53 protein-coding genes, 1 tRNA gene and 1 rRNA gene (1 of these 55 running past the window's edge) are annotated in these 57,671 nt (G+C 40.0%); 25 read left to right on the top strand and 30 right to left on the bottom strand.

The genetic code is table 11. The features are described from left to right. On the bottom strand, window positions 1–940 hold the 5' portion of the coding sequence (locus E0E36_RS23020) for a reverse transcriptase domain-containing protein (RefSeq protein WP_130857906.1). Its footprint begins 731 nt before the window's first position; only the first 940 of its 1,671 coding nucleotides appear in the window; it begins with the start codon at window positions 938–940; its stop codon lies off the left edge, out of view. Between the two features lie 387 nt (window positions 941–1,327). On the opposite strand from E0E36_RS23020, the gene E0E36_RS23015 reads away from it, so the two are divergent. Both E0E36_RS23015 and E0E36_RS23010 read left to right on the top strand, forming a co-directional pair. Next, window positions 1,328–2,464 (top strand): helix-turn-helix transcriptional regulator, encoded by a 1,137-nt coding sequence (locus E0E36_RS23015; RefSeq protein ID WP_130857905.1) that lies wholly within the window; start codon window positions 1,328–1,330, stop codon window positions 2,462–2,464. 124 nt (window positions 2,465–2,588) lie between these two features. Beyond that, window positions 2,589–3,158, top strand: coding sequence for a YozE family protein (locus E0E36_RS23010; protein WP_130857904.1), 570 nt, complete (start codon window positions 2,589–2,591; stop codon window positions 3,156–3,158). A gap of 244 nt (window positions 3,159–3,402) precedes the next feature. On the opposite strand, the gene E0E36_RS23005 is transcribed toward E0E36_RS23010, so the two are convergent. Then, a complete protein-coding gene (locus E0E36_RS23005; RefSeq protein WP_130857903.1) occupies window positions 3,403–3,861 on the bottom strand; it encodes a JAB domain-containing protein in 459 nt (152 codons plus the stop codon). A gap of 371 nt (window positions 3,862–4,232) precedes the next feature. Here E0E36_RS23005 and E0E36_RS23000 point away from each other — a divergent pair, with 371 nt between their 5' ends. From E0E36_RS23000 to E0E36_RS22975, 7 genes are all read left to right on the top strand, one after another. Beyond that, window positions 4,233–4,562: an ArsR/SmtB family transcription factor gene (locus tag E0E36_RS23000; RefSeq protein WP_130857902.1), complete on the top strand. Its 330-nt coding sequence runs from the start codon at window positions 4,233–4,235 to the stop codon at window positions 4,560–4,562. 73 nt (window positions 4,563–4,635) lie between these two features. Further along, window positions 4,636–5,100, top strand: a complete 465-nt coding sequence (locus E0E36_RS22995) for a DUF6428 family protein (protein ID WP_130857901.1) — start codon at window positions 4,636–4,638, stop codon at window positions 5,098–5,100. Beyond that, window positions 5,101–5,592, top strand: coding sequence for a GNAT family N-acetyltransferase (locus tag E0E36_RS22990; RefSeq protein ID WP_130857900.1), 492 nt, complete (start codon window positions 5,101–5,103; stop codon window positions 5,590–5,592). It begins immediately after the preceding gene. 25 nt (window positions 5,593–5,617) lie between these two features. Then, window positions 5,618–6,229 (top strand): arsenate-mycothiol transferase ArsC, encoded by a 612-nt coding sequence (locus E0E36_RS22985; RefSeq protein ID WP_130857899.1) that lies wholly within the window; start codon window positions 5,618–5,620, stop codon window positions 6,227–6,229. A gap of 3 nt (window positions 6,230–6,232) precedes the next feature. Beyond that, window positions 6,233–7,264, top strand: coding sequence for an ACR3 family arsenite efflux transporter (arsB, locus tag E0E36_RS22980; protein ID WP_130857898.1), 1,032 nt, complete (start codon window positions 6,233–6,235; stop codon window positions 7,262–7,264). Between the two features lie 114 nt (window positions 7,265–7,378). Next, window positions 7,379–7,543 carry a hypothetical protein gene (locus tag E0E36_RS27830; RefSeq protein WP_165447053.1) on the top strand — a complete coding sequence of 55 codons (165 nt, stop codon included), beginning with the start codon at window positions 7,379–7,381 and terminating at the stop codon, window positions 7,541–7,543. 29 nt (window positions 7,544–7,572) lie between these two features. Beyond that, window positions 7,573–9,135, top strand: coding sequence for a recombinase family protein (locus E0E36_RS22975; RefSeq protein WP_130858040.1), 1,563 nt, complete (start codon window positions 7,573–7,575; stop codon window positions 9,133–9,135). Here E0E36_RS22975 and E0E36_RS22970 read toward each other — a convergent pair. From E0E36_RS22970 to panB, 6 genes are all read right to left on the bottom strand, one after another. Next, window positions 9,098–9,169: transfer RNA gene (locus tag E0E36_RS22970), tRNA-Glu, on the bottom strand. The two genes, E0E36_RS22975 and E0E36_RS22970, sit on opposite strands and share 38 nt — an antisense overlap. Before the next feature lie 141 nt (window positions 9,170–9,310). Beyond that, window positions 9,311–13,537, bottom strand: coding sequence for a malto-oligosyltrehalose synthase (treY, locus tag E0E36_RS22965; RefSeq protein WP_130857897.1), 4,227 nt, complete (start codon window positions 13,535–13,537; stop codon window positions 9,311–9,313). A gap of 1 nt (window position 13,538) precedes the next feature. Continuing rightward, window positions 13,539–15,368 (bottom strand): malto-oligosyltrehalose trehalohydrolase, encoded by a 1,830-nt coding sequence (treZ, locus tag E0E36_RS22960; protein ID WP_130857896.1) that lies wholly within the window; start codon window positions 15,366–15,368, stop codon window positions 13,539–13,541. A 15-nt stretch (window positions 15,369–15,383) separates the two neighbouring features. Next, window positions 15,384–17,510 (bottom strand): glycogen debranching protein GlgX, encoded by a 2,127-nt coding sequence (glgX, locus tag E0E36_RS22955; protein ID WP_130857895.1) that lies wholly within the window; start codon window positions 17,508–17,510, stop codon window positions 15,384–15,386. 257 nt (window positions 17,511–17,767) lie between these two features. Continuing rightward, window positions 17,768–19,246, bottom strand: coding sequence for a S10 family peptidase (locus tag E0E36_RS22950; RefSeq protein ID WP_013663629.1), 1,479 nt, complete (start codon window positions 19,244–19,246; stop codon window positions 17,768–17,770). A gap of 113 nt (window positions 19,247–19,359) precedes the next feature. Continuing rightward, a complete protein-coding gene (gene panB, locus E0E36_RS22945) occupies window positions 19,360–20,175 on the bottom strand; it encodes a 3-methyl-2-oxobutanoate hydroxymethyltransferase (protein WP_013663630.1) in 816 nt (271 codons plus the stop codon). A gap of 58 nt (window positions 20,176–20,233) precedes the next feature. On the opposite strand from panB, the gene E0E36_RS22940 reads away from it, so the two are divergent. Together E0E36_RS22940 and smpB are read left to right on the top strand one after the other, a co-directional pair. Next, entirely contained in the window at window positions 20,234–20,890 is a 657-nt protein-coding gene (locus E0E36_RS22940) for a metal-dependent transcriptional regulator (RefSeq protein WP_013663631.1), read from the top strand. A gap of 16 nt (window positions 20,891–20,906) precedes the next feature. Then, complete coding sequence (gene smpB, locus E0E36_RS22935) at window positions 20,907–21,356, top strand: SsrA-binding protein (RefSeq protein ID WP_130857894.1); 450 nt, start codon at window positions 20,907–20,909, stop codon at window positions 21,354–21,356. Between the two features lie 48 nt (window positions 21,357–21,404). Here the strand turns inward: smpB and E0E36_RS22930 are convergent, their stop codons facing one another. Next, window positions 21,405–22,061, bottom strand: coding sequence for a protein-L-isoaspartate(D-aspartate) O-methyltransferase (locus tag E0E36_RS22930; protein ID WP_130857893.1), 657 nt, complete (start codon window positions 22,059–22,061; stop codon window positions 21,405–21,407). Window positions 22,062–22,221: 160 nt separating this feature from the next. Between E0E36_RS22930 and E0E36_RS22925 the strand changes: the two genes are divergently transcribed. Next, a complete protein-coding gene (locus E0E36_RS22925) occupies window positions 22,222–22,953 on the top strand; it encodes a hypothetical protein (protein ID WP_130857892.1) in 732 nt (243 codons plus the stop codon). Here E0E36_RS22925 and priA read toward each other — a convergent pair. Both priA and E0E36_RS22915 read right to left on the bottom strand, forming a co-directional pair. Beyond that, the gene (gene priA, locus E0E36_RS22920; RefSeq protein ID WP_130857891.1) at window positions 22,950–25,439 is read right to left on the bottom strand and encodes a replication restart helicase PriA; all 2,490 of its coding nucleotides are present in this window, start codon (window positions 25,437–25,439) and stop codon (window positions 22,950–22,952) included. The two genes, E0E36_RS22925 and priA, sit on opposite strands and share 4 nt — an antisense overlap. Before the next feature lie 31 nt (window positions 25,440–25,470). Continuing rightward, window positions 25,471–25,857 carry a DUF423 domain-containing protein gene (locus tag E0E36_RS22915; protein ID WP_013663636.1) on the bottom strand — a complete coding sequence of 129 codons (387 nt, stop codon included), beginning with the start codon at window positions 25,855–25,857 and terminating at the stop codon, window positions 25,471–25,473. Between the two features lie 89 nt (window positions 25,858–25,946). Between E0E36_RS22915 and E0E36_RS22910 the strand changes: the two genes are divergently transcribed. Then, on the top strand, window positions 25,947–28,601 hold the full coding sequence (locus E0E36_RS22910) for a hypothetical protein (RefSeq protein WP_130857890.1): 2,655 nt from the start codon (window positions 25,947–25,949) through the stop codon (window positions 28,599–28,601). On the opposite strand, the gene tsaB is transcribed toward E0E36_RS22910, so the two are convergent. From tsaB to mscL, 5 genes are all read right to left on the bottom strand, one after another. Continuing rightward, window positions 28,598–29,305 (bottom strand): tRNA (adenosine(37)-N6)-threonylcarbamoyltransferase complex dimerization subunit type 1 TsaB, encoded by a 708-nt coding sequence (tsaB, locus tag E0E36_RS22905; protein WP_130857889.1) that lies wholly within the window; start codon window positions 29,303–29,305, stop codon window positions 28,598–28,600. The genes E0E36_RS22910 and tsaB overlap by 4 nt on opposite strands. Before the next feature lie 27 nt (window positions 29,306–29,332). Next, on the bottom strand, window positions 29,333–29,587 hold the full coding sequence (gene yidD, locus E0E36_RS22900) for a membrane protein insertion efficiency factor YidD (RefSeq protein ID WP_013663639.1): 255 nt from the start codon (window positions 29,585–29,587) through the stop codon (window positions 29,333–29,335). Beyond that, window positions 29,550–29,954 carry a ribonuclease P protein component gene (locus tag E0E36_RS22895; protein ID WP_130857888.1) on the bottom strand — a complete coding sequence of 135 codons (405 nt, stop codon included), beginning with the start codon at window positions 29,952–29,954 and terminating at the stop codon, window positions 29,550–29,552. The genes yidD and E0E36_RS22895 overlap by 38 nt, the downstream gene beginning before the upstream one ends. 79 nt (window positions 29,955–30,033) lie before the next feature. After that, window positions 30,034–30,192, bottom strand: coding sequence for a 50S ribosomal protein L34 (gene rpmH / locus E0E36_RS22890; RefSeq protein WP_041387836.1), 159 nt, complete (start codon window positions 30,190–30,192; stop codon window positions 30,034–30,036). A gap of 452 nt (window positions 30,193–30,644) precedes the next feature. Then, window positions 30,645–31,034: a large-conductance mechanosensitive channel protein MscL gene (mscL, locus tag E0E36_RS22885; protein WP_013663642.1), complete on the bottom strand. Its 390-nt coding sequence runs from the start codon at window positions 31,032–31,034 to the stop codon at window positions 30,645–30,647. 183 nt (window positions 31,035–31,217) lie between these two features. Here mscL and rpoN point away from each other — a divergent pair, with 183 nt between their 5' ends. The 7 genes from rpoN to E0E36_RS22850 all read left to right on the top strand — a co-directional run bounded on the left by rpoN (window position 31,218) and on the right by E0E36_RS22850 (window position 38,271). Further along, on the top strand, window positions 31,218–32,690 hold the full coding sequence (rpoN, locus tag E0E36_RS22880) for an RNA polymerase factor sigma-54 (RefSeq protein ID WP_013663643.1): 1,473 nt from the start codon (window positions 31,218–31,220) through the stop codon (window positions 32,688–32,690). Between the two features lie 89 nt (window positions 32,691–32,779). Next, complete coding sequence (locus E0E36_RS22875; RefSeq protein WP_013663644.1) at window positions 32,780–33,649, top strand: carbon-nitrogen hydrolase; 870 nt, start codon at window positions 32,780–32,782, stop codon at window positions 33,647–33,649. 1 nt (window position 33,650) lies between these two features. Further along, complete coding sequence (locus E0E36_RS22870; protein WP_130857887.1) at window positions 33,651–34,691, top strand: agmatine deiminase family protein; 1,041 nt, start codon at window positions 33,651–33,653, stop codon at window positions 34,689–34,691. A 22-nt stretch (window positions 34,692–34,713) separates the two neighbouring features. Next, window positions 34,714–35,145, top strand: a complete 432-nt coding sequence (locus E0E36_RS22865; protein ID WP_013663646.1) for a Dabb family protein — start codon at window positions 34,714–34,716, stop codon at window positions 35,143–35,145. A gap of 216 nt (window positions 35,146–35,361) precedes the next feature. Continuing rightward, window positions 35,362–36,462: a glutamine-hydrolyzing carbamoyl-phosphate synthase small subunit gene (gene carA, locus E0E36_RS22860; RefSeq protein WP_013663647.1), complete on the top strand. Its 1,101-nt coding sequence runs from the start codon at window positions 35,362–35,364 to the stop codon at window positions 36,460–36,462. Window positions 36,463–36,576: 114 nt separating this feature from the next. Further along, window positions 36,577–37,869 (top strand): phosphopyruvate hydratase, encoded by a 1,293-nt coding sequence (gene eno / locus E0E36_RS22855; RefSeq protein ID WP_013663648.1) that lies wholly within the window; start codon window positions 36,577–36,579, stop codon window positions 37,867–37,869. A gap of 102 nt (window positions 37,870–37,971) precedes the next feature. Next, window positions 37,972–38,271, top strand: coding sequence for an FtsB family cell division protein (locus E0E36_RS22850; protein ID WP_041387025.1), 300 nt, complete (start codon window positions 37,972–37,974; stop codon window positions 38,269–38,271). Between the two features lie 38 nt (window positions 38,272–38,309). Here the strand turns inward: E0E36_RS22850 and fabG are convergent, their stop codons facing one another. The 7 genes from fabG to E0E36_RS22815 form a co-directional block, all read right to left on the bottom strand. Next, window positions 38,310–39,053: a 3-oxoacyl-[acyl-carrier-protein] reductase gene (gene fabG, locus E0E36_RS22845; protein ID WP_130857885.1), complete on the bottom strand. Its 744-nt coding sequence runs from the start codon at window positions 39,051–39,053 to the stop codon at window positions 38,310–38,312. A 142-nt stretch (window positions 39,054–39,195) separates the two neighbouring features. Further along, window positions 39,196–39,582 (bottom strand): acyl-CoA thioesterase, encoded by a 387-nt coding sequence (locus tag E0E36_RS22840; protein WP_041387838.1) that lies wholly within the window; start codon window positions 39,580–39,582, stop codon window positions 39,196–39,198. Window position 39,583: 1 nt separating this feature from the next. Then, window positions 39,584–39,799, bottom strand: coding sequence for a cysteine-rich CWC family protein (locus tag E0E36_RS22835; RefSeq protein WP_242627373.1), 216 nt, complete (start codon window positions 39,797–39,799; stop codon window positions 39,584–39,586). Between the two features lie 165 nt (window positions 39,800–39,964). Continuing rightward, entirely contained in the window at window positions 39,965–42,343 is a 2,379-nt protein-coding gene (locus tag E0E36_RS22830) for a ribonucleoside-diphosphate reductase subunit alpha (RefSeq protein ID WP_013663652.1), read from the bottom strand. A 95-nt stretch (window positions 42,344–42,438) separates the two neighbouring features. Beyond that, window positions 42,439–43,410: a ribonucleoside-diphosphate reductase small subunit gene (locus E0E36_RS22825; protein ID WP_013663653.1), complete on the bottom strand. Its 972-nt coding sequence runs from the start codon at window positions 43,408–43,410 to the stop codon at window positions 42,439–42,441. Between the two features lie 334 nt (window positions 43,411–43,744). Further along, window positions 43,745–45,562, bottom strand: coding sequence for a MutS-related protein (locus E0E36_RS22820; protein ID WP_130857883.1), 1,818 nt, complete (start codon window positions 45,560–45,562; stop codon window positions 43,745–43,747). 112 nt (window positions 45,563–45,674) lie between these two features. Further along, window positions 45,675–46,565, bottom strand: a complete 891-nt coding sequence (locus tag E0E36_RS22815) for a DUF3078 domain-containing protein (RefSeq protein ID WP_130857882.1) — start codon at window positions 46,563–46,565, stop codon at window positions 45,675–45,677. 256 nt (window positions 46,566–46,821) lie between these two features. On the opposite strand from E0E36_RS22815, the gene rlmH reads away from it, so the two are divergent. Next, entirely contained in the window at window positions 46,822–47,298 is a 477-nt protein-coding gene (gene rlmH / locus E0E36_RS22810) for a 23S rRNA (pseudouridine(1915)-N(3))-methyltransferase RlmH (RefSeq protein WP_013663657.1), read from the top strand. 316 nt (window positions 47,299–47,614) lie between these two features. Here the strand turns inward: rlmH and E0E36_RS22800 are convergent, their stop codons facing one another. From E0E36_RS22800 to lpxK, 5 genes are all read right to left on the bottom strand, one after another. Continuing rightward, entirely contained in the window at window positions 47,615–48,070 is a 456-nt protein-coding gene (locus tag E0E36_RS22800; protein WP_130857881.1) for a DUF5606 family protein, read from the bottom strand. A 33-nt stretch (window positions 48,071–48,103) separates the two neighbouring features. Further along, the gene (locus tag E0E36_RS22795) at window positions 48,104–48,541 is read right to left on the bottom strand and encodes a peptidylprolyl isomerase (protein ID WP_013663660.1); all 438 of its coding nucleotides are present in this window, start codon (window positions 48,539–48,541) and stop codon (window positions 48,104–48,106) included. A 101-nt stretch (window positions 48,542–48,642) separates the two neighbouring features. Beyond that, the gene (locus E0E36_RS22790; protein WP_130857880.1) at window positions 48,643–50,712 is read right to left on the bottom strand and encodes a putative porin; all 2,070 of its coding nucleotides are present in this window, start codon (window positions 50,710–50,712) and stop codon (window positions 48,643–48,645) included. After that, complete coding sequence (locus tag E0E36_RS22785) at window positions 50,709–51,527, bottom strand: purine-nucleoside phosphorylase (RefSeq protein WP_013663662.1); 819 nt, start codon at window positions 51,525–51,527, stop codon at window positions 50,709–50,711. Before E0E36_RS22785 ends, E0E36_RS22790 begins: the two co-directional genes overlap by 4 nt. Before the next feature lie 31 nt (window positions 51,528–51,558). Continuing rightward, on the bottom strand, window positions 51,559–52,599 hold the full coding sequence (gene lpxK / locus E0E36_RS22780; protein WP_130857879.1) for a tetraacyldisaccharide 4'-kinase: 1,041 nt from the start codon (window positions 52,597–52,599) through the stop codon (window positions 51,559–51,561). Between the two features lie 120 nt (window positions 52,600–52,719). On the opposite strand from lpxK, the gene pruA reads away from it, so the two are divergent. Next, window positions 52,720–54,354 carry an L-glutamate gamma-semialdehyde dehydrogenase gene (gene pruA / locus E0E36_RS22775; RefSeq protein WP_013663664.1) on the top strand — a complete coding sequence of 545 codons (1,635 nt, stop codon included), beginning with the start codon at window positions 52,720–52,722 and terminating at the stop codon, window positions 54,352–54,354. 58 nt (window positions 54,355–54,412) lie between these two features. Here pruA and E0E36_RS22770 read toward each other — a convergent pair whose 3' ends face one another. Continuing rightward, window positions 54,413–55,621, bottom strand: a complete 1,209-nt coding sequence (locus E0E36_RS22770) for a porin (RefSeq protein WP_207303798.1) — start codon at window positions 55,619–55,621, stop codon at window positions 54,413–54,415. Window positions 55,622–55,821: 200 nt separating this feature from the next. Between E0E36_RS22770 and E0E36_RS22765 the strand changes: the two genes are divergently transcribed. The 3 genes from E0E36_RS22765 (at window position 55,822) to E0E36_RS22755 (ending at window position 57,344) form a co-directional block, all read left to right on the top strand. Then, complete coding sequence (locus E0E36_RS22765; protein ID WP_013663666.1) at window positions 55,822–56,238, top strand: GNAT family N-acetyltransferase; 417 nt, start codon at window positions 55,822–55,824, stop codon at window positions 56,236–56,238. A 39-nt stretch (window positions 56,239–56,277) separates the two neighbouring features. Then, on the top strand, window positions 56,278–56,898 hold the full coding sequence (locus E0E36_RS22760; RefSeq protein WP_013663667.1) for a hypothetical protein: 621 nt from the start codon (window positions 56,278–56,280) through the stop codon (window positions 56,896–56,898). Window positions 56,899–56,960: 62 nt separating this feature from the next. Beyond that, window positions 56,961–57,344 carry an SRPBCC domain-containing protein gene (locus E0E36_RS22755; RefSeq protein WP_013663668.1) on the top strand — a complete coding sequence of 128 codons (384 nt, stop codon included), beginning with the start codon at window positions 56,961–56,963 and terminating at the stop codon, window positions 57,342–57,344. Window positions 57,345–57,582: 238 nt separating this feature from the next. Here E0E36_RS22755 and rrf read toward each other — a convergent pair. Continuing rightward, window positions 57,583–57,671 (bottom strand): 5S ribosomal RNA (gene rrf, locus E0E36_RS22750); the annotation flags it as partial.

Here is a 57,671-nt window from a genome sequence, read left to right as displayed (position 1 = left end):
GCGGTATACCGACAGGTCTATTCTTTTTCATAAACGGCTGTTTATAGACTTTCAAATCCCTATTTTCGATTGCTTTCTTGAAATCATCAATTGAAGAAAAAAAAGATTCCACTCCATTATATTTCCGTATCGAAGCTAATTTCTTTTCATCAAAACCTGAACGTCTACCTCTTTTCTGAGGTTCCACCCTTAATTCATCTTTTAATATATACCTGAAATTAGTAGCTGCGTTGAAAACGTTGAAATGTGCTTGATTCAACCTTTCAACTTTCAACAAATCGCACCATGCTTTTTTTAATCTTTTGTGATTAAGTTCGCTAAAGAAACTTTTAATATCAAACATAAGAACAATACATCCATCAGAAGCCCTTCGCTTTATTTCCTCAAAAGCCTCATACGCAAAGTGAATTGTACTTTTACCATGCGAATTCTCATCATCGTATTCCACAAAATCTTCCTCTTCTGCCTCCTCGACCTCTATTTTTCTGTACGCAATCACACAATCAGAAAGTCCTGGATATAGCTTCAATTCATCTTCATAAAGCTTTAAAAGTTTCTCAGCGTAGCAACCAAAGATCATAGCATCAATATGCGTCGCATAATGTAGTGGTCTAAGCTTAGCAGTTTGTTTATACTCATTTCCTTTTTTGAAAGAATGTGCTCGTCCTCCACCAGGGATTTTTTTATATTTTCTTTCTTTAATTACAGAATGAATCAAAGGAAAAAAGCCATGTCGTGCCACAAATTTTTCACTATGAACCTTCGAATATATCTCCTGATAACGTCTGTAAACATCAATTTTAGGTGTAATATGGATGTAGCCCCTGCTTTTTAGCCAAGAAGGTCTCTTATCAAATGGTGGTATCATAAAGTAAGCCTTGCAGCATGGTGTAACGGATTTTTTTGATAAACATAACTTACGTCTCGGTAAGGCCAGCACCCAATAACTGAGTCACACTAACTTTTCCAATGTCATACACAGTTCAATGTTTCACTTAATAACACCAATAATGATGATAGTTAACATATTTATATGTATATTTGTAAATTGCTGCATTAGCACTATAGAAGATCCTACGGCTTATTCAGTGATTCTGCTACTCGTGAGAGTGCTTGATATCCTGAAAGCCCTAACTGGTCAAATAGAGCATATACATGACAATCTCGTTCCTGTTGTCCTTTTCATACAACAGTAAATTTTTCATCGAGAGAAAAAATATAACTCCTTCTGAAAAACTTTACGGCCTAACTAAACGTCTATCGTCCTCATGCCGCAAGGCTATCTACAAATATAATAAATTTATGGCTTTTATTGTTATTTTTACTTATGGAATCTAGACTTTTTAGCATAGGTGATGTTGTAACATTAAAAGCGCATCCTTACATCCCTGAATGTAGCGAAATCGTCATTAGCGGCGACCACATAATGCTTCCTCCCTTAATGGTAATAGTGGAAATTTACAAAGCTAAACCAAGTTTTGGCGGAAAGAAAGTTGACACTTTCAAATATAGATGTGCATGGTTTTCTCCGAAGCCTTATAAATTTATATACGCTGAAATAGAGGAAGAAGATCTGAAACTAATTGCCAAATGTACTTCTTCTATCAACAAGAACATATTAAGTCGGGGTGATAAAATCGTATTTAAAACAGCCTCTATAGAACTTGGGAAAAAGAAATCCTTTTTAACCTATGACGATAATTCTTTAAATAACGGGATTGGCAGCACCGTAATTAATTCGTTGCTATCTTTTTTACCTCCTATATTGCAGGTAGTAGATCATCAGCCTCATAAAACTAAACACGCACTGAAAGACAAAAAAGACGCTGATATACGGCATGTACCATCGTTAGATATAAAATTTAATTTTTTTGATCCTACAAGTGATAAAGTTTCAAGTAATGTTCTTCCGATAGAAGCTTTAGAATTAATCGAAGAAGTTAACCCAGAAACAATCTCCACATTGACTCGTTGCATTAAACGGTCCGGATATCTAACCGTCAAAGGCACTAATACAAAAACGGTATGTAAGCCTCGAAACATCGCTTCTCGGGGTGGCTACTACTTTCTTAGAGCTTATGATTACCTATCAAATAAAGTTGAAGAATTTGAAATTATCCCTTCTAATACCTTTACCGTTTCAAAAACTCCTTTTTTGGAAGAGGCTCCTCAATTCGACATTGTTACAACACCAACCGCCGCCACAACGCAGTATATAAACCTTGAGATAATTGAGGTTATCAAAAAAGCTGCTTCTACATCGTCCTTTATAAGGATTAAATACAAGAACCGTAATGATCAGTTGTCCCTTCGTACAGTTAAGCAATTCGAAATTGTTGAAGTGACGGAAAGTACTTTGAACGTTGTTTATTTAATAGGATATTGCTTATTGAGACAAGATCGTAGGAGTTTTCGAATAGATCGTATCCAAAATGTACAAACTTTGGATTTAAGTTTTAAGTAACTTTGATGCGCCATATCAGCTTCGGAAGAATTCAAGTGTAGCTTTGTTAGAATAAACTAACCATTTCTTTATAGTTACTATTTATTAAATTATTGGTAAATTGGGGTCACAATTACCTAATATTATGACCTTGATTGAGTATTTAAAATCACAAGCATCCAAAAACACGCAAATAGGCGATTTGGCGAAAGATGCAATAAATGACAGAGAGTTACCCCATAAGGTTTCCGAAGACGAAATAATTTCCTATTTAGAGTATAAAACTAGTATTAGGGGAACAACTGGTGTGTTTAAAGAATTGATGCGAGATTATAAGAATCAAAAAGAAAGCATTGCAGACCCTACAAACCTCGAAATTAATTTTAAGCCCATGAAGTCGGAACAATGGTCTTACTTAAAGGAACATTTCGCATCCGATAAGGCGATAACTGTAGGTAAGCCCGGACAAATTTACAGGGTTTTCGGAATTAATACAAAATGCTCCCAAGCCCTACGTTTCGATATATATACAACCCGAGACTTAGACGAACTTTCAATATTACCTGTGTCACGTATCTATAAAGGAGAGCTTACCAAGGAAGTTTCCCTAAAAGAAGCCATTGAAGCTCTGGAATCATTAATATTTGACCATAATAGACAACCAAGAGAACCTAATTTCTCAGAAATGATGGAATACCTCCGTAGCCAAATTTAAAATTGATTTTAACAAATTAGACCTACTTCCATGCAGTAGCATTATTATCATTGACTATTTCATTGTTTTTGTGTCGTAACTAAAATGCGGTTAATTGGAATGCTTATTATCGCTTAAAGGAAACAGGAGACCTGTTCAAAGGGGTTTAGGAAAAGGCATTGATCTAAATAAAACTGTAGAAAAATTTAAGGAAAAGTTTTAAGTCCTATAGGATGTTTTAAGCTTGAATAGCAAAAAATAGGGATCATAAGACCCCTGCATCTGAAAAAGAATAATAGCCTTCACTTGAAAGGATGATATGATCTATCAGCTTCATCTGCATCAGTTCACAAGCATCCGAAATTTTACCTGTTAGCATTCTATCACTTTGACTAGGTTCCAATTGTCCGGTTGGGTGGTTATGAGCAATGGCTATTAATTTTGCGTTGGAAAGCAGTGCGGGTGAAATTAGCAATCGTAGATCTACAATGACCATATCCACCCCACCGTCTGCTATTTTTCTGTATCCAATTGCATTCAGCCTACTGTTGAAATATATTGCGTAAAAGCTTTCCCGGATTTCAATTTCATCTATATTCCATATCTCTCTAAAAGCCTGACAAAGTTTGTCCGATGAGTTGACATTTTTGAAATGCGAAGGATCGAGTAATTCGTTTTTGTGATAGGTAAGACGAAGTTCGTTGGCGATGAATTGATTTTTCATGATGATTTAATTTGAAGTGAAAAGAAAAATTAATTGAGGCCAAAGCGGTTACGAGCCTAAGCCCGACTGAGAAAAGAAAAAGCAAGCAAAATGGCGAGGCTCCGTCCGGAACGGATGGATACCCGTTTTGTGCAGGTTTTTCTTTGAAGTGGGTGGGGTTATGGATTGGGGACTGTCGGGCTGGCGAAGTAACTTTGCGTGCTAATTAATTTGTATAGGTTATATCACCTAGTTAGATAACGAAAGATGCCAAAAATCATCTGGAGCTTTAAAAGCTTTTGCTTTTCACGATGTAATGACCGTAACAGCAATAAAATAAATTTTTGATATTTGGATTTAATATCGTAATATTGCGATATTAAATAGAAGATATGGGACTTACAAAATCAGAAATATTCACAGACGAACAGAACAGGCTGGCATCACTGTTTAAAGTTTTGGGACATCCGGCACGTATAGCCATACTTCAATATATTATCAATCAGAAAGCCTGTATCTGTAATGATCTGGTTGATGTATTGGGACTGGCACAGGCTACCATTTCACAACACTTAAAGGAGCTGAAAAACATCGGCATCATTCAGGGAACAATTGAGGGGAAGTCCGTTTGCTACTGCATTGAGGAAAAGAAATGGAAAGAAATACAAAATCTGTTTAACCTTTTCTTTGAACAGGATGTAAAAGTTGGACAATGCTGTTAACGGCATTTTTTGTACTTTATAACATCGTTATATTGCAATATAACACTAAATATTCAGTTTTAATCTATGTATCATGAAGCTATCAAAAATCAAAGAAATCTTACCGGCATTGGAAAATGTTGAATTTCAGTTAACAGACGGGACGCCTGTTCCCGAACATTTCCACGTCACAGAAATTGGAATGGTTACAAAACATTTTATTGACTGCGGGGGAACCATCAGAAATGAAAAGATCGTCAATTTTCAATTGTGGAATGCCCATGATTACCAACACAGGCTGAAACCTGCCAAACTATTAAACATCATCCGGTTATCCGAAGAAAAATTAGGGATTGAAGATGCAGAAATAGAGGTAGAATATCAACGCGAAACGATCGGTAAATACGATCTTGGTTTTAACGGGAACCATTTTGTGTTAAAAAATAAACAAACGGCCTGCCTGGCTAGTGATGCATGCGGCATTCCTGCGGAGAAGCAAAAAGTTAAATTATCCAACCTGAACAGTGCCTGCTGCACACCAAATTCAGGATGTTGCTAAATGGAAACAAGGCCAATTACAATAGATAATTTTGCTGAAGTGGCAGAAATCTACAGGCAAGGGTTAGCTACCAATATAGCCACTTTTCAAAACGATCTGCCCCAATGGGAAGAATGGGACAGAGGGCATCTCGGCTTTTGCAGGATCAGTATTTATGAGCATAACAAGATGATCGGTTGGGCAGCATTGACACCTGTTTCAGGCAGATGTGTTTATGCAGGGGTAGCAGAAGTGAGTATTTACATAGGACAAGACGAAAGAGGAAAAGGTTTCGGTAAACTATTACTGCATGAATTGATCGCACAGAGCGAAATAAACGGCATCTGGACTTTACAATCGGCAATCTTCTCTGAAAATCAAAGCAGCATCAGACTACACGAAAAGTGCGGTTTCAGGCTAGTAGGTTACAGGGAGAAAATAGGAAAGAAAAACGGTGTTTGGAAAGACAATGTACTAATGGAGCGTAGAAGCAAAAGCGTTGGAACAAATTAACAGGTATCAAACCAAATAAATTATCATGTATTCAGCTTTATCACAGACAATAGAAAAATTGAGGCGACAAACAATCAGCGAAAAGCGTAAAACCCTATTAAAACCGTTGATTGATTTTGTACAACAAAAAACAAACGGGCAGCAGGATATAAATATCAATTTCATCTGTACCCATAATTCACGTAGAAGCCACTTATCACAGGTATGGGCCCAAACAGCCGCCACATATTTTAGCATTCCAAATGTATATTGTTATTCAGGTGGTACAGATGAAACGGCACTGTTCCCGAAAGTGGCAGAAACATTGACCGATCAGGGCTTCAATATTTTCAGGATAACAGAGATCAATAATCCTGTATATGCCATTAAATACAGTGACAACGCTTTACCTATAATCGGTTTTTCCAAAAAATATGATAACCCTTACAATCCTGTATCGACATTTGCCGCTGTTATGACCTGTTCACAGGCAGACAATGGTTGTCCTTTTATTCCCGGTGCGGAAAAAAGAGTGTCCATCAACTATGAAGACCCTAAAATTTCAGACAATACGCCGGAACAGAAAGAGGTTTATACAGAAAGAAGTTTACAGATCGCAGCAGAAATGTTCTATGTTTTTTCGGAGATTAATAAATAGCCGATGCAACCAAAACTTAAATTCCTTGACCGTTACCTTACCCTGTGGATATTCCTTGCTATGGCTTTGGGAATTATGTTAGGGTATATTTTTCCGAACATTTCCGATCTCACAGATACTTTATCCGTAGGCACTACCAATATTCCCCTGGCAATAGGGCTTATACTGATGATGTACCCTCCTTTGGCAAAAGTAGATTACACATTACTTCCAAAAGCGGTTAAGGATAAAAAAGTAATCGCAATATCCTTATCGCTCAATTGGGTAATCGGTACGGTGCTGATGTTCGGCTTGGCTGTTTTGTTTTTAAGGAACGAACCGGATTATATGACCGGCCTGATATTGATCGGGCTGGCAAGATGTATCGCAATGGTAATCGTATGGAATGACTTGGCAAAAGGCAACAGGGAATATGCAGCCCTATTGGTAGCACTAAACAGCATCTTCCAGATTCTTACTTACAGTTTTTTGGTTTGGCTGTTCATCAATGTACTGCCCAATAAATTAGGATTGGCCAGTTTCAATGTAAGCGTGTCCATGCAAGACGTGACTGAGAGTGTACTGATATATCTAGGTATTCCTTTCTTTGCAGGTTTTATAAGCCGTTACTTCCTGACCAGATTAAAAGGTATAGAATGGTTTAACCGGAAATTTGTGCCGATAATATCACCGATCACATTGTACGCTTTGCTGTTCACTATAGTGTTGATGTTCAGTTTGAAAGGCCATAAAATATTAGAATTACCAATGGATGTGATAAAAGTAGCAACTCCCTTAATCATCTATTTTGTATTAATGTTTTTTGTGAGCTTCTTTGTCAACAAATTATTGAACGTTCCTTATGACAAAAACGCATCCGTGGCATTTACAGCTACGGGTAATAATTTTGAACTGGCAATAGCCGTATCTATTGCTGTGTTCGGCATTCATTCCCCACAGGCATTTGTGGGCGTCATCGGCCCATTGGTAGAAGTTCCCGTATTGATAGCACTGGTTAGGGCCAGTTTATGGTTGAAGAAGAAATATTACAAATAAATAACGAAAAATAGTTTCTTTCCCAGATGACAAAACTTTTAGGTACCACCCTGAAAGTTGTCAATGACTCGTATAAACTTTTGGCACCATTGTTTTTCAAGACAATGAAATAATATGGCTAAAAGACTAATCGAAAAAAGAAATATTACACCCGAACAAGTAGTGAAAATTTTGAGTAAAAACGGCATACAAGTTAATGAAGACCAAGCAAAAATAATTTTGGATTTTATGTATATTTTAGCTAAATTAACAGTAAATCAATACTTTAAAAAATATTAGCAGAATCGTTTACTGTAAAAATTTTTATCATGATCTCAGCATATCTTTATATTCGTGTAAGTACAGACGAACAGGCCAGAAGGGGGTATTCTTTAAGAGAACAGGAAGAGAGACTTTTGCAATATTGCCATCTAAACGGTATAGAAGTTTTAGGCATTATCCGTGAAGACCATTCTGCCAAAACATTCAACCGTCCAGAGTGGCAAATGCTATTGGTTCAACTGAAGAAAATGCGTAAAACCGCTGTTCAGATACTTTGTGTCAAATGGGACAGATTTAGTAGGAGTATAGAAGCCGCATACGAAATGATCGGTGTGTTAAGATCGCTAAATACGAGTATAAATGCTATCGAACAACCTGTTGATGTATCTATTCCGGAAAATAAAATGATGCTTGCTATATATCTTGCTGTACCAGAGGTTGAAAATGATAGAAGGGCCCTGAACGTGTTTTATGGAATGAGAAAAGCTAGAAGAGAGGGTCGTTGGATGGGATCAGCGATTAAAGGTTATATCAATAGGGTTACTCCTGATGGAAAGAAATATATTATGCCTAAACTGCCTGAAGCAGATATTATGAAATGGATTTTTGAAGAACTTTCTAAAGGTGTTTATGCTGCTGAACAGGTACGTAAGATGGCTAATGAAAAGGGGCTTCAATGCGAAAGGAACAATTTTTGGAAAATTATCCGGAATCCTGTCTACTGTGGTTACGTGGTTGTACCTGCTCATAAAGATGAGGAAATGGAATTAGTCCGGGGACAACACCAGCCGATTATTTCTGAAAGTCTTTTCTATAAAGTCCAAGATATATTAAACGGAAACAAAAGACCTTTGGCAGTTAAAATTGTCTCAAAGGATATGTTACCGTTAAGAGGATTTCTTGAATGTCCCAACTGCCATAGAATGTTGACAGGCAGTGCATCAAAGGGGCGGCATCAGCATTATTACTATTATCACTGTTCGTCACCGGATTGCGGAAGCAGGTTTAAAGCTGAGGATGTGAACGATTATTTTGAAAATCATTTATTGCAGTACAAACTTGCGTCAGAAGCGGGAGAACTGTTTAAAATGGTTGTTATGGATGAATATAAAAGCTCAAGACGTGAAGAACTTGACGAACGGACTTTACTTTACAGTAAAATAGAAGAACAGGAAGAAATATTGGCTAATGCTAGGCGCAAGCTAATGAAAGATGAAATCGACCATTCCGATTTCAAAATCATCAAAACGGAATGCAATGAGATTCTAAAAAGACTGGAAGTGGAATTGACCGAACTACCCACATCCTCGGAAAACCTTCGAACTATTGAAAACTTGCTTGACATAGTTATAGTAAAGTATTCTAATATAGATATACATTATAAAAATGCTGGTATTGAGGAAAAGCGCCGTATCATTGGTTCGATGTACCCCGAAAATCTATGTTTTGATGGAACAGGGCATCGAACCGCTCGGCTTAACGAAGCACTGTCTCTTATTTTGCTGATTAACAGTAAATTAGAAGACATAAAAAAGGGGAAAGATTCTTTGAATTTGAATCTTTCCCCTAAGGTAGCCCGTAGGGGAATCGAACCCCTGTTTCAAGAATGAAAATCTTGCGTCCTAACCCCTAGACGAACGGGCCATCATTGCTTTCTCCGTTTCGGGACTGCAAAAATACATCTAAGATTTATAATTCAAAAAAAAATTTAAATTATTTCCAAACCTTCGCAATAGCCCACTTATTATCAACGATTTATTTTTCTCCTGCCTAATATTTGCACGCTTACCGGGCGTATGTTTTAGCAAGTTCTCTGAGCCATTTAATATGCTTTAAGCGGAATTGATTGTCTAAAAGCCGCCACTTCCAATTTATTCCTGTTGTTGCCGGTGTATTCATTCTTGCCTCTTTGCCCAAGCCAAGCACATCTTGCATAGGGATAATAGCCAACTTAGCGACAGAGGCATAAGCCATTCTGATCATTTCTTCATGGATGTTAGCGCCCTTAACCTTATGACCTTGATAATACTGCAAGCGATCTTTTCCTGCTCGATCAAGCTCTTCCTGGTACCAGCCAACGACCGTGTTGTTATCGTGTGTGCCTGTATAAACAACACTGTTTATCGAATACTGATGAGGAATATGAAGCGAGTAAGGCGCATCCTCTCCAAAAGCGAACTGTAAAACCCGCATCCCCGGGAGACCAAGCCGGTCTCGCAGTTTGTAGACGCCTGGACTTATATCGCCCAAGTCTTCAGCTATTAACGCAACGGCTCCAAGCTTTTCTTTCACTAATTTAAAGAGTTTCTCACGTGGCCCAATTTTCCAAGTGCCCTCCACGGCATTTTCTTTAGATGCCGGGACTTCCCAATAATCATAGAAAGCTCTGAAATGATCTAAACGAATGGAATGATACCACTCGAGATTTTTTTTAAATCTGGTTAGCCACCAAGCATACTTCTCTTGCTCGTGGGCTTTCCAGTTAAAGGTTGGCATTCCCCATAGCTGTCCTTCGGCATTAAAGTAATCGGGAGGTACGCCGGCAACTCCGCGCAAGTTTCCGTTCTCGCCTAAATTAAACAGGTGCCGGTTGGTCCAAACATCAACTGAATCGTAATTAACATATATCGGAAGATCACCCAACAATTGGATTGACAATGCTTCGCATTGTGCTTTCAGAACTTTCCACTCGTTAAAAAATTCATATTGTTGCCATTTCAGCTCCAAGAGGTCCACCTTATACTTCTTTGCAAGATCAGCGAGGGTTTGTCTATCTCGTAATTTCAATTTATCGGGCCACTTATACCAAGGTTGTCCCTCTTGCTGTTTTTTCAGTAAGAGATACATTGCAAAATCATCTAACCAATCACGCTCAGTCCGCATGAAACGCTCAAAGCCTTCCTGATAGCTATTTCGCTTCCCTTCAATAAAGCGTAAAAATGCTGCATGAAGCAGCTTTTGTTTGCTTGCTGAAACTTCATCATACGAGACTTGGGAATGCATAGGTAGCCTTGCATCTGCCAATTCCTTAACCGTTAGTAAGCCTTTTTGAACCAATACTTCCGGGCTGATTAAAATCGGGTTCCCTGCAAATACCGAATAAGCGCTGTAAGGAGAATAATATTCCTTCGCTCCGGTAGGATTTAATGGAAGTAACTGCCAAAAGCGTTGGCCCGCACGCGAAAGCTGTGAAGCAAAGCGTTGAGCCTCTGGCCCTAAATCGCCTATACCGAACGCAGAGGGGAGAGAAGTGAGCGACAACAAAATGCCAGCGGCTCGCGTTTTCTCACTTCCATTTACATGCAAAACTGTTAGCGGCAAACGGTTCCTAAACAGATCAGCCAAATGCAGCGCCCGCTCTACTTGTCCATTTTCATTATTTAATACATCAACAAAATCGATGGGAATATCTTCAGGCCAGTCGATCCTGGTGTCTTTCCAGTTAATATCCTCAATTGGACAAGCTTGATCTATACATAACTCAGCGATATATAAAGGGATAATGGCAATACTCCATTGTTGGCCGAATCGACGACAAAAAGCTAGTATATGATTCCGATACCGCCCTCTAACCTTCAATGGCAAATAAAGTCCTTGCTCAAACAACTTAGCGTGCTGTGATCGATAATGGAGCAGCTTTACGATCATCGCCATTTTTATATTGCCATTGGGATGTTCGCGCCAATATGTGAGCAAATCAATATCTTTCTTCTCAATCGACTTTAAAAATCGGTAGCGTAGCTTGTAGTCAACCTTGCGTCTGTTGTCGGGATCAACAAAACTAAGGTCTTGGTATTCCGCACCTTGGTAAAAATCCGGGACTCCCGGAGCTGTTGTTTTTAACAATACCTGTCCCAGTGAATTAAGCATTCCATACCTATCCACTTCTTCCAATAGCGATGCCCATAGCGGCCATAAACCTGCTTCCTCATCGAGCATGGAAAGAGCAAAATTAATACACTTTTCTTCGTATTCCTGATCTGGTTCCGCCCAATCGCTATGCACTTTCCCTTCTCTTAGTGCCTTTTCCAGATAGGCTGATAACCTTGTAGGATAATCCTCACGTTCTTCTTCAATGAGTGGATAAGTCGCCAATAACGTTTGATAAATAAAATAGCGGTCATTCACTTCAGGAACGACGATCTGCCTTGACTTTACCGCATTCTCCAGATTCGATACCGTTGTCTGCCATTTTTTGGGCAAACAGCTCAATGCTTGCAGTCTAGCCCGCGCATCCTCTCCGCGCTTGGTATCATGCGTGGCTGTTCCGTTCATGGCCAGCGGCCAATGTCGCTGCCGTTCTTCCATCTCCATATGGAAAGCTTTTTTTGAAAACCCGAAAGTTGACAACGAACTCCCCACTTCATTGTGGCCGATAAAGCGGTTATACGTATACATCAGCGTATCTTCCACACCTTTTGCCATCAAAGGGCCGGAAAACTGCATGAGTCGTTGATAAAAATATAATAGCCGCTCGTTAAAACGTTTATTATTGTTTTTCGGCACTGTCAACAGGAGTTCTTCCAAAACGTCAAGCGCAGCAATGAGATTTGGCTTGTTAGCTCGAATAGCCTGAAAAAGTGCTTTTAATTGCTTTCTTTCGCTTGACTCTAATGGAAAGCTGTTACCATAAAATCTATAGACTGGACAAAAAATTAGGATGGAAGAGATCGCTTCTTTCAGCAGGGTAACATCAAGCGATTCGAGTTCCACATCCGATAAAAACTTAGACCGTCGAAAAAATTCAAATAGATTGGCGGCCTCACCCTGCATATGTTGGTGCAAAATATAAGACTTCTTTTCTATCGTCTGTTGACAAATATCATCGTTATGACGACCAACCACTTGGTTGTAAATTTTATTGAAAGCACGTTCCCTGTCTGCGGTGAAAAGTTTGTTTGAAAGGGCTAAATAATCGTAGCCGGAAGTCCCTTGGATAGGCCAGACGGCCGGAAGCTTCTCCTTATCTTCAAGAATCTTTTCAACAACAATGTATACCTCGGGTCCTACAAGCTTTCTTAAATCGTACAAATACTTTTCCGGATCGAAAAGTCCGTCAATATGGTCTACACGCAAGCCTTGAAAGCAGGCCTCGTCAACCATTTGTTTTATGAATTGATGTGTTAGCGTAAATACATCATCTCGTTGCACTTGTGTGCAGATCAAACTATTAACTGTAAAAAAACGACGATAATTAATTTTTAAATCCGTTTCCTCCCAGCTGCACAGGCGGTAGTATTGCTGCTCACATACCGCGATGAGTGCCTCCTGGTCATGATTTATCTGCTCAAGTAAACGTTTCAATCGGCTTTGCACTCCCGGCGCTTGCGTATATTTATTCCATTCATCCAAAAAGTTCAGCCATGATGTTTCAAACCCCGACGCACTCCCTTTTCTTGTTTGTTCTGCTTTATCCAAAGCACTTTTCGCTGATTTTGCTTCATTTGGACTGCGTTTGAGTAAACGATCCATTATTGCTCGATAGGCATTCAAGTTTACAGGATAAAGCTGATCATAGTAAGCTAACCATAATTTGCTTTTCTTCCATACCAATTTAATTTCCTTTTGATCGATGGCTTTTTCTAAAGTCGACCCTAAGAAGGGCACCATAATAGCTCCCTGAAAAAAAACATTACCGAGCCCGGTATCAAACACATTGGCAAAGGGCGAGTTAGTCCCCTTTTCCATAACATCCATTAGCCAAGTGTTTGCATCATGAAAAGCCATATGATTAGGAACAATATCTTGTATCCACGCAAGTCCATGCGCTTTACATTTTGCCGTGAGTGTTCGCAATTCATCGAGCGTTCCTATTTCCGGATTTACTGTAAGCGGGTTTATGACATCATATCCATGGGTACTTCCAGGCACCGCTTCGAAAATGGGAGATGCATAAAGACTTTTTACACCCAAAGCTTGCCAATAAGGAACTAATTGCAGTGCATCTTTGAAGGTAAATCCTTTATGGAACTGAACACGATAAGTAGCTACAGGATTAAAAACAGTATACATGTTATTTGCTTGTTTGGTAATAAATAGATGCGCTCTGCGGAGCTAAGTGCAAAATTGGTGGGCTTGGTATTACAAAATCGTTCTGGAAGAACCGGGAATCAGAAGTATCAAAAATTTTAGCACTGGGATATTGCAGAAAGTGATCCTTTCTTTCTTGGATCTTATCACTGAAATTAAAATAAAAAAATAACGACTCCCGATCGGACCATCGATTTAACAGCAAAACACCTGAATCGCTGCAGACCTCAACATTTATATGCTTACGGTCTAATCGATGCCATGCTTCGTATTTCTTTCTTAATTGAATTAATCGTTTATAAAAGGTAAAAATTTCCCGATGGTTCGATTCATCTAAGGCTGACCAGTTAAGCTTCGACTGTTCATAGGTAGCCACGGCCATTGGATCAGGAGCATCTTCTTCGCCATGAAAGTCCTTAAATTCAGCACGTCTACCCTTTCTTACGGCCTCTGCAAGTTCTTCATCGGTATGACTGACGAAATATAGGAAAGGTTTTTTCTCCCCATATTCTTCCCCCATAAATAACATAGGAATATAAGGGGACGCCAACACAGCAGTAGCCATTACCTTCTGCAATCCCTCACTGTATAAGGCACTACTGCGTTCGCCCAACATACGATTGCCAATTTGATCATGATTTTGAGAAAAAACGACAAACTGACTTCCACTAGCTTCGGACGCTTTATTGCCGAATGTTTTTTTTCGATGAGGTGAATACGTCCCGTCATAAACATACCCATCGCGAAAAGACTTTGCCAAGTGAATTAGCGGTTCGAAATCGGCATAGTATCCGTTTCGGGGCTCGCCCACGGTAACTCTCAAGGCATGATGAAACTCATCGATCCATTGCGCATGCAGTCCATAACCGCCCTCGTTTACCGGAGTTATATAACGGACATCATTTAAATCGCACTCGCCGATAAGGTAATACGGCTTTCCACTGACGGCTGAAAGCTCATCCAGCTGTTCACGCATGGCTGCCAAAATATGCTTTGCTCCGTAATCCTTGATAGCATGTACGGCATCCAGTCGAAGTGCGTCAATATGAAAATCGCGAAACCACATCCGCATATTCTCAAGAATAAATTGCCGTACGCCATCGCAATAAGCATCATCCACATTGATGGCTTTTCCCCATGGCGTATGGTATTTATCGGTAAAAAAAGGCCCATATGATTCGAGATAATTCCCTTCCGGTCCGACATGGTTATAAACGACGTCTAGAATAACGGCTATCCCTTTGCGATGACAGGCGTCAACTAAGCGTTGCAAAGCGCGCGGCCCACCGTAACTTGCTTGGACAGCAAAAGGAAAGACACCGTCATAGCCCCAGTTTCTTTCACCGGGAAATTGGGCTACCGGCATGATCTCAATCGCGTTTACACCTAATTCAATTAAGTGATCAAGCTTGCCGACAACCCCGTCAAAAGTTCCATCAGAAGTAAACGTACCCACATGAAGCTCATAAATAAGATAGTCTTCCAATGCCAGGTTATGCCATTGTTGGTCTGACCAATTGTGTTTGCTTAGGTCGATAGCCTGAGAATACCCATGGACGCCCTGAGGCTGAAAACGAGAGGCAGGATCCGGCAAAGCGGATTCCTGATCTAAAGCTACCTTGTATAAGGTACCATCTTTTATTTTTTCGGTATTGGCAGACCAAAAACCAAAGCCGGCCTCCTTCAGGTCGATTACGTCACCATTTTCGACATGTACGCGGACTTCCTTACTACTCGGTGCCCATACTCCTATTGTGGTTTGACCGGTATGAATATCTACTCCAAAAGCATTAAAATTAAGTGATCGGCTCATAATATAATCGTGAAGTTAACCCTGTAAAGGGGCATGAAAAAGAACAACGGAACGCCCGGCCACTTTGATGACATCACCCGGTTGATAACCATTCTCATCTTCTACCTGTGCATCGTCGGTATTTAATACTTTAGTCCACTTACTTCCATATTTTTCATTTGGAAGCTTATAATCAATCGGCTCATGATGAGCATTGAAGATTACATAAAAATGATCGTCGTAAATTTTATTGCCTTTAGGGTCTACCGACCTAATCCCTCTACCATCTAGATAAACCGCGAGCGATTTAGCAGTATCATTATCCCATGCTTCGTCCGGCATAATATTGCCTTCCGGCAAAAACCAAACGATATCTTCAACACCGGCACCCTTTATCTTCTGTCCCATGAACCATTTTCGGCGGCAAAAGGTTGGATGGCTTTTTCTTAAGTTTATTAATTTTTTGGTAAAGGCTAACAAGTCCTGATCTGCCTCTTTCCAATTATACCATGATATTTCATTATCCTGGCAATAGCCATTGTTGTTCCCTTGTTGTGTACGTCCCAATTCATCGCCACCCAATAACATAGGAATACCTTGAGATAAAAACAAGGTGGTTAAAAAATTCCGTTTTTGTTTAGACCGCAACGCCAAAACTTCCAAATTATCAGTCGGACCTTCTTCTCCACAGTTCCAAGAGCGATTATGGCTCTCCCCATCGTTGTTATCCTCGCCATTGGCTTCGTTATGTTTTTCGTTATAAGAAACCAAATCATTCAGAGTAAAACCGTCGTGCGCAGTAATAAAGTTTACACTGGCTGTGGGTGTTCTGTAATCATCCCGATACAAATCGGAGCTACCGGTAAATCGAGAGGCAAATTCACCTAATTTACTTTCCTCTCCGCGCCAGTAATCGCGTATACAATCACGATATTTTCCATTCCATTCCACCCAGCCTGCAGGAAAGTTACCTACCTGGTACCCCCCTTCTCCGATATCCCAAGGCTCTGCAATCAACTTTACCTGCGAGATAATTGGATCTTGGTGGATAATATCAAAAAATGCGCTCAGCTTATTTACGTCATGAAACTCGCGCGCTAACGTTGATGCCAAATCAAAACGGAAGCCGTCAACACGCATTTCTAAAATCCAATAACGAAGACTATCCATAATCAGTTGCAGCACATTTGGCAGGTTGGCATTCAAAGTATTTCCGGTACCGGTATAATCTACGTAATAACGACCATCTTCAGTAAGCCGATAATAAGAGCTATTATCAATGCCACGAAAACTTAGCGTTGGCCCTAATTCGTTACCCTCTGCCGTGTGATTGTATACTACATCTAAAATCACTTCGATACCTGCTTCATGTAGATTTTTCACCATCTGTTTAAACTCTGTAACCTGCTCACCATTCATGCCACTGGAGCTATACTTTACATCAGGTGCAAAGAAACCTATCGTATTGTAGCCCCAATAATTGCTTAGGCCAATATCCTGGAGATGCCAGTCATTTACAAAATGGTGAATGGGCAAGAGTTCTATGGAAGTAATTCCAAGATCTTTTAGATATTGAACAGTTGTGGGATGACCGATAGCTGCATAGCTACCTCGGATATTATCCGGGATATCGGGATGTGTATAAGTGAACCCCTTAACATGTGCTTCATAGATGATGGTCTGATGGTACATAACATTAGGCTTTCGATCGTTCCCCCAATCGAAGGAATCATCGATAACAACCGATTTGGGAACATATGGGGCACTATCTTGTTCGTTAAAACTTAGGTCTTTTTCACCATCTTTGATATTGTATCCAAAAATAGACTCGTGCCACTTGATAACACCGGCTATTGCCTTGGCGTAGGGATCCATCAAAAGCTTATTTGGATTAAAGCGATGTCCTTCATCCGGTTTATAGGGGCCATGGACCCGATAGCCGTATTTCTGTCCGGGTTTCACATCCGGAAGGTAGATATGCCAAATATCATGGGTTCTTTCTTTGATAGGTATTCGTTCTTCATTGGCATCTGATTGATCTGAATCAAAGAGGCAAAGTTCAACGCCTTCTGCGTGTCTGGCAAATAAAGCGAAGTTCGTTCCTTTGCCATCATAGGTGGCCCCTTGCGGATAGGGACTACCAGGGTAGACTTTTCGTTCCATAGTTTTTAAATCTCATTATATCTGTAACAAGGATTCTGCGTAAGCTTCTTCGATATCCTGCAAATAATTGCCGTGGTGACGAACTTCTTAAGATATCGACTCTCATTGAACAAGCGTATCGGGCTTTTGTTTAGGGAATACGGACTACTGGGGCGCTTTTTTTTTCAACTCCCGAAAGGTGTTCAATTCTATATCACCTTCAAAAAAAAACGCCTGAACAGCATGTTCAGGCGTTTGTATTATTTTTAATAATATTATTAATATTTTGCAGGAACGCCGCTCTTTACGGTCGACTTAGCAATAAATTCCCGCAGATCATCATTTGCTTTTTCTAAATCCACCTGCCGCATGTAAATCATATGCCCTGTGCGATATCCCTTAAAAGACATTCTATCCTGAAACTTCCCGGCAGGATCCATTTGCCACAAATTATATTTAGCATTAAAATAGTCGCAAGCACCGTCATAATAGCCGGATTGCACCATGACATGCAGATAAGGGTTTTCTGCCATGGCTTGTTGTAGATCGTTGCCTGTATGATCATCACTACGATCCCAAGGATATACAGAACCAAAGACATTATACTTTACGTCGGTTTTGAAATTCAGTTCGTTGCGAACATAATAGTTGATTGCGGGAGTAAAGGAGTGCATCCAGGAGCTAAGCTCAGCATTATAGTCCGGCCGCTCGCCCCCATCTTTTTTATCTTTACCAAGATAGCGCGAATCCAAACGTCCAATGGTTAAACCTCTATCACGCAACAGTTCTTTCCAAAAAAACTGAGTAGATATGTCGAAATTATTCTGAAGTATTAACTTTTCCGATATCCCTGCATATCGCGCCATTTTCGACGCAATTTGTTGTTTCTCGGCCATCGGTACCGAACCACCTCGCGTTACCGTGGGCAACAATTCGTTTACGGTGAATTCTTCAACTTCAGGCAGTAATTGATCCAAGTCTTTTTGCTGCATATCGCTTCCAAGCGCCTTATGATACCAAGCCGTAGCCGCAAAATAAGGGAGCCGCAAGGCAAGGTCTACCGGCCCTTCTCTTTTTAATCCGAGGTCGGTTGGAGACACCAAAACGACTCCATTAAGATACATCCATTGCGCATCCTGAAGCTCAAGTGCCAAGCCCGATACACGCGTTGTTCCGTAACTCTCTCCAATTAGATATTTGGGAGACTGCCACCTATTGATTCTGGTAACAAAGGTATTCAACCAGGCAGCCAAGTATTTGATATCGGCATTTACTCCGAAAAACAGTGACTTATCTGTTTTTTTATCCAGAATTCTTGAATAGCCGGTGTTTACAGGATTAATGTAAACGATATCGGCTACATCTAAAATAGAATAGGGATTATCGCGCATCTCTCCATATGGCTGCACCGGATAGCCCTCATCATCCAAAGTCAGAATCCGCGGTCCTGTATAACCAATTTCCATCCATAAGGACGCCGAACCGGGCCCTCCGTTAAACGAGATCACCAAGGGTCGATGCTTTTTGTCGTTTACGTCCGATCGTTCATAATAGGTATAGTTGACCGTTGCAATGGCTTTGCCTTCGTCATTCCATATCGGCTGCATACCGATGCTTGTATTATAAGCAATTTTGCTCCCTTTAATGACGGTGGTATGCTTCGTGGAGATAACCGTATCGGCCGGTGGATCCGGTTGCGCAAAGGATTTACTAAAAAATAGATACAGGCATAAAGCAAGTAGACAGATTTTTTTCATGTAAGCTGATTTGATTGCTATAAAAATAGCGATTAGTTCAAAAAGGCTGTGTGTTCTACAACAATATTACAAACTATCTTAACACCTTTGGTCACGAAGCAGCTTATTCATACTTAATACTGCTCGCTATCATTCGGAAATTCTACGGCCTTCACATCTGCGATGTATTGTTGAACCGCGGAGGTAATCAGTTGATCAAGTTGCAAATACTGGCGAACGAATTTTGGTTTAAAATGCTTATTCAACCCTAATAAGTCATGAACAACCAGCACTTGTCCATCCGTTGCCGAACCTGCGCCTATACCAATGGTTGGTATACGCAAATGATCCGTTACTTCTTTCGCCAGTTTGGCGGGAATTTTTTCTAACACAACGGCAAAACAACCCAACTCATGCAAAAGTTGCGCATCTGTATTCAATTTATGCGCTTCATGTACACCGGTCGCCCTTAAACCGTAACCACCATACGTGTTTATCGACTGAGGCATAAGTCCGAGATGTCCCATTACCGGTATACCGGCATTGATAATTAATTTGATAGCTTCTTTGATTTCTATCCCGCCTTCCAATTTCAGCGCATGGGCGCCCGTTTCTTTCATAACCCGTACGGCTGCTTTTAGAGCATCATATGGGTCTCCCTGGTAGCTTCCAAAAGGTAAATCAACCACCAGCATGGCTCGTTTGATTGCCCGGGAAACTGAGGCGGCATGGTATATCATCTGATCTAAGGTTATTGGTAACGTGGTATCGTAACCTGCCATTACATTGGCAGCCGAGTCACCCACTAAGATTATATCAACACCCGCTGCATCTAAAATACTTGCCATGGTATAATCATAAGCCGTTAATACCGAAATTTTTTCACCGGTAGCTTTCATCTCTAAGATGCTATTTACCGTAACTTTTCTAACTTCTTTATGTATCGACATATAGCAAAGGTAATAATAGGTAGGTATAGTTGACCACTTTTTCTTTACCTTTGCCCCTATGTTATCGATTACTGAAGAGAATTATCTGAAAGTATTGTTGCATATTGCAGAGGACAGCAATGGCCAACAAGAAGCTGGCACGAATCAAATTGCCTCACAGCTTCACGTGCGACCTGCTACCGCCACAGATATGCTAAAGAAATTAAAGGAAAAGGGCTTAGTAGATTACCAAAAATATGGCAAAATCTCCTTAACGGATCAAGGACGCGCTCATGCAATTGCCGTGGTGCGAAAACATCGCCTTTGGGAAACGTTTTTATTTGATAAATTAGGGTTTAGTTGGGACGAAGTACATGAAGTTGCTGAACAACTTGAACATATCAAATCTGAAAAACTGATTGAGCGATTGGACAAGTATCTCGGTTGTCCACAATTTGATCCTCATGGTGATGCAATTCCCTCTGCTAAAGGGGTGCTGGTTACAGAAAAAAGAAAGACCCTGGCAGAAGCCACGTTGGGAAGCAAGAAAAAGGTAAATGCAGTGAAAGATAACAGTCCTGAATTTTTACAATATGTCTCTCAACTTGGCATAGCTATTGGTGACCCCATCCTGATCAAGAAGCGCTTCGCTTTTGATGGATCAATGGAGATTGAAATAGATGGGAAAACGACTACCATTTCGCAAAAGGTTGCCGAGAACATTTTTATTAAATAGATTAAGATAAAGAGTTATGTCTAACGACATTAATATAAGGAATAAAAAGGCTTATTATGAATACCATATCCTTGAAAAGTATATTGCCGGTATTCAATTATTGGGAACCGAGATAAAATCGATCCGGCAGTCCAAGGCGAATATAGGGGATGCGTTTTGCGCGTTCTTAAATGATGGCTTGTATATTCGGAATATGCATATAGCTGAGTATTCACATGGCTCCTTTTATAATCATGAATCAAAGCGCGACAGAAAACTTCTGTTGACCAAAAAAGAGTTAGCTAAATTAAAAATTAAAGGGGAAGAAAAGGGCTTCACGATAATTCCGCTAAAGATTTTCGTAAATGAGCGGGGGTATGCGAAAGTCGAAATTGCACTTGCTCAAGGGAAAAAAGATTACGACAAAAGGGAAAGTATCAAAGAACGGGATACAAAAAGGGAATTGTCACGAACTTATAAGCTGTAACATCGGCAACCACGCCTTTGCATCCTGACGGCGCACAGGATGTAAAACCTACCAGGCCTGATCGCCTACAAGCGGAACGAATCGAAAGGTATCAAGTTCGATCTTCTCAAAATCTTGTTCACCTGTACGAATAACCGTCACCATTTTTTGTGTCTTTGCATCACCTACCGGGATAACCAATATACCTCCAATGGCTAATTGTTTTAACATGATTTCGGGCACAAAAGGTGCACCTGCTGTTACAATAATTTTGTGATAAGGAGCATATTGAGGCAATCCTTTTGAACCATCTCCTAAAAAAAAGTGGGCTTGGTATCCCATGTAGGGAAGCACTTTAATAGTCCTATTATAAAGATTAGTTTGCCGTTCAATGGTAAAAACTTCGGCTCCAAGTTCGAGTAAAATACATGTTTGGTAACCTGAACCCGTTCCAATTTCAAGCACCTTATCCCCTCTCCTAATATGCAACAGCTCCGTTTGATAGGCTACCGTGTAAGGTTGAGAGATTGTCTGTCCGTCGCCTATAGGAAAAGCGATGTCTTTGTACGCTTGTGTCCAAAAGGTCTCATCAAAAAAAAAGTGGCGTGGCACCTTTCCAACAGCGCTCAATACTGCCTCATCAGCAATACCTCTTTTTCTTAATGTTTCAACCAGTTGCTTTCTGGCACCTTTTTCCCGATAGTTGTCTACAAATTTATAAGCCATTACTCTTCCAAAAATACGTTTGTTTTGGCATTAAAAGAAGCTCGTTTGGATGGTCTACTCCTAATTAATTCAGGACTTGGGTATTATTTTTTACTTTTTTGGCGCATTCGACAAAATCTTCATATCTTTCTAGCGTCTTTGGATCGTTAAATGTAATAACATGAGGAAAGTACTTTTGGCCTTAGTATTCTTTAGTATAAGTTTTCCATTGTGTGCGCAAATTACACGTATTGATACGCTAGCATACAAACCGATTCATATCCCCCAAAAGCAAGGACCTCGTTTTTCCGAGTTTTTATATTCAGTTGGATTACGAGCCTTCGCCTACGAACAATTCCCCAAAATACTGGACCAAACTACACGTGAACATTTTTATTCATCGGCATTTAATGGTTTATTTTTCAAGTTTAATGACAACCAAATAAGCTACCGAATCGCCGGCTCGTATTTCGACAAAGATGTTTCGCTCAATGGCAATTGCATCAATTGCAGTGGCAACGGAAACTTAAAAAACACAACCATCAAGATTGGGTTTGAAAAAAATATAACCTATACGCGTTTACAGCCTTACTTTGGTCTGGATCTCGGTTATACATACCAGAAATACAAAGGCTCATACATGAATGGCAGCGATATAAACGTTACAAATGATGCTGTTATCGATCGGAAAGATGCGATATTGGCATCTCCCTTTATCGGCCTAAAATTTAATATTATCCCTACAGTGACCATAGCCGCCGAGAGCAACCTAACCGTTGCTTACAGTTTTCAAAAGATAGAAATTGCCCACGATGAAACGACTGAAAAAAGACCAACTGAAAAAGGTTGGGAGTATTATTTCGGCCCTGTTGGCATCCTGAGTGTACAATTTAATTTTGGCAATCTATATTAATAAGGATCCACATCCAGTTGCACAAAAACTCCTTTATTTGCCTTGTTACTTTCAAAAGTGATGAGTAGCTGGCGAAGAGCCGTCTTTACTTTTTGTATACTGGTTCCATCACGTTCGACTTTAATCAGCAGGGTATTAATAAAATAATTTCTGATGCGCGAAATGAGTGGCGTTTCGGGACCTAAAACCCGATTACCGAAGGCCTCCTTCAGTAAGGTACCCAAACGTTGGGCAGCATTATACGCCTCGTTTTGATCTTTGTGTTTTACGTCAATCTTAATCAATCGATAAAAAGGTGGGTAAGCATAATGTTTCCGCTCTTGAACCTCAGTCATAAACATCCCTTCATAATCATGATGTACGACCTGCTCGAGTACGCGATGCTGGGTTGCGTAAGCCTGTATAATAACATTTCCTGCGGAACTTCTCCTTCCGGCACGACCGCTTACTTGCGACAACAAAGAAAAGCTTCTTTCAAAAGCTCTGAAGTCGGGATAATTAATCAAGGCGTCTGCATTGATAATTCCAATAACGGTAACCTTACCAAAGTCCAATCCTTTTGCTACCATTTGGGTACCAACAAGCACATTGAACTGCTGCTCATCGAAGTCGGTAATTATCCGTTCGAAGCTATCCTTCCCCCTTGTGGAATCCAAATCTAGACGGCCGATTTTGGCTTCCGGAATCAACATGGACAGTTCCTCTTCAATCCGCTCCGTGCCAAAACCTTTATTCTCTAAGTGCGTGGATCCGCAAGCAGGACATACCTGGATCTGCTCTTCTTTAAATCCACAGTAATGACAATGTAATTTACCTGTACTCTTATGAAAAGTTAAACTAACATCACAGTTTGTACATTTCGGAGTGTATCCACAAGTGCGGCACAACAGCATCGGGGTATACCCTCTTCTATTCTGGAAAAGAATTACCTGCTCTTTATTATTTATTGCCTGCTTAATCTCATTTAATAACACTTCACTGAAATAAGACTGCAGTCGCTTATCACGACCTTCTTCCTTTAAGCTCACAATACGGATCGTCGGAAGCTTAGATTCACCATATCGTTGCGACAAGGTCACTAATCCATATTTGTTTGACTTGGCATTGTAATAGGTCTCAATAGAAGGTGTAGCTGACCCTAACAGCACTTTTGCATGATGTAAATGTCCAAGATAGACCGCTGTGTCCCTGGCATGATAACGAGGGGCGGGATCGAATTGCTTAAAAGAAATTTCGTGTTCTTCGTCTATAATGATCAAGCCCAGGTTTTGAAAAGGTAAAAAGACGGCCGATCGAGCACCTAAAATTACTCTAATCTCGCCCTTTAAAACTTTTTGCCATACTTCTGCCCGCTCATTATCATTAAAACGGGAATGATAGACCCCCACTTCCTGTCCGAAGTATATCCGGAGACGTTCTACTATTTGTGAAGTTAAAGCGATTTCGGGTAGAAGATACAGGATCGTGTTTCCTTGTGTAAGCGCCGCTTCAATAAGGCGAATATATAGCTGGGTCTTACCGGAAGCGGTAATACCGTGAAGTAACACGACGTCTTTTTCTAAAAATTGACGCTGTATTGATTCAATCGCCTCTTGCTGCGCTGCACTTAAATCAAAACCGGACTCCACGAAAACATCTTCACCATATAACCGGCTTACAACGCGCTCCTCAATGATAAAAACGCCTTTATCTATCAAAGCCTTTAAGGCCGACTGCCCACAGCCGCTTGCTTCCAATAATTCACTCTTTGCTATGTGTTCTTGTCTTTTACGCAACTGTAAATAAGCTAATACGGCATCTTGCTGTTTAGGGGCACGCTCTAAACTATCCAAAAGCAGATGCCGCTCCTCGCCCTGATCAAAAAAGGAGCTGAGAACGACGAACGCCTTTTTCTTTGGCTTGTAACGTTCCCGCAGCTCTTCAGATATGACAATGGCATCTTTATTAAACAGGCTTTTTAATATAGGGAACACCGTTTTTTGTCCTAACAACTTCATGATGTCGCTCACCTTCAGCTCGCCGGCCAAATCAAGAGCATCCAATATTAGAAATTCTTTATCATTGAGGGAAGTTCTGTCTACCAAAGCCAATCGATCGGATGCCATTACTTTCGTCTCGGAGGCCAGTTTGAAAACGGCCGGCATGGCAGCCTGCATGACCTCGCCTATATGACACATGTAATAGTCGCTCACCCAATCCCAAAGCTTCAACTGATCTGCAGTAACGACCGGTGAATCATCTAAAACATCCAATATATATTTCGCCTCATAGCGTTCGGGTGCTTTTGATGATATAGCATAGACAATTGCAGCGTATATCTTACTTTTTCCAAATTGTACGATAACCCTTTTCCCAACAGCCACCGACGACGTCAGTTCATAAGGTACACGATAAGTGTAAGTTTTCGAAATAGCTAATGGCAGTATAACATCAACAAACTTTGTAGTTCTTTCCTGTTGATGTCCTTCCGCCTGAAGTTCTAACATAAATAATAAGATTATAAAAATGTGGAGCCAACTACCTCCCTTTCAGGGTAGCTAAAAACAAACTGGCCCAACCTAAGATGAAGGCCAATCCTCCCAAGGGTGTTATAGGCCCCAAAATATGTGTGGCACTGATTCCTGTTAGCTCACGTGTAGATAACAAATACAATGAGCCCGAGAAGAAAAATATACCGATTGTAAAAGCAATATAGGAAAGATTGATCAATATGTTCTTTGCGCGCGAAAAAGTAGCTAAAAAGAGAAGGGCTAACGTATGGTAAAATTGATAGTTAACGGCCGTATGCCAATTATCCAGGCTCTGGTCGCTTATTCGACCCGAAAGACCATGTGCACCAAATGCCCCCAAAACAACCGCTATCATCCCAAAAAAAGCAGCTGTAAGTATAATACGTTTGTTCATGTAGTCAGTTCAGTTTTATCCGCTAATTTAATAAACCTATTACATATTCGCTTGGTGCGATGTTAATTTTTTAACTTTGCTTATATCCCATGAGAAAGCTAATAATAATTACCAGCATATTATTCGTTGCAGTAATTGCAGCGGCCATACTATATTTTACAAGTTTACAAAGTAATAGTCGCAATCAAAACAACGCTTTGGCCTATATCCCGGCAGATGCCGCTTTTTTGGTATCTTTCCAAAACGATAAGTCTTTCTATAACATCTTCAACGATTTTAAAATCTTTGAAGCAATCCTTGGCAAGGAAACACAACATGAACTTAGCTATCTACATAAACAGTTTTTAAAGAGTCCTGACTTTTCGGAACCTACGACGAAGCAAACGCTCTATTTTTCTTTTCATCCCACAAAGGACCGCATCAACTGGCTATTGACGATTCCTTTTAAAACAAAATTGACGCCCGAAAACGCCGCCTCAATGTTGCAGAAAAACCTGGAAGGTGTGGGAACAATTACAGCCGATTCAACATCTTCTTATCTCTATAGCATTAAAATACGAGCGCTTGACAATTCCTTTTACGTCGCCTTTAGATCAGGAGTAGCGTTTTTCAGCCATCAACGTGATTTAATTGCTCGGGCCACAGACGATAAAGCGACACATCTATCGGCCGATTTTCTTCAAGAATTAGCCAAAAATGGGCATAAGAACGACAATTCCATACTTAACCTTCATTTGAACCATAGCGAAGTGTTTAAGTTCGTTAATAACTTAATAAGAACAAAACCGGGCAATAACATACAATTATTGGAAGGACTGAAGGGCATGTCATCGCTGAATATGAATTTCAAAAGTGATGCCCTCATGTTTAGCGGGTTGAGTAGTATGGACCATGCCATGGCGAAGGGTAATTACCTATCGATCTACGCCAAGCAGTCGGCTGTAGAAGGCGAGCTGAAGCGAGTGCTCCCGGCAAACACCGCAGCTTATGCCGCCTTTGCCCTTTCTAACTATAAGGGCTTCCATCAAGAATTGACTGAACTGCTAAAAAAACGCAATCAATTAAATCGAATCAATGACCAACTAGCACTGATAAAGTCGTCTAAAAAAATCGATCTCGATACAGCCTTATTAAATCAGTGGGGCAATGAATTCGCATCGATTGAGTTAACCACAAGGGAAACTTTAGGAATTATTAAAGTGAAGGACTCACTTATTTTCGAAAGAAATATGGAAAAACTCACCACTGCCGTTACAGAAGATATACGCAGGTTCGACAATTCCAATCTATTGTATTATTCGTTTGGTGATCCGATGCTTCCCTTTCAACGGCCATACTTCACCTTAATCAATAATTATTTAATTTGTGCGAACACCATTAGCACGCTTCAGCAACTCAGAAAACAATACGAAGAAAAGCAACTCTTAATAAATACCATTCCCTTTATAGAATTCAGCCGACTGCAGGCAAACAAATCTAATGTCACGTTCTTTATTCATAACGAAAACGCAAAACTGAATATCAAGCGACTTTTAAAGCCGGCATTTGAGAAGGTGTACAACGATACGGCAAATTTCAATTTTAAAGATTTTCAGGCATTTTCTTTTCAACTGAGCGGATACAATGGGAATTTCTACAGCAATTTAAGCGCAAAATATCTTTCTGCTGATAAGTCGAATTTACAAGCGGAGTGGGTTGCCGATTTGAGCAGTGAAATTGCCTATCCCCCCAGCGTTTGGACTTATACCGACAGTACGAACTTTATTGTTACGCAGGATAAAAGCAATAGATTGTACGCCTTCTCAACCGAAGGTAAAGAGTTGTGGAGAACTGCTTTGTCAGGACCGATCCTTGGGCCTATTTCCCAGCTTCCTGATAAAAGTTTGGTTTTCAACACAGCGGAACGACTGTATAGATTTGCTCCCAATGGCTCTCCTATGTTTGGCTTCCCCATTGTGCTAAACCATCCCGCAACGGCTGGTATGACCCTATTTCGTGTCAATAAGGATTATGAAAAAATATTCATTCCAGCCGAGCAACGGATTCTTGGCTATGACAGTAATGGAAAAGAATTACCCGAATGGAAGAACAAAACTGTTAAGGGTCATATTTTATTTAACTTGAAAACGGCACTTTTAGAAGACTTCAATTATGTAATAGCGCTGACAAGCAGTGGCCAGGTCTACTTATTCAATCATAACGGCAATTTAGTTTCGTTACTTGAAAGCACCGGCAACGATGTTTTTCGGAATAACTTTGGCGTAGAAACAAACCCAAGCGACCAATCTGAATCACGAATTGTTACAACCGATACAAGCGGCATGCTAGTAAGTTTTTACTTCGATAAAAGACAAACCAAAACGAGCCTCGGAAAATGGACGGAAAACTTTCATTTTGCTACTGAAAACATACAGGGCGACAGCATTCCTGAGCTTATATTTGCTGATGATCGACAGCTTTATGCCTACTCAAGTAAAGACAGTACGCTCTTATTCAGTCATAATTTCAATACCGAAATTGCAGGACCTCCCTTATTTTTTCCGTCAGCCAACAAAACGCATACCATTGGTATAACCACTAATGCCAAGCTTTTGTACGTATTTGAAGACGATGGCTCAATCGCTAAGGGCTTTCCGTTGGAAGGGTATGCTCCGTTCTATTTTGGCGGATTGAAGAACGATGGACATAGGTACGCGCTAATCAGTAAGGATGGCCGTAAATTAGCAGCTTATAAGTTAGACTAAGACTTTAAGTGCTTTTTTGGCGTGGTCGGAATAAAATCTTTTAAGTAAAAAGGTTCAAAATACGCGACATCTTCGAATGCCTCACAGTGCCACTTTCGACAAGATTCATCAACAAGATATTTTGCCGAGTTCAGAAAATTACCGGACACTACGACCGTTTCGTTTCCTTCAAACAGCGATGAAAATTTGTTAGCGCCATCACCAAAAAGAACAATCTTTTGTTGTCGCTCCGAGAACTCCTCAAAAGAATCCGCGCCAATAATCCGAGCCTCAACAGGTCGGATTTGATTCCCTTGCCCACTGTAGATGGCTGAGTAAACTTCCATCCTTCGTGCATCAATCATTGGACAAAAGAAAAGATCCGATTGTCCGCTCGTTTTAGCAACCGTTGAGCTGAATCCTTTAAACATCGCTTCCAAGGTATCAACAGCAATTAGCGGGATGTCTAAGGCAAAACAAATGCCCTTTGCCGTGGACACGCCAATACGCAAACCCGTATAAGATCCTGGGCCCTTACTGATTGCCACAGCATCCAAATCGTTAATTTTACAATTCGCTTGGTTTAAAACCTGGTGAATAAAAACCGTTAATTTCGAAGCATGAATATTAGGTTCATGCCGGTCTATAGAGGCTCGCACTACCCCATCAGTGCTTAGCGCTACAGAGCAAACCGATGTTGCCGTTTCAATATGTAAAATATTCATTTTCTAAAAAACATTCAAGCTATTCCGTCAAGGTACAGGATCATGTCCATGCCCACCCCAAGGATGACATCGGCCAATACGTTTTAATGTCAACCACCCACCTTTAAATGGGCCATGTTTTTTAATTGCATCTATACCATACTGAGAACAGGTGGGTGTATACCTACAAGTTCCGGGAAATAAAGGAGAAATAAATAATCGGTACGCTTTGATTAACATTAAAAAAATGAAACCTATTATGCTTTTAATTCCCCTTTGCCATATGATGCGTATTATATTCATGCTGAATTTTCGCTAATGCAATCCCCATTCGCTTATGAATAGTTTGATAATCGAGGATTTCCTTGCCTATATATTGGAAAGCAAGCAATAGTTCCTCCTCATGGTGCGTGATAAAAGTATGCAGAATATGCTTTTGTAGCCTATACGCCTCCCTGGTACGTCGCTTTAAAAGATTTCGGTCAACCGCTCGTTTAAAACGACGCTTTGGAACGGAAACAACAATTTGAATAGGATGTGGAAGGTGTTGGCTTGGTAAAAAAGAAATTCTGTATGGGTATAAAATAAAGGAAGAACCACTTTGAAAAAGCTTCGTTAGAAGTTTTTTGTTACAAAGTCGTTCTTCCTTTTTGAATGTGTATCTCACCATAAATACCAAATGCTATTTATTATACAGCGAAACCGGCGCTGGCTTCGGCGTAAAAAAGCAAGGTACCGGAGAAATAAACTTATGCTTTGTGACGACGTTCGTCAGAAACAGTCAATTTTTTTCTGCCTTTTGCTCTTCTGGAAGCTAATACTCTACGACCATTAGCAGTGGCCATACGCTCCCTAAAACCGTGCTTATTTCTTCTTTTACGTTGCGAAGGTTGAAATGTTCTTTTCATTACTATTAATTTTATATTTTTAAGCTGCCCCTGTATTATGAGGAGTAGCACCCTATACATCTTTCTGTTCTTAAAACAAGATCGCAAAGGTAAGGCTTATTCCTTAATATTCAAACCTAAATAAATTTATTTTTCATGCAAAACAATGGCTTCTACATAGAAAATGAATTTATTTTGCTCTTTTCCGCTATTTGAAGGCTATTTTATAGCGGAAATATATTATTAAAATAGATTCCTATACTGGCTATCCATACCTGTCGAGCTGAAATATGTGAGCGAAAAATACCCGGTCGATCCGTCATCAAATTATCTTGCCTGCTTTATTTATATTATCTTAAGCGCCGAGCAGGATCTTACACCGTCATCATTATCTACCAGGCTGGAGCCGGCGGGCAATGATGGGCTTTTATCAGTCCACTATGCGTCTTGGGTGCTTCAAAGTATAAAAAACATCAATTCTTAGTTTTTAATATATCCCTGATTTCTGCCAAAAGAACTTCCTCCTTGCTAGGTACAGGCGGTGCGGACGGGGCAGCTTCTTCCTTCTTCTTCAACGAATTAATTCCCTTTATGATTAGGAAAAGGGCAAAAGCAACAATAATAAAGGAAATTACCTGCGACAAAAAGTTGCCATATTTAATTGCCGTCCCCGGAATCACCAGTTCAGACAAATTTTTCAAATTGGCGGCCTCCAAAGCCGGGGTAAGAATAGCGGGTGTAATGATATCTTCCACCAGGGAACTTACGATTTTTCCAAATGCTCCTCCGATGATAACACCGACAGCTAAATCAACCACATTGCCACGCATGGCAAATTCTTTAAATTCTTTTGCGAAACCCATATTTCGTGTTTTTAGTTCAACATTTCTGTAACACTAAAGTAAATATTTTTGTTTATTCAAATAAAAATTTAAGCAAATAAATAGTATTTTAATACCAAAGGGATCGCCTTATCGTTTAAAAAATCTGTACTTTTGCACCAAAGGGTGCTGATCATAAAGCAATAATGTACCCATTAATTTGATATGCTAAAACAAAGTTTACAGCAAAAATTACTTCAAAAATTATCACCGCAGCAAATCCAGTTCATTAAGCTGCTGCAGGTACCAACGGTATCATTGGACGCCCGTATTAAGGAAGAGCTTGAGGAAAATCCTGCACTGGAAGACATGAGCTTAACGAACATGAACGAACCGGCAGAAGAATACCCCGACAAAGATCCCGAGGACAATTATAATGAAGAAGAACAAGGAAGTGAAGGGGACGAGTTTAACGTAGATGATTACCTGCAAGAAGAAGATGTTAACGATTATGGAAATAATCTTAACAATAGCAGCGATGATGAGGAAGACCGAAAAGAAATGCCCATTGCTATTCAAAATTCTTTTTTTGAAAATCTGCAACAACAACTTGATTTGCTGGCACTGAACGACAAAGACTTTTTAATTGGCCAACAGATAATCGGCAGCCTAGACGACGACGGTTATCTTCGGAGACCTATACTATCTTTAATAGATGACTTGGCATTTTCACAAAACGTCATGGCAACAGAGGAGGAGGTTGAAGAAATTCTAAAAATCATTCAAACATTTGATCCTGCCGGTGTAGGCGCCCGTGATTTGCAAGAATGTCTACTAATCCAACTCAGAAAAAAAGATCAGGACAACCCCGTCATTCGGGAAGCTATTTTAGTGGTAGAGAATTATCTAGATGAGTTTACAAGAAAACACTATGATAAGCTTGAAAAAGCGTTGAACATCAATTCCGACGAATTAAAAAAAATTGTAGATGAAATTTTAAAGCTAAACCCAAAACCTGGTGACGCCGGATCTGCTTCTGAAAAGCAACTGCATATTATACCTGATTTTCATATTACGAACAATGACGGTATACTGATTCTTACGCTGAACGCGCAAAATGCCCCCGAGCTGCGCGTAAGCCGATCGTATCAGGAAATGTTCGAACACTACGACAAGGCAGCGCAAAAGGATAAAAAAATGAAGGAGGCTGTTCAGTTTGTAAAACAAAAGCTCGATTCTGCAAAATGGTTCATTGATGCTATTAAGCAGCGTCAACAGACCTTATTGAAAACCATGAATGCGATTATGAATTATCAATACACCTATTTTCTGACGGGTGACGAGCGTAACTTGAAGCCAATGATCTTGAAAGATATTGCTGATAAAATCGACATGGATATTTCAACGGTTTCGAGAGTAGCCAATTCAAAGTATGTTCAGACAGAATTTGGCACTTTTTTATTAAAGTCGTTCTTTTCAGAGGCCATTCAAACGGATAGCGGTGAAGAGGTATCAAATAAGGAAGTTAAGAAAATCCTCGAGGAGTGCATAGCTAATGAAGACAAAAGAAAACCTTTAGCCGATGAAAAGTTAACGGAGATTTTGAAAGAAAAGGGTTATACAATTGCTCGCCGGACAGTAGCCAAATATCGCGAAGCAATGAATATTCCAGTTGCTAGGTTGCGAAAAAAGCTTTAAAATCACCCGTGGCATAGGAAAAAAAACTGGCTTCGGGAAACTAAAAGCATGCTTTAAACACGATTTAGAATTCAAAAAAATATCATTACATGTCTAAGGTTAAAATAGGAACTGTTCAAATGAGCTGTGTAGCCGATAAAGCTACCAACTTGGCAAAAGCCATTGAACAAGTAAAAGTGGCAGCGGAAAAAGGGGCACAAATTATATGTTTACAGGAGTTGTTCACATCACTGTACTTTTGTGATGAAGAAAACTATGATAACTTCGTCTTGGCTGAAGCAATCCCGGGACCATCTACCGATGCATTGAGTAAAGTAGCAGCCGAATATCAGGTTGTTATCATCGCTTCACTCTTTGAAAAAAGAGCGCAGGGTCTTTACCATAACACAACCGCGGTAATCGATGCAGATGGAACCTATCTAGGCAAATACCGCAAAATGCATATTCCGGACGATCCGGGTTTCTACGAAAAATTTTACTTTACTCCCGGAGACCTCGGCTACAAAGTTTTTAAAACGAAATTTGCAAAAATAGGCATTTTAATTTGCTGGGATCAGTGGTATCCGGAGGCTGCTAGAATCACTGCGCTGATGGGTGCTGAATTACTTTTTTATCCAACGGCAATTGGTTGGGCTCTTACGCAGGATGCGGGGACCAATGAAGAACAATATAATGCGTGGCAAACGATACAACGCTCGCACGCTATAGCAAACGGCATCCCGGTGGTTTCCGTTAACCGCGTTGGAATTGAGGCGGGTGTTCGTTTTTGGGGAGGTTCTTTTATTGCCAACCCTTTCGGTGCTTTAGTTTATAAGGCCTCGCATGAAGATGAAGAGACGGTTGTAACGGAAGTCGACCTCAACCAATCTGATTATTATCGATCCCATTGGCCATTTTTGCGAGACAGAAGGATTGACAGCTACGAATCGATAACAAAAAGATTTATTGACGAAGAGTAAAATGAATTACCCTAAAGATAAAGGCTATTTTTTTCCTGCCGAATGGCATAAACATCGGGCAACATGGTTGAGCTGGCCGCATAAGGAAGCTAGCTGGCCGAGCAAAATAGACACTATATATAGCCCCTACTGCAAATTCATCAAGGCGATATCAGCAGGAGAACAGGTATGCATCAATGTCGGGAGTGAAAAGCTAAAACAAGAGGCTACAGAACAATTAGAAAAAGAAGGCGTTGATCTAAGTAAGATTTCGTTTTTTGACCACCCCACTAATGATGCTTGGTGCCGCGACCATGGGCCTGCGTTCCTGATCAACCCGCATGCAGACATACCCAAAGTCATTGTAGATTGGGGATACAATGCCTGGGGCGGCAAATATCCGCCTTTTGATTTAGACGATGTTATACCTACCCTTATTGGGAAAGCGTTAAACCTTCCCGTAGTTCATCCACAAATCGTCATGGAGGGTGGTTCAGTAGACTTTAATGGTACAGGGACCTTATTAACGACTACATCTTGTTTGTTAAACCCAAATAGAAACCCGCATCTCAATCAACATGAAATTGAAGCGTATCTCTATCAGTATTACGGTGTGGAGCAAGTCCTTTGGCTGGGAGATGGTATCGTTGGAGACGATACAGACGGACATATTGATGATATTACCCGTTTTGTGAATGATAGTACCGTTGTTACCGTAATAGAAGAAAACAAAAGTGATGAGAATTATGCTCTTTTGCAGGATAATTTAAATCTTTTGAAGGAGATGCGTTTACTCAACGGAAAACAGTTGGATATCATCGAATTGCCTATGCCCGCTCCTGTCATTCATGAAGATCAGCGCTTGCCTGCGTCCTATGCTAATTTTTATATCAGCAATGCAGCGGTTGTTGTGCCTACCTACCGTGACAAGAATGATCAAAAGGCACTGGATATCTTAGCTGATTGCTTCCCACACCATCATGTAATCGGTATTGACAGTACGGATGTAATATGGGGGCTTGGTAGCTGGCATTGCCTTAGCCAACAAGAACCGGAAGTATAACATGGCAACTAATAAATAAATAATGAAAAGGCGTCTCTTTATTAAACGATCATCGGGCTTAGTAGCAGCCATAGCTGCGACTCCTATGCTAACACAAGCCGGCATTAATAACCATATCAGTAAAAACATGAGCAAAAACAAACAGGAAGTTATTACGCACTACGTTCTTTTCTGGTTAAAAAAAGGACTATCTGAAAAAGAAATTAATGATTTCACCGGATTTTTCGAAGAACTGCGAAAAGTGCCGAATATCAAATCGCTCCACTATGGCAAAGCAGCAAATAGCACACCACGAGATGTAGTGGACAATAGCTTTACCTATAATTTATTGGTATATTTTAATTCGCTTGAAGATTTGGAGACCTATGGAACGCATCCAATTCATTTGAAAGCAATTGAACAATACAGTCAATATTGGGAAAAGGTGGTCGTACATGATTCGGTTCTTAAATAGCTTTTTATTTTTTTCGCGGATATGATAAATTTTGCGTATCTTTGTCCCTCGTGAAAATTGAAGTAAGCGGCTTCATATCCTTATCGATTTTAACCGGATTTATTCCGGCACACCCATTATTTTTTATTCATATTAAAAGTCTATCGGCCTCTAAAGGCCGTTTTTTTTGTATGGATGATCAGAAGGAAACAAAGAACATAAATCAGTATATAAAAAATGAGTAATTACACTAAACTGCCTGCAATTTTACTTTTAGAAGATGGCACAGTTTACCATGGTAAAGCTGCCGGAAAAATTGGCACCACTACCGGAGAAATCTGTTTTAATACCGGTATGACAGGTTACCAGGAAATTTTTACGGATCCTTCTTACTTTGGCCAAATCATGGTAACCACAAATGCGCACATTGGTAACTACGGAACCGCTGAGGAAGAGATCGAGTCAAATCAAATACAGATTGCAGGACTTGTTTGTAAAAATTACAGTGTGCCCTTTAGTCGTAAACTTGCAAAGGAATCAATACAGGGTTATTTCCAGGATGGAAATTTGGTTGGAATTTCGGATGTTGACACTCGCGCACTCGTAAGACATATCAGAAATAAGGGAGCCATGAATGCTATTATTTCTTCTGAAATACTAGACATTGATGCACTCAAAGCAAAACTGAAAGAAGTGCCTTCTATGGAGGGACTGGAACTTTCGACACAAGTGTCTACTAAACAAGCTTATCACTTCGGGGATGAAAATGCTCGTTACCGGGTTGCCGTACTTGATTTGGGCGTAAAGAAAAATATACTACGCAATTTTTGCGATAGAGATGTATATGTCAAAGTGTTTCCTGCTAAAACTACGTTTGCCGAAATGGAAAGCTGGACTCCTGACGGCTACTTCATTTCCAACGGTCCCGGAGACCCTGCCGCAATGCCATATGCACTGGAAACCGTTAAAGAAATACTAAAAGCCGACAAACCTATGTTTGGCATCTGCTTAGGCCATCAACTATTAGCTTTAGCTAATGGAATTAGAACAGAAAAAATGTTCAATGGTCATCGTGGCATCAACCATCCTGTCAAAAACATCATCGCGGATCGATGTGAAATCACAAGCCAAAACCACGGCTTTGGGGTCGTAGCCGATGACGTGCGTAATTCGGATACAGTTGAAATTACGCATGTTAACTTAAACGACAAATCGATTGAAGGGATTCGCGTAAAGGGGAAAAAAGCATTCTCTGTTCAGTACCACCCGGAATCGTCGCCAGGCCCACATGATTCAAGATATCTTTTTGACGATTTCACAGCCATGCTGACAGCGTAAATTAAGGTGGTTTAATTTTGTTATTAAGCTGTAAAAGAATATATTTGAAATAGAATACGCTTCGTGTAAAAAAGACACGAAGCTAGCTCAAACCCATATTAAAAAAAATTCAAAATGAGTTCAATTATTGATGTACATGCGCGGCAGATATTAGATTCGCGCGGAAACCCAACAGTAGAAGTAGATGTAACAACTGAGAACGGTTTCGTTGGACGTGCAGCTGTTCCTTCCGGCGCGTCTACGGGAATGCATGAAGCGGTAGAATTGCGCGATGGCGATAAATCAAGATATTTAGGGAAAGGGGTATTGAAAGCTGTCGAGAATGTAAATACTAAAATCGCAGAAGCTTTAAGAGGTATCGACGTTTTCGAACAAAACGCGATAGATAAAATCATGATTGAGCTGGATGGCTCTGAAAATAAAGGAAACTTAGGTGCGAACGCTATTCTAGGCGTCTCTTTAGCCGTTGCAAAAGCCGCAGCACAAGAAAGTCGTCAACCCCTATATAGATATATTGGCGGTGTGAATGCAAACACTTTACCGATCCCAATGATGAATATTATTAATGGCGGATCGCACTCCGATGCACCTATTGCATTTCAAGAGTTTATGATCATGCCTGTTGGTGCGCCCTCTTTTTCTGAAGCGCTTCGTTGGGGAGCAGAGGTCTTTCACAATCTAAAGTCGATCTTACACGATAGAGGCTTGTCAACCGCGGTAGGCGATGAAGGTGGTTTCGCTCCGACCTTTGATGGAACAGAGGATGCGATCGAGACGATTCTAAAAGCGATCGAAAAAGCCGGTTATAAACCAGGCGATCAAATTTGCTTGGCGCTTGATTGTGCTTCATCAGAATTCTATAAAGATGGTCAATATGACTACACAAAATTTGAGGGAGATAAAGGGGCCGTACGTAGCAGTGCAGAACAAGCGGACTATTTGGCACAATTAACAGAGAAATATCCTATTATTTCAATTGAAGATGGTATGGCCGAAGACGATTGGAATGGCTGGAAATTGTTAACCGAGAAAATTGGTGCAAGAGTTCAATTAGTAGGCGATGATTTATTCGTTACAAATGTAAAACGCCTTCAACAGGGAATTGACAACGATACAGCGAACTCTATTTTGGTGAAAGTAAATCAGATAGGTTCTTTAACAGAAACTATCGATGCGGTTAGCTTAGCACAAACGAATAGTTACACATCAGTTATGTCGCATCGTTCGGGCGAAACTGAAGATAACACTATTGCAGACTTAGCAGTTGCATTGAACTGTGGACAAATCAAGACAGGTTCAGCATCCCGTTCTGATCGGATGGCGAAATATAATCAATTATTACGTATTGAAGAAGAGTTAGGCAGTAATGCTAAGTTTTTAGGAAAAAGCTTCAAATTTGCTAAATAAACAACTTTTAGCAGTTAATAAAAGACCTGTAATCAAATTGATTGCAGGTCTTTTTTATTGTAAAATTTTATGCTTAGGTTTGCGAAGGAAAGGAGCACAGACATGAAACAATTAATCAACATTGCTAGAAACAAATACATCATTGCAACTATCGCATTTATCGTCTGGATGCTTTTCTTTGACCGAAATGATATCACTTCCCAGTACAAATATCAATCGCAGTTAAAAAACTTAAAGGATGAAAAAGAGTTCTATATACGGGAAACAGCCATCGTGAAAAAAGACTTGGAGGAACTTACCTCCAATCTTACAAGGCTTCAAAAATTTGCGCGAGAAAAATATTTGATGAAAAAAGACAACGAAGACATCTTTATCATTGAAAATAGCAAGCCTAGCGAATAGGCTTACTGTTTGTGCTCGTTCTCGTCACTGTACCTTTCTTACAACATACCCCCGCAAACGGAGACTACCTGACCATTTATATAAGAAGATAAATCTGAAGCTAGAAATAAGCAAGCATTTGCGACGTCTTCTGTTTCTCCTGCACGCTTTAGCGGTATATTTGCTTCCCAACCTTCTACAACTTTCGGGTCCAGTACATCGGTCATTTCTGTTCGGATAAATCCTGGAGCTATTACATTGGTTCTTATATTACGCGACCCCAATTCCTTTGCCATTGATTTGGAAAAACCAATGATTCCGGCCTTGGACGCCGCATAGTTTGCTTGCCCTGCATTTCCCTGCACACCAACTACTGAACTCATGTTTATGATAGAACCTTTTCTAGCCTTCATCATAACCTTCGAAACGGCCTTTGTTATATTAAAAACAGACTTTAAATTAACATCAATAACCTCGTCCCAATTTTCTTCTGTCATACGCATCAACAAACCATCTTTGGTTATACCGGCATTGTTCACCACAATGTCTATAGTACCAAATTCCTTCACAACATTACCTATAAGCTCCTCTGCTTCATCAAACTTGGATGCATCTGAACGATATCCTTTAACCTTCGTACCAAAGGATTGCAGCTCCTCTTCCAGCGCTTGCCCTTTTTCAACTGAAGACAGATACGTAAAAGCCACATTGGCTCCCTGTTCGGCAAACTTCTCAGCTATTTTTCTACCAATACCTTTGGACGCACCGGTCACCAATGCCGTTTTTCCTTCGAGTAATTTCATTCGTTGTATTCTTAAAATTTTAGACGCTAAAAATAAGATATTCCTGACAACTTTGGAATAAGCTGCCATTAATTTATTGTGAGACTGATTGCATGCAATCGTGAACTTGCAAAACCTAGCGAATGGCTAATATAAAATGGAGCTAGTCTAGAACAGGTATTGGGTTCTTATCTTGATCGATTGCTACGAAAGTGAAAGTTCCTTTTATAGCGATTTCGCGATGTTCTTCGTACATCTGCTCGACAAAGATTTCCACCCCTATTTTTAAACTTGTACGTCCTACTTTTTCTACTTTTCCAATGAGTTCAACAATGGTACCTGCCGGTATTGGCTTTGTAAAATCAATCCGGTCAGAGGAAACAGTGACCAATCGCTTTCTACAAAAACGTGTTCCGGTAATGAAAGCAACTTCATCCATTAAAGCCATAGCCGTTCCACCGTATAGTGTATCATAGTGATTCGTTGTATTAGGAAAAACAGCTTTAAAAATACTTGTCTCTGATTGTTTTATTTTTTCTTCCAGGGTCATTTTATAGTTCATTCGTTTCTATATATTCTTGCTTCAACGCTTGCAAGCACGCTGCGCAGAGACAATTATCGTATCGTTCACTTATATATTGTACCTCATTGACAGACAGCTCCACGGCGCTGCATTGACATTTGGAATACGAGTTTGCCCGACATTCGATCGAGGTGCCACAACGTTCACAGAGAATAATTTCATGTTTGACGAAAGTTGATTTCAAGGTTTCCAAACTTAGATAAATTGCATTTCATATGCAAGATGAATACCGTATATAAAATTGATTATTCATCATGGGAAAAATTTACCTAAAAAAGCTCCCAAGATGATTCTTAGGAGCTTTTCCATTTTTTTGAGAGACCTATATACGAATAAGCGCTTTCTGACCCTAAGAGCCGCAGGTTATGCAGCCTTCTTCCATTGAGCATACCGCTCCTGTTGGAATATCGTCCGGAACTGATTCTATTTTTGCAGGAATAACCGGTTCCATATTCTTACCTGCTTGATTTTCAACTGTAAACTTAACTGCTTGCGTAGCCGCTTGAGTGCGCAGATAATACATACCTGTCTTAAGCCCCTTTTTCCATGCATAGAAATGCATAGAGGTTAATTTCGCCGTCGTAGGTGTATTAACGAATAGATTAAGTGATTGCGACTGGCAGATAAAGGCACCTCTATCGGCAGCCATATCAATGATGTTTCTCATTTTAATCTCCCAAACAGTCTTGTACAATTCCTTGATATCTGCAGGAATTTCGTTGATGTCCTGAATAGATCCATTGGCCGCAATAATACGGTTCTTCATCTCATTATTCCACAAACCGAGCTCCACAAGATCACGTAAAAGATGTTTGTTAACAATTACAAATTCTCCACTCAATACCCGACGGGTATATATATTAGAGGTATAGGGTTCAAAACACTCATTATTACCTAATATTTGCGAAGTCGATGCTGTCGGCATCGGTGCAACCAGCAACGAATTTCTTACACCGTGTTTCTTAATTTCTTTACGTAAGCCTTCCCAGTCCCATCTACCACTATCCGGTTTAACATTCCACAAATCAAACTGGAATTTACCTTGTGAAAGTGGGGAACCTTTGAAGCTCTCGTAGGGGCCTTCTTTCACTGCCAAATCTTTCGAGGCAGTCATTGCTGCAAAGTAAATCGTCTCAAAAATATCCTTATTAAGTTGCTTCGCAGCCTCGCTTTCAAAAGGCATACGCATTAATATAAAGGTATCTGCTAATCCCTGCACGCCCAATCCGACAGGGCGGTGACGAAGATTGGAATTACGGGCCTCATCCACCGGATAATAATTATTATCAATAATACGGTTGAGATTGATGGTCACTTGGTACGTGATATCAAACAACTTTTGATGATCGAATTCACCATTATCTACATATCTCGGTAAAGCAAGAGAAGCCAGGTTACAAACAGCTACTTCATCAGCCGACGTATATTCTATAATTTCAGTACATAGATTGGAACTCTTGATGGTACCGAGATTTTGCTGATTCGATTTTCCGTTAGCCGCATCTTTATACAAGAGATAAGGGGTTCCTGTTTCAATCTGGGCATCCAAAATAGCAAACCAGAGATCCTGTGCCTTTACTATTTTCCTAGCCCTTCCTTCACGCTCATACTGCTCATATAGTTTTTCAAAAGCCTCTCCATGGCATTCTGCTAGGCCTGGAGCTTCATCAGGCGAAAACAAACTCCATTCGCCATTCTCTTCCACGCGTTTCATGAATAAATCCGGCACCCATAGGGCTAAAAATAAATCGCGTGCCCTTAATTCTTCCTTACCGTGGTTCTTCCGCAAATCGATAAAATCATAAACATCTGCGTGCCAAGGTTCAAGATATATAGCAAAGGCTCCTTTACGTTTACCACCACCTTGGTCAACGTACCGAGCGGTATCATTGAAAACACGTAACATGGGGATGATTCCATTACTTGTGCCATTCGTACCACTGATATAGGCTCCCGTAGCGCGTACGTTATGAATGCTTAATCCAATACCACCTGCACTTTGGGAAATCTTCGCTGTTTGTTTCAAGGTATCATAAATTCCCTCGATACTATCATCTTTCATAGTCAACAGGAAACAAGATGACATTTGCGGCTTCGGTGTACCCGCATTAAACAGTGTGGGTGTTGCATGCGTAAACCAACGTTCACTCAGCAAGTCGTAGGTTTTGATAACACTTTCGATATCATGTTTATGAATACCTACTGCTACACGCATAAATAAATGCTGTGGTCTTTCGGCAATTTTCCCATTCAGCTTTAACAGATACGACTTTTCCAGCGTTTTAAATCCAAAATAATCGAAACTGAAATCCCGATCGTAAATAATATGGCTGTCTAGCTCCATGGCATTCGCCTGAATCACCTCGTAAACATCATCTGCTATTAACGGAGCTGGCTTTCCTGTTTTCGGGTCGATGTAATGATAGAGCAAGCTCATCGTTTCCGAAAAAGACTTAACTGTATTTTTATGTAAGTTGGAGACGGCAATTCTAGAGGCCAATAAGGCATAATCCGGGTGTTTAGTGGTTAAAGACGCAGCTGTTTCAGCAGCCAAATTATCCAGCTCTGAAGTGGTAACCCCATCGTATAAACCCTCGATTACCTTTCGTGCAACATCAATAGGATCCACTAAATCAGGATTTAAACCGTAGCACAGCTTTTCAATTCGTGCCGTTATCTTGTCAAATTTTACGGACTCGGAACGTCCATCTCGCTTAATTACATACATATTTTTCTCCTTTATTAGCTTTTAGCTGTCAGTATTTAGAACATTTTCTTTTTTCCAGAAACCGATTTCCGACTTCCGATCGCTGATGGCTTTAATTAAAAATCCTCATCCAAAGAAAAGCTGGCTTTTCCTTTTTCTCCGGTAACGCCGCTCTTCTGATAATCTCCTACACGTTTCTCAAAGAAATTTGTTTTGCCTTGCAGGGATATAAGTTCCATAAAATCAAATGGATTAGTAGCGTTATAGTATTTGCTATTACCAAGTTCTACCAACCACCTATCGGCCACAAATTCGATATACTGCTTCATCAAATCGGCGTTCATTCCGATAAGTTTAACAGGCAAGGCATCCGTTATAAACTCTTTTTCAATTTCTACTGCATCAATAATGATCTCCTGTACGCGTTCTTTCGGAAGCTTAGCTTCCAACATACTATACAATAAGCATGCAAATTCGCAATGCAAACCTTCGTCACGTGAAATCAATTCATTACTAAATGTCAAACCAGGCATCAACCCTCTCTTTTTTAGCCAGAAAATAGCGCAAAAACTACCGGAGAAGAAAATGCCCTCCACCGCTGCAAAAGCAACTAGGCGTTCAGCAAAAGAGCCATTTTCAATCCAACGTAAAGCCCATTCCGCCTTTTTCTTAACACATTCAACCGTTTCTATGGCATGGAATAACCGATCTTTTTCAACGGGATCTTTTACATAAGTATCGATCAGTAGAGCATAAGTTTCAGAATGAATATTCTCCATCGCGATCTGAAATCCATAAAAGCTCCTAGCCTCCGGCAGTTGCACCTCGCTCATAAAATTTATGGCCAGGTTTTCGTTCACAATCCCATCACTCGCCGCAAAAAAAGCAAGAACATGCGATATAAAATGGCGCTCTCCATCATTTAGGTTTGCCCAATCCTTTAAGTCGCCGGATAAATCAATTTCTTCAGCCGTCCAGAAACTCGCTTCGTGCTTTTTGTACATATCCCAAATCGCCGGATAATTAATCGGAAGGATTACAAATCGATCTTTATTTTCTCTTAACAATACTTCATTTTCTTGGCTCATAGTTTTACGTTTTATGTATAGGCATTTATAAAAAGATAATCGTCCTCACGGCTAATCTCCTTTACCCAAAGAAACCGTCAATTAAAATTTAATAGAAACGATGATTACTTATTCAGCGGAAATCTAGTACTTGTACCGGCTTTTGAAATGCTTTTAAACCAGGGAAACAGCTTAGAAAATGGTTACAAGCCCGTGCTTTATTGGAAATTCATTAACAACATAATCGCTGACTAAGTATTTCAAAGAACATATCCTTGATCTTCTAACAAAGATAATCTTTGAAAGCTTCGAGCGTTAATCGAAGTTTTGCACAATGTGTTAGTTATTCACACACTTAAAGTGAAATGTCAATTCCAATCTTTTTGAGAAGCATAGAGGCATTGAAAATCTTACAAGCGCCTTCTTTCAACTTATAATCGAAAACCATTTCCCCCTCTATCACCTGTATATCGAAATGATAATTTTTCAAATAGCCGGGATTGGTGTCTTCTAATTTCGCTAACTGAAGATCATGAGTGGCAACCATACCAACCCCCCGGTCTTTTATTAGCTTTTCTATAACTGCTTTAGAGCCTAAATATTTGTCAACTGAATTGGTGCCTCGTAACATTTCGTCCACCAAAAAGAAAGTGTTCTTTTGCGTATTAACCACTTTTAGAATCATATCCAATCGATCTAGCTCTGCCTTAAAGGTTGAAGTACTTTCATTCAATGAATCCCGGATACGCATGTAGGTAATAATATGCATTACTGAAAGCTCTAAATGCAGCGCACAAACGGGTGCCCCGCTAAGCGCTAATACCATATTGGCGCCTACTGTTCGAAGAAAGGTGCTCTTCCCCGCCATATTAGACCCGGTGATTAAAGCCAGACGATGACCATCTAAAGAATAGTCATTTGGCACAGAACTGACCGTAGGAATGAGCGGATGTCTTAGACCTTCGGCCTGCAGGATATGAGCATCGGTTGGTATAATACGCGGATAATTCCACGAAGGATCATTAATCCTTATAAAAGCAAAACTTACCAAGGCCTCTAAGCAAGCCAATTCATCAAACAACTTTGCCATCTCATAATGATGGGTTTTACGCCAATCCAAAATGGCGAAGACTTGCCTAAAGTCCCAAAGGAAAATACCGTTCAGAAAAGTCGCTACCAGTATGTTTAAACGGTAGTCCAGTTTGTTAATCAACGATCCGAGCTCTCTAATGCTTTGTGATATGGTCTTCTCCCCTTCCTTTTGTCCTTTAGACAGCAAACCGTCTTTTAGCAAATCGGCTTGCCATCCTCGACGTTCAACGCTTTCATATACCTTTCCAAAACGTTCCAGTAAGTTTCCCATCCGACCAATACCAGCGGCGATCTGTGAAACCTTTCCGGCATAGGCCATCGTAAGCAAAATATTAAATATAAACAAAAGCAGGGCAATGTTTGAAAAAGGAGTCCCATAAAAGAACGACAAGGCAATATTTATTGACAAAATATAAGGCGCTACCTTTGTATAAAAGCGCAACAAGCTATTTCCAAAATCGGCATAGGGTTTATTCAAATAGCTGACCAGGGTATCTTTGAAATTAGATTGTTCTTTTAGGGCGAAAACTAATCGAGCTAAAAAGTTCAACCCCCAAGAAGGATCTTCTTCGAGTTCTTTCACCGCTTGCTGGCGATCTGCAATCTCTTTATCAGTTGCTGCGACAGACAACCAACGAGCTAGCATACTTCTCCCGTCTATTGTCGCAGCCCGATTTATTCTGTGATAAATTGAATTGATTCCAAAAACATCTAAATCACTGGTATATCCATGTTTATCATTAATAAATTCGGCGCCATCACTATAAATGCTCGTCGTCCCAGCTTGGCAATTCAACTCATTCTCTACTATCGTTAAATCATCTTCTGCTTCCTCCTTATCTTTGGTCAACTTACTTTGCTTCGCTACCAGCCACATAAATACAATGAGAATCAGAAAAGAAGATATAAGCGTCAACCAGACACTTTCTGATTGTACCACCTTAAATAAAACTACACCTCCTCCTAGAATTAATGCTAATCGGGCGAAAGATAGCCGATTAATAATACGATTAAAGCGCTTGATTTTATCTTGTGTCAGCTGGCGTTTTTCTTGGTAAAATGCAACAATAGGGGTATTCATAGCTTTCTAAGATAAGGCTTAAAATTGAATTACCGATAGGTGAAATAAAAAAATCCCGAACTGCAGCTAACGGTTCGGGATGTAAAAAAACCAATATCGGCTCTATGTACGTCTAGAATTTATAGGTAAAACCAGCTCCAAAAATTTGCTTAACCTGTAAACCTTTTCCTTTGTAATTCACACCGTCCCTTTCTTTTGGAACATCCGTATTATCATCATAGATCATTTGAACGCCGGCATTCACGGAAACAAATCGATTGACCTTCATGAAAATATTGAGCGTATAATCGACATCCACATTTTTTGGGTCTTCTAAATAGTTAGAGTATAAGCGTAGGATATTTTCTATGCCGATATTTTCCATGATATTTTTACGATAGTAAGCGTCAAAAGAGGCACCAAATTCAAAGCGGCTTTTTTTACCTGGATCAACTCCAAAGGCCCCTTGATCTGCAAGTTCCTGATTAGTTACAAAAACAAACCTAGGGGATGCAGGTGATAAATTGAAACGGAAATTATCCGATTCTTTATAGGCAATACCAGGGCCAAAACTCAGGTACGCAGGTGCCAATCCGGCAGAAATTAACGCTTCTCTGCTTCCATCCGCATTATAATTGTATCCATTTGCAAACTGCGAGTTGAAATTCATAAAGAAAGTATATAGCCACTTAGGCGCAGCCTGATATCCCAATAAGCTGTTTAGTAAAATACGGTCATCATTCTTCCGCCAGCCTAAATCTTTTTGTTTGGTCAAACCATATGCCGCTAAAACTTTGTTATCCCAGCTCCATTTATCTTTCTTATAGTTGAAATCATAGTTCAGCACTAAGTTGGCCGATAAGGAATTTATTCCTCCTGCAGCCCAGTTGGAAAACGTGCTCTGATTGATTAGAAATGTATTCTCACCATGAATTTTCCAAATAGAATCAGGATTTGTTTCTTGTGCATGTAGACAACATAAAAGTGACACAAAAAGAGATGTTAACAGTACGACTTTTTTCATCGGAAATGATTTTTAGGTGCGCTTAGACTGGCACCGATGGTTTAACAATTGTAAAAACGCCCGAAGCAAACGCCCCTAAGCCTTCACATTAATTAATTTTCCGCAAAATTAAAAAATAAATATATTTATTATTTATAAAAAAGGGATTTGTGTATTAATATCCTTTATTTTGTGTATTAATTTCCAATTGTACGAAATTTAACATCGTAAAAAACGGCATATAAAACGCTGCACTGCACGCAACACTTGAATACAAATGAAAATCACCTTGCTTTGTATAGGAAAAACGGATGAGTCATATCTAAATACAGGAATTGACAAATACCTGCAAAGACTTAAGCATTACATAAATTTCTCGATGACTATTATCCCTGATATTAAGAATACGAAGCATCTATCCCCTGATCAGCAAAAAGCCAAGGAAGCTGAACAAATTTCAAAACAACTGAACGCAACAGATACGATTGTCCTTTTAGACGAGAAAGGAATGGCTCCCCGGTCGATTGATTTTGCTAAGTATTTAGAAAGGCACATGTTGAATGGAACCCAGCATTTAGTCTTCATAATTGGCGGACCCTACGGCTTCGATAACAGCCTATATGTCCGTGCTCAGAAAAACAAGCTTTCTCTGTCCAACATGACTTTTTCTCACCAAATGATTCGCCTATTTTTCGTCGAGCAGTTATACAGGGCGTTTAGCATTCTTCGAGGCGAACCTTATCATCACGAGTAATTTTTTACTTTTTTATGGAATTTTTGATGAGTTTTCATCAAACAAATGAGGGAGTAGAACACTTAAGTAAAATAACCCATCACAAAGCTACCAGGTTTTCACCATTTTGTAAAGGAGGATCTCATGAAATTACCAAGCACAAGAAAATATCACTATAAGGGAATCAATACCGGTAAAGAAAGTCAAAATATGTGGATAATGATTGTAATTGGCATTGCTTTAGCCGCATTGATTATTTTCATTCTTTAATCAGCGATTACCTTTAAAACGTAACGGGGGCCTAAAAAGAACACCCCCGTTTATTGGATGCAGATCGCTATTTCGCGAGCTCTTCTCTTTCTACTTTTTTATCCTCCCCTACAGCTTCAGCATCAAGCGGAGCAGGAGCTTCTTCATCAAACAAAGGAAATCCCTTTAAAATGACAAACCAGTTAATTATTTTCTTAATATCGGAAGAGTATACACGTTCTTCATCGTGATCCGGCGCAACTTCATTAAAAAACGCACGCAACTTGTCACCGCTATCTTTCTTTGCATCCGGCAACGACGATAGACCTTTCATTTTTTCAAAAATGTCGATAAGTTTAATATCGTCTTCCGTTCCAAAAATGGTTATATCTTCCAAGGAAGCCATTTTTGCAGTTGATATATTAACAACAATCTTCACACGTTTTTCATCCAGGCTTTCCAAAATGAAACCTGTTTTGTTTTGTCCTATCAGCTTAAATAAACCCGGACGTCCTGTGACGGAAACTATTCCTCTTAAATTCATCTATATCCCTTTTTAAAACGTTTACAATATCACTTATTCCTCAATGACTTCTACACTTAAAATTTTGTCTCCCTGACGGATGTCATCAATAACATCGACATTTTCGACAACCTTGCCAAAGCAGGTATGATTGCGATCCAGGTGAGCGGTATTATTTCTGCTATGACAAATAAAAAATTGCGATCCACCTGTATTTCTACCGCGATGAGCCATCGATAATACACCGCGATCGTGGTATTGATTCTCTCCATCTAATTCACAGTCGATCGTATATCCCGGCCCCCCTGCTCCCGTACCGGTTGGGTCTCCTCCCTGAATCACAAAATCAGGAATCACCCGATGAAATACCGTACCATCATAAAAGCCGGATTTCGCGAGTTTAATAAAATTTGCCACATGTCCAGGTGCATCTTTATCATAAAATTGCACCGTCATATCACCTTTCTCAGTTTTTATAATTGCTTTACTCATATCAGTATTATTAAATGGCAAAGGTAATCATTTGATCCTTTCTCTTTCTGTAATTTTATTTATTTATTGCTGTGAAGGGATTAGATAGGGACGATAATATACTAATCGTAAAACTTCCAGCTAACGCCGAACCGCATGCCGGCAGGAGCCATCGGATAGCGCCTTACGGTGTAATACCCTCTTGAGAAGAGTCCCTGACTGGCATTATCATATCTCAGAAAGAAATTTGTTCTTTTTAAGGTTGCTGTCACCCAAGGATCCACAATCGGATAGCTAGAAAACTCAATTGGTGTAATCTCGTTCCCGTTTGCATCTACACCTCCATAATAGGGCCGATAAAATTGCCCTATGTTGATTGCATAAGCAGGCGCAACATAAGGGGTGTTAAAACGGATGTCAAAACCAATATTAAGATTGATTACTTTTACCAAAATGGTATTATAATAGAAGCTATGCCAAGTATAAAACTCCGGTGTCATCAATATATCGTTGTAATCTGATTTTTGGTATACAACGTAATTATCAAAATGCAATTTGTCAAAAAAAGTAAAATCCTTACCTAAGGTCAACTTCAATAAATTGATGGGCGATTCGTGTTGAGCCACTTCAATAACCCGTAACAATTCGGATCGATGATCCGGGTTGTCAACTTCTTTGTAATACGTATAGTTGTTTATTAAAAAGTACTCAGCTTTTGCTAAAAAACGAAAACGGGGATTTTCATAAGCAGCCGATAAGTTGGTTGTTTTGATTTTATCTAATCGATCATTATTGTCCCATTTGTGGTATGTATAGTTTACAGACTCTGCAAGGTATTCCGGTGATTGATTCTGAAAATACCCTGCGAGTACGAGTCGGCCAACGGTATTGTTATACAGAAGATTAGCTTGTGCTCCATAATGGAAATCCCCAAAATTCCGCCCGGTAATTATCTGTCTAAAGTCTGTCGTAATATTTACACGATCACTAAAGCGATACCCCAATCCAGCTTTTAAAGTAATGTTTTGAAAAGACATGTCCCGGTACCGATTGGAAGCAAGCGTATCCTGAACGCTTAACGAGTCTCGCCCTTGTTTATAAAACATAAGATCATGTTGCAACCCTAAATCGAGTTTTACCTCATTTTTAATAAATGAAACGGACTTTCCACGCAGCGAGAAACTATAAACAAAGTCATTGGTAATGGTTGTCAACATGGTCGAATCATTGGTTAAAACAGATTCACTAAAAGGCAATGCTCCATTAGGATCAGCTTCGTTCTTGAAGAACTTGTATTTCTTACTATTGAGTTTCAAACTATGTGCCACTGACATGGTTGGCAATACTTGTTGTTCTTGCGTTCCTTTATTAAGCGTATCGAGTCGACCAATAAACATGCTTTGTCGTAAAAAAAAGCTGTGATCTGTCCAGGTATTTCTCGGACGTTGTTCTCGTTGTTGACTTAAGCGTACCTCAAAGGATTCAGGATTCGAATTTTCCGGCTGTACCCGGAATATGCTATCGTTTAGAATTGAGCCATTCTCTGTAGCGACGAGCGTATTAAATATCAACGCTGATTGCAAGTTGTACCGCAGGTTAGGCGACTCATACCAAGTATAAATTGCAGGCTGTATATCGTTGTAACGCTGATTTTGATAAAATCCTCGTGCTAAAGATGCGTTAAAATTAGCGCCAACACTCCAATTTGGCTTGATATTCTGACCTATTTTTGCACTAAAAACCTGATCTCCGGTAACAAAATACAATTCGGAAAAGGGTGATCGCGCCCTGTAAAAGCGAATAGAATCAAGCGTCAAAAGATAGCGATCCATAGCGGTAAACCCCGTTCTGAAACCAATTTCTGTTGTAGGAGAAAACAGTAAATCACGCGTAGCTAACCCATAGTTCCCAAGATTCATTGTCGGACTTTTAGGCTTCGTTTGGGGATTGTAATATTGAAACCCCTTTAAGGTTGTATCCAGTGGAACCGTAAATGTCCCCTGTTTCAAACGATCTAAAGTTGTATACCGTATATAAGACGCATTGTAAATAATCGAGTCCTGTTGTGCCTCTTCCGCTCGACGAAGCGAATCCAAATCGGCGCCCCACTCCTCTTGCTCTTGAGCAAAGCTATGACCGGCGAAAAGACACAAAACAAAAAGGAAAAAACAGGCACGCAAATGCTTAATCATTCTGGCAAAGCTAGTAATTCTTTTAAAATTAACGTCATCTTTGGTTCTGCCGTTTTAGCTACCTCAATGATATCTTCGATTGATACGACTTCCAAATTTTCATGAAAACCCTCATCCGTAACTACCGATACAGCAAAAACCGGTAAGCCCATGTGATTAGCCACAATAACCTCCGGAACTGTACTCATTCCTACAATATCGCCACCTATTAGGCGCATATACTTATATTCAGCACGAGTTTCCAGATTAGGGCCAGCCGTAGAAACATAAACGCCTTTATGCACTCGGATGTTACTTTCCGCCGCAATATTTAACGCTTTTTGTATAAAATCTCTGTTATAGGGTTCGCTCATATCCGGAAAGCGAGGGCCAAGATCATCGTTATTCGGACCACGTAATGGACTTTCAGGCAACAAGCTAATATGATCATCAATAAAGACAAGATCACCTTTCTTTATCGCTGGATTTAATGATCCTGAGGCATTCGATACGAACAACTTTTGTATACCGAGCAGCTTTAGAACACGTACGGGGAATGTAATCTCTTGCATATTATAACCTTCATAATAATGAAGTCTACCCTGCATTGCTACTACCTTTTTACCGCTTAAGGTACCGAAAATCAATTTACCCGAATGGAATTCAAGGGTAGAAACAGGAAAGTTCGGAATATGAGCATACATAAGTTGGTGCTCAACCGCTATATCTTTCACGAGACCACCTAAACCGGTTCCTAAAATAATGCCCACTTCGGGTTTAAAATCTCCTATTCTTTGTTCAATATAAGTAACGGTTTCTCCTAATGATCTATACATATAATCACTTTTATCTTTTAAAAAGGGTTATTTACACCTGCTTGCCAAATACTTGATCTTTAATTAAGTTGTCGAAACTTGGTCCACTCGCATTATGGTGAAATTTCGTTTCTATCGGTATATAATGTAAAGGCAAATCTTCAATATGCGAGCGCAGTTCCGGATCTCGCAAACGCATGGCATCTTTCTCTGTCGTTACGATTAAACAATCGCCCAATGATTGCCAATACCTTTTTATCTTAAGTAAATCACCAGCTGTATAACGATGATGATCCGGAAATTCAATCATTTTCAATACGTTGCCTTTTGTTGTTAAATAATTGCAAAACGGTGTTGGATTGGCAATACCCGTCATTACTATTAGGCGGGCGTTTATTGGAAAAGACTCTTTTTCATCCGTCATCAAATTTACTAAATCGCCATATTCAATATAAGAGAAAAATGTGGGGAGTTCTCTTTCTAATTTTAGTAATTGTAGGCATCGCTGCCTATCCGTTTTTGAAAGTGCCTCCGGCGACTTAGTAATAACGATAATATCAGCGAAATTTCGTCGCATAAATAAATCTCTATAATTTCCGGCGGGGAGTACCCATTTGTTTTCCTGAAGGCTTTCAAAATCGAACAGTAAAATACTAATGCCTGGCTTTAGTCTTCTATGCTGAAAAGCATCGTCTAAAACAAAAATATCGTGGCTTGGCATCAGCTGTCTCAATCCCTCCACTCTATCCTCGCAAACAGCGACTGTAACGCATGGAAATTTTCTTTTAAATTGCAACGGCTCATCCCCTACTTTTTCAGCCGTACTGCCTCCCTGCACTTCGAGGTACCCGGTGCTTTTCCTTCCATAACCTCGACTTAGCGTCGCTATGCTTACACCGGCAAATAAACGCAAAAGGTATTCAGTCATCGGGCTTTTACCTGCCCCACCAAGTACTAAATTGCCAATAACAATGACCGGTTTATCAAAACCATAACTATTTGCGAAACCTCGGTCGTAAATAAAATGTCTGAAAAATAAGATAGCGCCATATAGCCAAGAGAACGGAAGTAATAAAAGGCGCAGTTTTTTCATCTGTTTTTTTCGATACCAAGTAACAAAGGTAATAAACAAACGGTTAAATACCGATTTCAATTGCAGAGCTATCGGGCTTTTGGTACCTTTGCCAAGTATCACACAAAATAAAAATATATTATGTTAAAAGGATTTTTTAGTGTCCCTACCCCTATAAACGAGCCGGTATATGCCTATGCTCCCGGAAGTAAGGAACGCGCTTTATTGCAAGAAGCCTTGCGTACTGCAAGATCGCAGGAGGCGGATATTCCCATGTTTATAGGTGGCCAAGAAATAAGGACTGGAAATAAGGGCGAGTTAAGACCTCCGCATGACCACAAACACTTATTGGGATATTATCATAAAGGCGGCAAGAACCACGTAACCGACGCCATTAACGCTGCTTTAGAAGCAAAGAAAAATTGGGAAGATTTGCCGTGGGAACATCGGGCTAGTATCTTCTTAAAAGCCGCCGATTTAATAGCCGGTAAATACCGTTACAAGCTAAATGCGGCCACTATGTTAGGGCAGTCAAAAAATGCATATCAGGCAGAAATCGATTCAGCTTGCGAAATCGTTGACTTTCTCCGATTTAATGTGAAATATATGAGCGAAATCTATTCGCAACAACCTCCTGTTTCTTCTGATGGCGTGTGGAATCGCGTAGAGCAACGGCCTTTGGAGGGATTTGTATTCGCATTAACTCCCTTTAACTTTACTGCAATAGCGGGAAACTTACCTAGCTGTGTTGCTATGATGGGAAATGTGGTTGTATGGAAACCTGCTGACACGCAAATCTATGCAGCTCATTTGTTAATGGAAATTTTCCACGAGGCAGGCGTACCGGCAGGCGTTATCAATTTGATTTATGCACATGGGCCGGATGTAGGTGAGGTGGTCTTTAATCATCCGGACTTTGCCGGCATACACTTTACCGGATCTACTGCCGTTTTCCAAGAAATATGGAAAACGATTGGGACAAACATCCATAAATACAAAAGTTATCCACGTATAGTTGGTGAAACCGGTGGTAAAGATTTCATTTTAGTTCATCGATCGGCTGATATAAAAGCGGCGAACACCGCCATTGTTCGAGGGGCTTTCGAATATCAGGGCCAAAAATGTTCAGCGGCGTCACGCGTGTATATTCCACAGTCACTATGGCCTGCGCTTAAAGAATTAATGACGAAAGATATCAATTCCTTTAAGGTAGGACCTACTGAAGATTTTTCAAATTTCATCAACGCCGTTATTGACGAAAAGTCTTTCGATAAGCTTACAAGATACATTGATCAAGCAAAATCAGATGAAGATGCAGAGGTAATTATCGGTGGCGAGTACGATAAAAGCGTTGGCTATTTCATTCAACCTACGGTAATCCTTGCCAAAACACCGGATTATGTAACTTTAAAAGAAGAGTTGTTTGGCCCGGTACTTACTGTTTACGTCTATGAAGACGAAAAATGGGAAGATACCTTACGATTAATAGATCAAACTTCGATTTATGCCCTTACCGGTTCTGTTATAGCACAAGATCGTTATGCCATAGCGCAAGCCTCTGATGCATTAAAAAATGCCGCAGGCAACTTTTATATAAATGATAAATGTACGGGCGCTGTGGTTGGCCAACAACCTTTTGGAGGTGCAAGAGGTTCCGGTACGAACGACAAAGCAGGCTCAATGATCAATTTATTACGTTGGGTTTCTCCACGCACTATCAAAGAGTCATTTAACCCACCAACGGATTATCGTTATCCGTTTTTGGAACAGGAGTAAACTAAAAAAGAAGGGATCACTTTGCGCAAGTGATCTCTTCCTATTGTATGCTAAAAAGTTAAATACCTAATTCTACCTGAAAAACCCCTCCCCATCGATTTCCCTTACCATCAAGCGCAAAGACTCCCTGCTTAGTCTGATAATTCACATTCAGTTGAAATTTGATCCGATGTTGATGTAAGTATTTCGTTGCGCCTAATTCAATAATTTCGGTTTCTTGCTGGTAATCCCCGATGCTTGCCCCGGGTTCCAACCATGAATAGCGTCCAGCCAGCTCATAATTGCTCTTGAATAAATAGGATATTTGTTGATTGATACCTTGGCCGTTAAAAGCATAAGCCGATTCGCCTGCTTCATTATAAGTAATTGCTTTATCCACGGTACGCTTTATGTACTCGAACTGGTATGCCCAACCATTATATTTAAAAATAGCATCTGCGAAATAGGTTTGAAGGGTAACAGGTTCATATAGATAATACCCAATCTGCCCACCACTCCTCGTTGTACCCACATTTTTACTATAGCCACCGCCAAATGAAACCTTTGGCGTTCTTTCCCGCATCAAATCGCCTTCGGAATAGTCGCCGTCATCAGTGAATGCCCCTAAAGGTAATAGTTCCGCACGCCCCGTGTAAGCAAGCCCCTTGTCGGTATTATTGGCAACACGACCTTCGCCTGTGGTTATAGCACCTTTTAAATGATAGACTGCGGTTTCACCTATCTTATTTTTATAGTAAGCCTTTATGCCGAAGTCGCGATCGATATTCATCGCAGCATTTACGATTGACCGATCGGCAAATTGCAACTGACCTGACGAATTAACTCGCTGCCGATTGCCAGGCAATTTATTTAAGCCAAAAGCTATATAAAAATTAGGGGTAAAGTTATAAAAGACAACCGCGTCACGAACTATATTTGCAACACCTGTATCATCGAAGTCTTGATCTCCTCGAGTAAAGGCAAGCTGAATGGTGTAAGAGAATTTAGGTGAGTATAAATATCCATCCACTCGCATACGGAGGCGTCTAACCCTGGCATCAAATTCCCGAATACCAAGATTATCTCCATCAATTGTTGATGCACCTAATCGATTTTGCATTCTGAAGCGAAAATTCATGTAGATTGTAGAGTCACTAGACTTAAACTGCAATCCTTTAAAATTTTTTAATGTAGGAAACTCGTCTCTCTCCCGCTGTGCCAATACTTCATCTACACAGAAAGAGAATACCATAAAACACACAATACGTGATAGCCGAATTATTTTCATCTTTATATTAAATAATGGTTACGAAAATATAGACTATATGTTAAGAAAACGTTAACAATAGATTAAGTATTTTGCAAAATCCGATTTATTAATAGCAAAGTAATATACAAATTACTACTCAAGTCCGTAATTAGTGAAAGAAAATAACGAATAAGGTTTAAAAAGCTGTATTTTTGCTCGCGTAAATTTTTGATGTAGACATGACACAAATCGAACAAATAGCCCCGACAGTAACCATGCAATTACGCCAAGCGGTTCTCTATCCGGAAAGTTCGATTGAATCGATCATTCTGGATGAAGATGACCTGGGCATTCATTTTGGTTTATACGATAATAACGAACTTATCGCTGTCGTATCGTTATTTGTGAGAGGTGAGGAAGCGCAATTCCGAAAATTCGCAACGGATAGTAGATATCAAAATAAAGGCTACGGGTCGACCCTATTAAATCACATTTCTCAATATGCTTATCAACAAGGATCGAAGATCATTTGGTGTAATGCACGCATTTCGGCTGTTCCCTTTTATAAAAAGCATCATTTTGTTGAGATTGGCGAAATTTTTAGAAAGGGACAGATAGAATACCTAAGAATGGAAAAAGCGCTGACAGAGAATTAATTGTTTACGACAAGCTTGTAATAATCAACCGTATAGAAGATGACTAAGAAATTTTTATTAATGTTTGTTTTTTTTCTCTTTTCAGTCCATGCATTTGGACAGAAAATACTCGTATGGTGCCCACCGACAGCTGAAATTGGCACTGGCAACGACAAGTTACGGGGAATTAATTTAAATATTGTATTTTCTGATCTGAGAAAAATCACCGACACAACACGTGTGGAATGTTCATCACAGGACATAATAAATCATATAGCTCAAGGGATTATGACTTCTTACCCTAGTGCAATTATTAATATATTAGATACAACCCAGTTTCATTCACCTGCAGAAAAGAATAAGATTACTGTCCGAATTGCTATAACAGCATATCATTCGGCCTCAGGCACTGATGCATCATCAGCTATTGGTAATAGCGAAGGTGATTTCAGTTGGGGGGCCTTACCCAAAAACAAATGGAATTCCGTCGCTGGATTTCATGTTGTTATCGAAGACAATCGGACAGAAACTAGCAAAACACTTACACGGAATATTGCGAACATTGTTTCGAGACCCAATATTGGCGGATCACTTACGGCAAAAAAAGCACTTTTCGAAGCCTATAATGAAGCAAATAGGGAATTACTTTATTTTATCGAGAGTACAATTCAACCGAATTAGTTGCTTGATAATATTCTTTTTTCCTAGTCAATATCTTGTTATTATCGAAGACTTAACATGAAATGAAAGAGTTCAAGCAGTATTTTATTATTCCCGCAAACCCTGAGGAGGTTTATTTAGCATTGACTATGGAACAGGCTATTAGGTTATGGACTGGCGATGAAGTAAGCATGTCCAATACGCCGAACTCAGAATTTTCTCTTTGGGATGGTAGTATTACCGGAAAAAATTTGATTTTGGAAAAGGACAAAAAGTTAGTCCAACAGTGGTATTTTGGTGATCAAATGGAGCCATCCATCGTTACGATCAAGCTTCATCCCCATAAAAAGGGAACATCTCTCGAACTTCTTCATACAAATATTCCTGATACAGATTACCAAGACATTGTAGAAGGATGGCAACAAGTATATATGGCTTCTTTGATTGACTTTTTCGAAGGTGAATAAGCTTCATGTAATGACAACTTGTATTTGTACCTGCTATAACGGTCTGCCCCCCTTCACTTAGCGCTCCTTAATAAGAGTCATATAGCCATTTCCTAGAACATAGAACGGAAGGTCTATATTTTTTACGATAATGATACAGTATGGAGGAATACGTGTCTTGCTTTCGACGGCACGCTTTGTTTTGGGAAGGGATATAATAAGAAAGGCCGCCGTGCAATGCACGGCGGCCTTCTGTAAAGATCGGCACCGACCTACTCTCCCACATGTTACTGCAGTACCATCGGCTCTGGCGGGCTTAACTTCTCTGTTCGGGATGGGAAGAGGTGG

The sequence above is a fragment of the Olivibacter jilunii genome (assembly GCF_900607235.1).
In the GTDB taxonomy this organism is placed as follows: Bacteria; Bacteroidota; Bacteroidia; order Sphingobacteriales; family Sphingobacteriaceae; genus Olivibacter; species Olivibacter oleidegradans.
This window is presented reverse-complemented; position numbering and strand designations above follow the sequence as displayed.

Bases quoted from the DNA above. Each gene is read 5' to 3' on its own strand.
- E0E36_RS23015 (WP_130857905.1), top strand. From the start codon at position 1,328: ATGGAATCTAGACTTTTTAGCATAGGTGATGTTGTAACATTAAAAGCG.
- E0E36_RS23010 (WP_130857904.1), top strand. From the start codon at position 2,589: ATGACCTTGATTGAGTATTTAAAATCACAAGCATCCAAAAACACGCAA.
- E0E36_RS23005 (WP_130857903.1), bottom strand. From the start codon at position 3,861: ATGAAAAATCAATTCATCGCCAACGAACTTCGTCTTACCTATCACAAA.
- E0E36_RS23000 (WP_130857902.1), top strand. From the start codon at position 4,233: ATGGGACTTACAAAATCAGAAATATTCACAGACGAACAGAACAGGCTG.
- E0E36_RS22995 (WP_130857901.1), top strand. From the start codon at position 4,636: ATGAAGCTATCAAAAATCAAAGAAATCTTACCGGCATTGGAAAATGTT.
- E0E36_RS22990 (WP_130857900.1), top strand. From the start codon at position 5,101: ATGGAAACAAGGCCAATTACAATAGATAATTTTGCTGAAGTGGCAGAA.
- E0E36_RS22985 (WP_130857899.1), top strand. From the start codon at position 5,618: ATGTATTCAGCTTTATCACAGACAATAGAAAAATTGAGGCGACAAACA.
- arsB (WP_130857898.1), top strand. From the start codon at position 6,233: ATGCAACCAAAACTTAAATTCCTTGACCGTTACCTTACCCTGTGGATA.
- E0E36_RS27830 (WP_165447053.1), top strand. From the start codon at position 7,379: ATGGCTAAAAGACTAATCGAAAAAAGAAATATTACACCCGAACAAGTA.
- E0E36_RS22975 (WP_130858040.1), top strand. From the start codon at position 7,573: ATGATCTCAGCATATCTTTATATTCGTGTAAGTACAGACGAACAGGCC.
- treY (WP_130857897.1), bottom strand. From the start codon at position 13,537: ATGTATACTGTTTTTAATCCTGTAGCTACTTATCGTGTTCAGTTCCAT.
- treZ (WP_130857896.1), bottom strand. From the start codon at position 15,368: ATGAGCCGATCACTTAATTTTAATGCTTTTGGAGTAGATATTCATACC.
- glgX (WP_130857895.1), bottom strand. From the start codon at position 17,510: ATGGAACGAAAAGTCTACCCTGGTAGTCCCTATCCGCAAGGGGCCACC.
- E0E36_RS22950 (WP_013663629.1), bottom strand. From the start codon at position 19,246: ATGAAAAAAATCTGTCTACTTGCTTTATGCCTGTATCTATTTTTTAGT.
- panB (WP_013663630.1), bottom strand. From the start codon at position 20,175: ATGTCGATACATAAAGAAGTTAGAAAAGTTACGGTAAATAGCATCTTA.
- E0E36_RS22940 (WP_013663631.1), top strand. From the start codon at position 20,234: ATGTTATCGATTACTGAAGAGAATTATCTGAAAGTATTGTTGCATATT.
- smpB (WP_130857894.1), top strand. From the start codon at position 20,907: ATGTCTAACGACATTAATATAAGGAATAAAAAGGCTTATTATGAATAC.
- E0E36_RS22930 (WP_130857893.1), bottom strand. From the start codon at position 22,061: ATGGCTTATAAATTTGTAGACAACTATCGGGAAAAAGGTGCCAGAAAG.
- E0E36_RS22925 (WP_130857892.1), top strand. From the start codon at position 22,222: ATGAGGAAAGTACTTTTGGCCTTAGTATTCTTTAGTATAAGTTTTCCA.
- priA (WP_130857891.1), bottom strand. From the start codon at position 25,439: ATGTTAGAACTTCAGGCGGAAGGACATCAACAGGAAAGAACTACAAAG.
- E0E36_RS22915 (WP_013663636.1), bottom strand. From the start codon at position 25,857: ATGAACAAACGTATTATACTTACAGCTGCTTTTTTTGGGATGATAGCG.
- E0E36_RS22910 (WP_130857890.1), top strand. From the start codon at position 25,947: ATGAGAAAGCTAATAATAATTACCAGCATATTATTCGTTGCAGTAATT.
- tsaB (WP_130857889.1), bottom strand. From the start codon at position 29,305: ATGAATATTTTACATATTGAAACGGCAACATCGGTTTGCTCTGTAGCG.
- yidD (WP_013663639.1), bottom strand. From the start codon at position 29,587: ATGAATATAATACGCATCATATGGCAAAGGGGAATTAAAAGCATAATA.
- E0E36_RS22895 (WP_130857888.1), bottom strand. From the start codon at position 29,954: ATGGTGAGATACACATTCAAAAAGGAAGAACGACTTTGTAACAAAAAA.
- rpmH (WP_041387836.1), bottom strand. From the start codon at position 30,192: ATGAAAAGAACATTTCAACCTTCGCAACGTAAAAGAAGAAATAAGCAC.
- mscL (WP_013663642.1), bottom strand. From the start codon at position 31,034: ATGGGTTTCGCAAAAGAATTTAAAGAATTTGCCATGCGTGGCAATGTG.
- rpoN (WP_013663643.1), top strand. From the start codon at position 31,218: ATGCTAAAACAAAGTTTACAGCAAAAATTACTTCAAAAATTATCACCG.
- E0E36_RS22875 (WP_013663644.1), top strand. From the start codon at position 32,780: ATGTCTAAGGTTAAAATAGGAACTGTTCAAATGAGCTGTGTAGCCGAT.
- E0E36_RS22870 (WP_130857887.1), top strand. From the start codon at position 33,651: ATGAATTACCCTAAAGATAAAGGCTATTTTTTTCCTGCCGAATGGCAT.
- E0E36_RS22865 (WP_013663646.1), top strand. From the start codon at position 34,714: ATGAAAAGGCGTCTCTTTATTAAACGATCATCGGGCTTAGTAGCAGCC.
- carA (WP_013663647.1), top strand. From the start codon at position 35,362: ATGAGTAATTACACTAAACTGCCTGCAATTTTACTTTTAGAAGATGGC.
- eno (WP_013663648.1), top strand. From the start codon at position 36,577: ATGAGTTCAATTATTGATGTACATGCGCGGCAGATATTAGATTCGCGC.
- E0E36_RS22850 (WP_041387025.1), top strand. From the start codon at position 37,972: ATGAAACAATTAATCAACATTGCTAGAAACAAATACATCATTGCAACT.
- fabG (WP_130857885.1), bottom strand. From the start codon at position 39,053: ATGAAATTACTCGAAGGAAAAACGGCATTGGTGACCGGTGCGTCCAAA.
- E0E36_RS22840 (WP_041387838.1), bottom strand. From the start codon at position 39,582: ATGACCCTGGAAGAAAAAATAAAACAATCAGAGACAAGTATTTTTAAA.
- E0E36_RS22830 (WP_013663652.1), bottom strand. From the start codon at position 42,343: ATGTATGTAATTAAGCGAGATGGACGTTCCGAGTCCGTAAAATTTGAC.
- E0E36_RS22825 (WP_013663653.1), bottom strand. From the start codon at position 43,410: ATGAGCCAAGAAAATGAAGTATTGTTAAGAGAAAATAAAGATCGATTT.
- E0E36_RS22820 (WP_130857883.1), bottom strand. From the start codon at position 45,562: ATGAATACCCCTATTGTTGCATTTTACCAAGAAAAACGCCAGCTGACA.
- E0E36_RS22815 (WP_130857882.1), bottom strand. From the start codon at position 46,565: ATGAAAAAAGTCGTACTGTTAACATCTCTTTTTGTGTCACTTTTATGT.
- rlmH (WP_013663657.1), top strand. From the start codon at position 46,822: ATGAAAATCACCTTGCTTTGTATAGGAAAAACGGATGAGTCATATCTA.
- E0E36_RS22800 (WP_130857881.1), bottom strand. From the start codon at position 48,070: ATGAATTTAAGAGGAATAGTTTCCGTCACAGGACGTCCGGGTTTATTT.
- E0E36_RS22795 (WP_013663660.1), bottom strand. From the start codon at position 48,541: ATGAGTAAAGCAATTATAAAAACTGAGAAAGGTGATATGACGGTGCAA.
- E0E36_RS22790 (WP_130857880.1), bottom strand. From the start codon at position 50,712: ATGATTAAGCATTTGCGTGCCTGTTTTTTCCTTTTTGTTTTGTGTCTT.
- E0E36_RS22785 (WP_013663662.1), bottom strand. From the start codon at position 51,527: ATGTATAGATCATTAGGAGAAACCGTTACTTATATTGAACAAAGAATA.
- lpxK (WP_130857879.1), bottom strand. From the start codon at position 52,599: ATGAAAAAACTGCGCCTTTTATTACTTCCGTTCTCTTGGCTATATGGC.
- pruA (WP_013663664.1), top strand. From the start codon at position 52,720: ATGTTAAAAGGATTTTTTAGTGTCCCTACCCCTATAAACGAGCCGGTA.
- E0E36_RS22770 (WP_207303798.1), bottom strand. From the start codon at position 55,621: ATGAAAATAATTCGGCTATCACGTATTGTGTGTTTTATGGTATTCTCT.
- E0E36_RS22765 (WP_013663666.1), top strand. From the start codon at position 55,822: ATGACACAAATCGAACAAATAGCCCCGACAGTAACCATGCAATTACGC.
- E0E36_RS22760 (WP_013663667.1), top strand. From the start codon at position 56,278: ATGACTAAGAAATTTTTATTAATGTTTGTTTTTTTTCTCTTTTCAGTC.
- E0E36_RS22755 (WP_013663668.1), top strand. From the start codon at position 56,961: ATGAAAGAGTTCAAGCAGTATTTTATTATTCCCGCAAACCCTGAGGAG.